We start from the raw sequence: 57,671 nt of genomic DNA on the forward strand, positions 1-57,671 counted from the left end.
CCGTCCGTCACACGGCACCTTTCCGGGCTTCCCGGCTCTCTCGGCGGCACCGCCGCCTTTCTCGCCTTTGCCTTCTGGCCCGCTCTGCCCCCCCCCCCCGCCCCCCTCTTCCCCCGTTCTCTCCCCCCCGCCGTCCCGGCCGCCGCTGTCCGAGCCGTCGCCGCTGGTGAGGGTCACGCCAAGGATGACGGCGGCGACGGCGAGGAGAGCGGCGGCGGCCAGGGCGAGGCGGCGTGCGGGTGGGGCGGGGGCTTTCATACGAGGAGCCTAGATCCGGCCGGACCTCCTGGCGTACCCGGACCTTCCGGGGGCTGCCCCTCCCTACTGGTGGCCGACCGTCCCGATGGGGCCCTCGATGAGGTCGCGCAGCTGGGCGCGGGCGGTGATGCCCAGTTTGGGGAAGCTGCGGTAGAGGTGCGAGCCGACCGTGCGCGGGGAGAGGAAGAGCTTCTCGCCGATCTCGCGGTTGGTCAGCCCGCGGGCGGCAAGCTGGACGATCTGCCGCTGCTGCGGGGAGAGTTCGGCCAGCGCGTCGGGGGCCGGGTCCGTGACGTCGAGGCCGGCGGCGCGCGACTCGGCCCGGGCGCGCTCGCTCCACGGGTGGGCGCCCAGGCGGCGGAAGGTCTCCAGGGCCTCGGTGAGCGGGCCCCGCGCCTCCGCGACGCGCCTCCGCCGTCGCAGCCACTCCGCGAGGTCGAGCAGGGTCTGGGCGTACTCGAAGGGCCAGCGTGCCGGCACCGGGTCCGCCAGGGCCGCCCTGAAGTGCGGCTCGGCGTCCTCGGGGTCCGCCAGCAGGCCACGGGCCCGGCTGATCAGCGCCCGCAGACGAGGCGAGGCGTCGTCCGCGAGGGCGCGTGCCGCACGCTCGACGATCGCTGCGGCCTCCGCGCGGCGGCCGCAGCGCACAGCGGCGGCGGCCAGATCCGCGAGGGCCGGGTAGGAGGCGTGGTGGTGGACGGGCGCGCCGACTGCCGTGAAGGCCATGCGGAGTTGGTCGTACGCGGCCTCGTAGGCGCCTGTCGCGACCGCCGCGGCACCGAGCGCACGGCGGACGTAGACGTGGACCGAGCGGCTCTCCAGCGGATCGATCAGAGCGAGTGCCTCCTCGGCCCGGGCGCGGGCCGCCGTCGTGTCTCCCTGGAGTGCCAGCACCGTGGCGTCGACGGCGGCCGCGCAGGCCACGGCGTGGTCGAGGCCCGCCGCCCGGCCGACCTCGGCGGTACGGGCGCAGGCCGCGCGGGCCTGGTCCCACCGCCCTCGTTCCACATAGGCCCAGGCGACGGCGCCGCCCAGGCCCTCCGGCAGCGCTCCTTGCGACTCCCAGCGGTCGAAGGCCTCGTCGAAGGCCCGGACGGCCTGCGGGGTCTCGTCCAGGAGCCACGCCAGGATCCCGACGGTGGTGAGCCGCTCGGGCCGGGTCCGCGCCTCGGCGGTCAACTGCGGGAGCAGGCGCAGGAGTTCGGCCCGATCGGTGAAGGGGTCCGCCACAGCTCGCACCCAGGTGCGTACGCCCGTGTGCGAGGCGTCCTCCGGAAGGCTCCTCAGGAGATCCTGTACGCGGTGACGCTGGGCGTCCTCGCCGGAGTAGAAGGAGACCACGGCGGCGCCGGACAGCAGGTCAAGCGCGGCGGCGGGCTGTGCGGGCGTCAACTGCTCGGCCGCGTCGGCCAGTCGGGAGAACACCACGGCGTGCCGGACGGTCAGGACCGCGAGGCGTCCGGCCTGCACGGCCGCGGCGGTCAGGAGCGCCGCGTCGTCCGTGCGCGCGCGGGCCCCGGCGGTCAGTTCCTCGACCCAGGCGATGTCGCCGGTGAACACGGCCGCCGCAGCGGCTTCGACCAGCAGCCGGGCACTGTCCTCGCGCCGCGGCGCGAGGTCCGCTGCGCGCTGCAGGGCCTTGGCCGCCGCCGCGTGGCCGCCGCGCCGAAGGGCCCGGGCTGCGGTCCGCTCCAGGTCCGCCGACACGGCCGCGTCCGGGCCCGGGCAGGCGGCGGCCCGATGCCAGGCACGCCGGTCCGGCTCGTCCCGCAGCATCTCGGCGAGCGCGAGGTGGGCCTCGCGCCGGGCACCCGGGGCCGCGGAGTGATACACGGCGGACCGGACCAGCGGGTGGCGGAACCGGACGTCCCGGCCCGTCCGCCGGACGAGCCCGGCCTGCTCGGCGGGCAGCCAGACCTCGTCCTCGGCGTGCGGCAGCCCGGCCAGGGTGGCGAGCGCGGAGTCGCCGCTGTCCATGGCGGCCAGGAGCAGCAGGGCCCGCGAGGTGGCGGCGGGGAGGCCGGTCCTGCGGGCGGCGAAGATCCGCTCCAGGTGGGCGGTGAGCGGGAGCGGCCCCGCGGACGGCAGCGCGGCGGCGGTGTCGGGTGCGGTGGCCGCCCTCGTCAGTTCCACCAGCGCAAGGGGGTTGCCGCCCGCCTGGTCGAGGATCCGTGTCCTGGTGGGGCCGGTGGGGCGTTGCGGCTGCAGGTCGAGGAGCCGGTCCGCGGCGGCCTTGTCGAGCGGTCCCAGGGTGAGCGTCGGCAGGCGACGGTCGAATCCCGGAAGGGGCGCGTCGGTACCGGTCCCGATCAGCCTGTCGGTACGGGCCCCGGTCAGGATGTCGGTACGCGCCCCGGTCAGGATGTCGGTACGCGCCCCGATCAGCATCGTGACCGGTTCGCCTTCCAGCCGTCTGGCGGCGAAGGACAGGGCGTCCAGGGAAGCGCGGTCGCACCACTGCGCGTCGTCCAGGACCACGAGTACGGGACGGTGCTCGCCCAGGGCGGACAGCAGGCTCAGGACGGCGACTCCGATCAGCATGAGATCGGGTGCGGCCGGGTCCCGGGCCGTGTCCTGCTGCGTGCCGAAGGCGGCGTGCTCCGGCTCCTGACCCGTGCCGACGACGGAGTGCAGCGCTTCCTGCCCCGCGCCGAACGCCGCATGCAGCGCCGCGCGCTGCCTCTCCGGGAGTTCGTCCACCTCGGCCGCCAGCGGCCGCAGCAACTGATGCAGCGCGGAGTACGCCAGGCTCGACTCCGCCTCGCTGCCCTCGGCACGCAGGACGCGGGCACCTCCGGCCGCGGCCCGCCGCACCGCACGGTCGAGCAGCGCGCTCTTTCCCGTGCCCACGTCACCGACCAGCATCAGCACCGGGTCGGCCGACGCCGGGTCCACGGCACGGAAGAGGCGCGCCAATTCCGTGTCTCGGCCGAGGATCGGCTCCCCCGGCTCCGGAGCCGGCCGCCCTCCCGTCATCGCGCCGAGGCCGCCGGTGTGCTCGTCCACGGAGTCTCCCGGAATTGTCGCTCCCCCGGCAGGAGTCCCCCTGCCTCGCCCGCCCAGGCTACAAGCGGCCGTGCGCAGTGGTCGGGCCGTCCGCGCGGGCGCGGTCACCTCGCGCAGGTGCAGTCACCTGACGCATACCGCGTACGCCGGAGCCGATCGTACGGTTCCAGGAAATCCCCCGAATTCCCAAGGACCCCGCATGGAAACAATCAAGCTCGGCGACGTCACCATCACCCGGATCTGGGAATACTTCGGCTCCGTCGACATGACGCCCGAAACTTTCTTCCCGGAAAGCCCGAAAGGAGTGTGGGACGACGGCGCTTCCTGGCTGGCCCCGCATTTCCTGGACGCCGATACCCAGATGGTGAATTCCGCGATCCAGACCTGGCTGCTGCGCAGCGAGGGCAGGACCATTCTTGTGGACACCGGGGTGGGAAATCACAAGGAGCGCCCGTACGCACCGGTCTGGAGCCGTCTCGAAACGGACTTCCTGGCCAACCTCGCCCGGGCCGGTGTGCGGCCCGAGGACGTGGACATCGTCATCAACACGCATCTCCATGTCGACCACGTCGGCTGGAACACCTACCTGGAAGGCCGGCGCTGGGTGCCCACATTTCCCAACGCCACCTATCTGATGGCGAAGGACGACTTCGACTTCTGGAATCCCGAGAACGGCCACAAGCCGCTGCTCGGCCGCGGCAACCAGAACGTCTTCGAGGACAGCGTGGCCCCGGTGCACGAGGCCGGTCAGACGCTGCTGTGGGAGAACCATCACCATATCGACGGCGACCTCCGTCTGGACGCGGCTCCCGGGCACACCCCCGGCTCCGCCGTACTGACCCTCGCCTCCGGGACGGACCGGGCGGTCTTCGTCGGCGACCTGCTGCACAGCCCGGTGCAGGTCCTTGAGCCGGACGCCAACAGCTGCTTCTGCGAGGACCCGGCGGGCGCCCGCGCCACCCGCCGCAAGGTCCTCGGCTGGGCGGCCGACAACAACGCACTCCTGATCCCCGCGCACCTGGGCGGCCATGGCGCCGCCGAAGTGACGCGCGAGGCCGACAAGTTCGCCATCAAGGGCTGGGCCTCCTTCGCCCCGTACCCCGAGCAGGCCTGAGACCCGGAGAGGCACCCTCGTGAACCACCACCCCGACCCCGTCGTGACCACGGCCCAAGGGGCCGTACGCGGCCTGCGCCAGGACGACATCACCGCCTTCCTCGACATCCCCTACGCCGCCCCGCCCCACGGCGCCGCCCGGTTCGCGCCGCCCCGGCCGCACGAGCCGTGGGACGGCGTACGGGACGCCACCGTGCCCGGGCCCAACGCCCCGCAGTCCCCGCGCGCACTCGGCACCGTGGACATGTCCCCCTACTTCGGCACCGGTTGGAGCCGCGGCGACGACTACCTCACGGTCAACGTCTGGACGCCCGCCGTCGGCGGCGGCGACCTGCCCGTCATGGTGTTCGTCCACGGCGGCGGATTCGTCGCCGGATCGACGCGGTCCGCGCTGTACGACGGGTCGGCCTTCGCCCGCGACGGCGTCGTCCTCGTCACCCTCAACTACCGGCTCGGCATCGCCGGGTTCCTCGACCTCCCCGGCGCGCCCGCCAACCGCGGCCTGCTCGATGTCGTCGCCGCGCTGCGCTGGGTCCGGGAGAACATCGCCTCCTTCGGCGGCGACCCGCGCCGCGTCACCCTCTTCGGCCAGTCGGCCGGGGCGACCCTCGTCGGCGGCGCCCTCGCCGCCCCCGAGGCCACCGGCCTCTTCCGCCGGGCGATCGTCCAAAGCGGCAGCGGTCTGGGGGCGTTCACCACCGAGCAGGCCGCCCGCGTCACCGAGGCGGCGGCCCGGCGTCTGGGCGCCGTGCCCCACGTGGACGCCTTCGCGGAGATCTCCGACGACCGCCTGGTCGAGGCCGCCTCCCAGCTCGTCGGCATCGACCTGCGGACCGACACGCACCGCGACCCGCTGATCGGGCTCAGCCCCTTCAGCCTGGTTCTCGACACGCAGCCCGCCGCGTCCGTCGCCGCCGGTCCCGGCGCCGGCGTCGACCTGCTCATCGGGACCAACGCCGAGGAGGGCAACCTCTACCTGGTCCCCGTGGGCAAGTACGCCACCTCGACCGCCGAGGACGTCGACGACGCGGCGGCGCGCTCGCACCACGATGCGCGGCGGCTCGTCGAGACCTACCGGAAGGCACGCCCCGAGGCGTCCTTCGCCGAGTTGCGGTCCGCCGTCATGGGCGACGCGCTGTTCGGCGCGGGCAGCCGGGCCCTCGCCGCAGCGCACGCGGCCCACCCCGAGTCCGCCACGTACAGCTACGAGTTCGCCTGGCGCTCGCACGCCCTGGACGGACAGCTCGGCGCCACCCACGCGGTCGAGCTGCCCTTCGTCTTCGATCTCGCGCACCTCCCCCGACTCCATGGCCCCACCGCCCTGCTCGGCCCGGTCAGGCCGCCCGCGGACCTCGCCGCCCGCATGCACGCGGCCTGGATCCGCTTCGCCACGACCGGCGACCCCGGCTGGGACCCGTACGACAACGAGCGCAGGGCAACGATGCGGATCGCCGCCGAATGGACCCAGGTCGACGACCCCCACCGCCAGGAACGGCGCGCGTGGAGCTGACCCTCGTACGCGCACTGGTCCCGCCCGGCCTACGGGACTCCGGCCGGTTCACCGGGAACCACGCGCAGCACACTGGGGGATCACCACCGCCGTAGGAGGACTCCATGCCTGCCCCAGAGCCGCGTCCCCGCAGTTGCTGCGCCCCGCGGGGTGCCGCCGCACTCCGAGACGCCGCCGCCCCGCGGGACGCGGCCGCCCGACTCCCCGCACCCGCCGTGCCGCCGCCCGCCCGCTCCTCGGCGGTCCCCAACGCTCCGGACCGCATGATCACCTTGCCGGGAGGCGAGTTCCTGATGGGGGCGGAGGACGCCGAGGGGTTCCCGGAGGACGGTGAGGGTCCGGTGCGGCCGGTCCGTGTGGACGCCTTCCGGCTCGACGCGTACGCCGTGAGCAACGACGACTTCGCGGCCTTCGCCGCGGCGACCGGGTATGTCACCGACGCCGAGCGGATCGGCTGGTCGTACGTCTTCGCGGGCTTCCTCCGCGCCGAGCTGCGGCGCGTCTCGCCGCGGCCCGAGCACACGCCGTGGTGGTGCGGGGTGGAGGGCGCGAGCTGGCGTCACCCGGAGGGGCCGGGCAGTTCGGCCGAGGGGCGCGGCGGCCATCCGGTGGTGCACGCGTCCTGGAACGACGCGCGGGCGTACGCGCGGTGGGCGGGCAAGCGGCTGCCGACCGAGGCCGAGTGGGAGTACGCGGCGCGGGGCGGCCTGGAACAGCGGCGCTACCCCTGGGGCGACGAGCTGGACCCGGGCGGGGAGCACCGCTGCAACATCTGGCGCGGCGCCTTCCCCACGAAGAACACCGCCGCCGACGGCTACCGCGGCACCGCGCCTGTCGACGCCTTCGCACCGAACGGCTTCGGGCTGTACAACATGTCCGGCAACGTCTGGGAGTGGTGCGCCGACTGGTGGTCCACCGACCACGCCGCCGCACGCCCCGCCCACAACCCCGAGGGCCCGCCCACCGGCACCGTCAAGGTCGTCCGCGGCGGCTCCCACCTGTGCCACGACTCGTACTGCAACCGCTACCGGGTCGCCGCCCGCACGGCCGACGCCGTCGACGGCGGGGGCGGCCACACCGGCTTCCGCTGCGCGCGGGACCTCGGCACGGGCCCCGGCGCCTGAGCGGGTGCCGGGCGGGCCCGTGAGGTCGGGCCCGCCCGGCACGGTGCCGCGCGCGGGGACGGATCGCGCGGCCGGGACGTCAGCAGCTCAGGTTGGAGCCCGGCGTCGTGCCGAGGATCGACGTGAAGGCCTTGTACTTGTTGATGCGGCTCTGGACCTGGGCGGGGTTGCCGCCGTTGCACTCCAGGGCGCCGTTGATGGAGCGGATGGTCTCGCCGAATCCGGCGCCGTTGACCATGGCGTTGTGCGGGGTCATGGTGCCGGGGCCGTTCTGGGTGTTCCAGTACCAAAGGCCCGTCTTCCAGGCGATGGCCGGGTTCTGCTCCACCAGGTACGGGTTGTTCAGCAGGTCGATGCCGAGTGCGTCGCCCGCGGCCTTGTAGTTGAAGTTCCAGCTGAGCTGGATGGGGCCGCGGCCGTAGTAGGCGGCCTGCCCGGCGGGACAGCCGTAGGGCTGGGTCTTGTCGCAGTAGTGCGGGTAGTTCGCCTGGTTCTGCTCGACGATGTGCACCAGTCCGCCCGTCTCATGGCTGACGTTGGCGAGGAACGCCGCCGCCTCCTGCCGCTTGACGGTGTCGCTGCCGGTGTTCGTGAAGCCCGGGTAGGCGCCGAGCGCGTCGGTCAGACCCTTGTACGTGTAGAAGGGATTCCGGCTCGGGAACATCTTGTTGAACTGCGACTCGCTGACGATGAAGCCGGACGGGTCGGGGTTGCCCGGGTCCGTCCCACCACCGCAGGCGCCCTGGTCCGCCCAGACGTCGGCGCGGCCCGGAGTCTCGTTCTGCGTCCACCACTTGGCGGTCCAGTTGCGTCCGTTGTACGAGGCCGACTTGCCGCCCGTGTACACGGACGAGGAGTTCCACGGCGCGGCGCACTCGGCAGCGGACGCCGAGGCGGCACCCGGACCCAGGACGATCAACGCGCCGATCGTGGCCACCGCGGCCATGAAGCTGGTGATGCGTCTGATCATGCCAACTCTCCTTACGGGCAGGGCGGAAGTCGTCTCCCGCCCCGCCATCGGGGGTGCCGCGACTCAAGCGAAAATGGTCTGGACCTGTCAAGGTCTAGACCAAACTGAGGTCAAAATTCGCGGAATCCGTCCACCATCCGGACCGATGGGGGTGCGAGGGCGGTGCCTCATCGCCCGGTCGGCCACATCCTCGGGTCGATCGCCGTCACGCGGGTGTGCAACGCCGTGACGAGCCGACCGGTGCGCCCGTGCCACTCCTCTCGCGGTACGGCGTGGACGGAGGCCACGGCCGCTTCGAGGTCACCCTGTTCGAGCTGCACCCGGGCCAGGAACAGGAGGGTGCGGTGGCGGTTGCGTACGAGGCCGGGGCGCAGGAGGGCGAGGGAGCGGTGCGCGTGTGCCTCGGCCTGTGCCCATTGGCCCAGGTGGGACTCGGCTATGAGAGCGAAGAAATCCAGCTGGGCCTGGTCGTGGAACAGCATCCACGACGGCCTGGGCCGCGTGGGTTCGGCGCGGTCGAGAGCGCTCTGCGCGCGGTCGATGCCGCGCTGCACGGCCGCGCGGTCACCGATGGTGGCGTACTGGGCGGCGGTGTGCGCGTGCGCGAGCGAGGCGTACACCGGGTCACGGCGGACGATCGGCAGGGAGCGGGTCACATCGATGGCGGCCAGGGCGTCGGTGCCCCGGCCGCAGCGGCGGTACAGCACCGCCGCGCTTCCCCAGACCCGGAACTGCACCGCCGGATCGGCGGACAGCCCGGCCAGGGTCACCGATTCGTGCAGGTATCGGTGCGCGGCATCGAGCCGGTGGCCCTCGGTGGCCGCCCACAGCGCCGAGCACATGGATGCGGCGGCGAGTGAGTAGAGCATGTTCCGCACGCGCCCGCTCGCGCTGCCGTGCTGCTGGAGGGCGAGCACCTCCCGGGCCAGGTGTGCGGCGCGCTCCTCCACGGCAGTGGTGCCGCCGAAACGGTCGTCCGCGGCCACGATGCCGGTCAGGGACGCGGCGAGCCGCCGGACGTCACTCACGCCGACCCGCCTGTGCTGCCCCTGGGAGAGGGCCGATCGCGGCGGCGGCACGGTGCTTCTCGGGGTGAAGCCGAGGTCTTCGGGGCCTCGTCCGGTCAGCCGGGTCAGGGCCTCGCGCTGCTTGGCCTGGGGCCATCGCACCTCGCCGGACAGCCAGCGTCGCACGGTGCGGTCGGTGGTGTTGCCGGGGTGCCCGGTCAGCGCGGCCGTCTGAAGGTTGATCCGGTCGGCGAACTCCGCTTCCGTCAGGCTGTGTTCGGCCAGCCAGTCGGCGAGGTCCTGATTGGGCACACGGGCCGAGACGTCACTGCGGGCCATGACGGGACTGTAGGCCCATCACACCATCCCGGGAGGGCGCATCGCGCCGGAGCGCGAGGCGTGGACGGGGCGGTTCGTCCGATGGTGTGTACGACCCCGTGGGCGACGGCCGCGCCTCGGCCGCGCTCCGGGCACGCTCCCTCATACGTGGGACTCCCGGCGCTCCGCGCTGTTCCGGCGCCGCACCGGTGCTGTGCTGCTCCCCCTGCCCCGTACCTCCGACCTCCTTCCGCCCTCTTACCTGCTACCGCCGCGCCGGTGCATCAACCTGCCGTATCGACCTGTCCCACCGCATGCCGCATCGACCTGCCGCGCGAACGCGCCGCAGGTCCCTCCCGCACGAAGGACCGCCCGTTGACTTCGGACCCCACCCCCCTCTGCCCCGTGCCCGGCCCGCGAGGGCTGCCGTTGCTCGGCAGCCTGCCCGAGTTCGGCAAAGATCCCCAGGCCTTCTTCGTGCGGCTGCGCGAGGAGTTCGGCGACTCCGTGACGTGGTCGCTCGGCCGCAGACGCTGTCTGCTCGTCTCCCACCCCGCGCACATCGCCGAACTGCTGGGCGGCGTCGGGCACGGGTATGAGTCGACGGTCCTCACCTGGCCCATCAAGCAGGTCCTCGGAGACAGCGTCCTGATGAGTCACGGATCGCAGTGGCGGCGCAAGCGGAGGCTGGTCCAGCCCGTCCTGCGTCCCCGTCAAGTACGCGGGTACGCCCCGCACATGGTCGAGTGCGCCACGGCGCTCGCCGACCGTTGGCGCGGGGGCGAACGCGTCGACGTACAGCGGGAGATGGCCGAGCTGACCCAGCGGATCGTGCTGCGCACGCTGTTCGGCGACGACCTCGGCCCGCGCGCCCGTGTGCTCGGCGACGCCATGGCGGTGGGCCAGCGGCAGGTCTCCGCCGAGCTCAGAGGCCTCGGTCTCTTCCTGCCGTCCTGGGCCCGCACCCCGGGACGCCTCAGGCTGCTCGCCGCGGTACGGGTCCTGGACGCCGAGATCCACCGGCTGGTCGGCGCCCGCAGGGCCGAGCTGGAGCGCGGCGCACCGCCGCGCGACGACATCGTCAGCAGACTGCTCGCCGCCCGGGACGACGACGGCCGTGCCTTGACGGACGTCGAGGTGCGGGACGAGGCGGCGACGCTGTGGATCGGCGGCCACGAGACCACCTCCACGCTGCTGACCTGGACCTGGCACCTGCTGTCCGCGCACCCCCACAGCCGGGAGCGCCTCGACGAGGAACTCGACCGGGTGCTCGGCGGACGGCCCCCGGCCATCGCGGACTACGAACGGCTCGACTGGACCCGGCACATCGTCCAGGAGGCCCTGCGCCTGTATCCGCCCGCCTGGGCGGTCAAGGCCACGGCCCGGCCGGGCGCGACGCTCGGCGGCACCGCGGTCCCGGCCGGGACCCTGGTCTGGTGCAGCATGTGGGCCGCCCACCGGGACCCGCGCTGGTATCCCGAACCGGACGCCTTCCGCCCCCAGCGCTGGCTGGCCGACACCCCCGCTCCCGTACGCGACCACGTGTGGTTCCCCTTCGGCGGCGGTCAACGCGCCTGCCCGGGCGCGCGCTTCGCCCAGGTCGAGGCGGCCCTCGTCCTCGCCACGCTCGCCCAGCGCTTCACCCTGGACTGCGAGCCCGGCGGGCCCGGCAGGGCCGGTGAGCCCGCGACCAGGACCGGCGCCCTCCTCCAGCCGGCCCGTCGGCTGCACGCCACCCTGACCGCACGGAACACCCTGACCGCACGGAAATAGGCCCCGCGGGAAGGATCACAGCAGTCTCCGCGCCTGGTCGAGGTCGAAGCGGACGCGGAGCAGGCACCGGGCGGAACGGGCGAGCCGCTGGGCATGACCGACCGCGGCCAGCTGATCCATGCCCGAGGGCCACTCCAGGCGCCGCCGGGCCTCGGCGAGGGCCTGCTCGGAGGCCTGACGTGCCGCCGCCGACCTGGAAAGGCGCGACGCGCGCTCGCCGACGTCCTCCATCAGGGGCCGCAGGTGAACCATGAGCAGGTGAGCGGCCTGCTGAGCGTCGGCCACCCGGGGAAGGGTCTCCGGCCGCCTCGTGTTCCAGGTCCCCAGGACCCGGTCGATGAGCGCGCTCAGGCCGGGTGCGGGCAAGGGGCCGAGGACCGCGGGAGCGACGCGGGGCGCGCGTGCGGCGGAGTGGGGGTGTGTGGGCGCACGGTGCACGGCGAGCAGGGCCCACACGCACCTGCCGCCCTGGTGGGGCACCCAGCCCCAGTCCACGGAGAGGGCTTGCACGATGACGTGGCCGCAGCCGCCGAACATGACCCCCGCCAGGTTGCGGGGCGGCCTGGTCGGAGCGAGCGAGGCGACCTCGACGAGCAGTCGGCCGCGGCCGTGGCTGACCGTCAACTCGAGCTCCCGGGGCCCACACGCGAGCGTATGGACGACCAGTTCCCCGGCAACGAGGAGCGTGTCGTCGACCGCGTGTCCGAGCCCCCAGCCGCCGAGGACACCGGCGAGGTTGTGCCGGAGCCTGGGTACCGCCTCGGCGCGCGCCTTGATCCGCAGGACCAGCCGCTGCTTGGCATCGATCCGGGGACGACGCCGCGGCGGTCGGCCGCCGACTGCGTCCAGCCTCACCGGCGAGACCTGTGCGACCCGAACGGCCGTCGTGTGGCGGCTCCCGTGTTGCCGTCCCATGGCCATGTTTCCTCCCAGTGCGGCGGTCACGGAAACGAGACCACGCGGCGCCGGAAGGCGAACAGGGCGAAACGCACGGGACCCGTCTCCGCGGAACCGGTCAATTTTGCCTCGGCATTACGCACTTGGGCGAAGGCCGTCCGGGAGAGCACCGGGGGGCGCAGGGCCCCACTGAGCGCACCCCGCGCCACCCCACCACCGAGGCCCGGCGCCAAGCCCTCGCTCAGCCCCCGTGCCAGGCGATCACCGCGTCGACGAACGCGACCACCCGCTCACCGACGCGCTCCACGCTCCCGTTCTGCACACTGACCTGCGCCCCCTCCAGCGCGAAGGTGATCTCCGCGGCGGCGCCCTCGGGATCGCTGAGACCGGCCGCGACGCACATGGCGGTGAGGCGGCGCAGTTGCCGTGCCTTGTGCGCCTCGATCACCTGACGCGCCGGGTGGGTCGCGTCGGGCAGCTCGGCGAGGGAGTTGACGAAGGGGCAGCCGCGGTGCGAGATCGCCGACAGGCCGTCGGCGACGAACGCGGCCACGCCCCTGATCTGTGCCCGGGGGTCGTCCCCCCACCGCTCCTCGATGCGGTCGAAGGCGTCGGCGTACTCGGCGGCGACGATGAGCAGCCACTCCGCCACCAGCGCGTCCTTGGTGCCGAAGTGCCGATACAGGGCGGCCTTCGTGGTCCCGGCCCGGTCCGCGACGGCCTGCACGCCGACGCCCCTGATGCCCTCGGAGCCGAACAGCTCCTCGGCCGCGTCGAGGATGCGCTCGCGGGGCGGCAGCTTGGCCACCCGCTCCGCCCGGCCCGGCCGCACCGTGTCCGTCATGCCCCATCCTCCCGCGCCATTCCGGCCGTCCAGGCCGCACCACCCTCATGTTACGGTACCGAGCAGTCCCGGGCGATACCGATCGGTATCAGCCGGGACCCATCGGTTTCGAAGGTCGGAGGGGTTCACATGAAACTGTCGGAGTACGTGACGCATGACGCCGTCGGGCTCGCCGAGTTGGTCGCCCGCGGCGAGGTGACCGGCGCCGAGCTGGAGAGCGTCGCGCTGGAGGCGGTCGCCGCCGTCAACCCCCTGCTCAACGCGGTGGTGGAGACCTGGCCCGCAGAGGGGGGCGAGGCGCCCGGCGAGGCGACGCCGACGGCGGGAAGCACGTCGGCCGGGGCGCCGCTGGCTGGAGTGCCCTTCCTGCTCAAGGACCTGGGCGTCACCCTGGCCGGGAAGCGGACGGAGCTGGGCAGCCGCCTCGCCGAGGGCAACGTCGCCGCCGCTGACTCGTACCTGATGCGGCGCTTCCGCGCGGCCGGTCTCGCGACCTTCGGCCGCACCACGACCCCGGAGTTCGCCTACAGCATCACCACCGAGGCCGACCTGTACGGGCCGACCCGCAACCCCTGGGACCCCGACCGCTCGCCGGGCGGCTCCAGCGGAGGTTCGGCGGCCGCCGTCGCCGCGGGCGTCGTCCCGGTCGCGCACGCCACGGACGCGGCGGGCTCGATCCGCGTTCCGGCGGCGAGCACCGGCCTGTTCGGCCTGAAGCCGACCCGTGGCCGGGTGTCCATGGGCCCCGATGTCGACGAGATCTTCAACGGCCTGGCCGTCCAGGGCTGCGTCAGCCGTACGGTACGGGACAGCGCGGCGCTGCTCGACGCGATCCGGGGCCCGGAGAGCGGTGACCCGTACGTCGCCGCGGAGCCGGAGCGCCCCTACGCCGAGGAGATCACCCGCGCCCCGGGCCGCCTGCGCGTCGGCGTCCTCACCCAGGGCGACGGCCGCCGCCGCACCGCGGCCCCGGTCCTCGACGCCGTGTCCCGCACCGCGGAACTCCTCACCTCGCTCGGCCACCACGTCGAGGAGGCCACCCTCGACATCGGCGTGAGCTGGGACGAGTTCGTCCTGGCCAACGCCCGGCTCTGGACGGCGAACCTGGTCCCCTGGATCGACTCCCTGGCCGCCGCCTTCGACCGGCCCGTCGACGCGTCCACCGTCCAGCCCGAGATGCTCGCCAGCCACACCTGGGGCCGCCGGGTCTCCGGCGCGGACTTCGTCGGCGCGCTCGCCGTGCGCAACACCGTCGCCCGCGCCATCGGCCGCCGCTTCGACCGGTACGACGTGCTGCTCACCCCGACCCTGCCCGAACTCCCGCCGCTTCTGGGCGTGTTCGCCGAAGGTGTCGAGGAGCTTGACGGCCTCGACTGGGTCGACCGGCTCTTCGACCGCTCCCCCTTCACCGCGGCCTTCAACGTCGCCGGAACCCCCGCCATGTCCGTCCCCCTGGCGGCCGACCCCACCACGGGCCTGCCCATAGGCCTGCAGTTCGCCGCCGCCTACGGCCGCGAGGACACCCTGTTCCGGCTCGCCTCGCAACTCGAAGGAGCCGCACCCTGGTCCGACCGCACACCCGGCGTCTGGGCCGGTACCGCCTGACAGAGGCGCTCGAACACCACCCGCACGCGCGGCAGTTGCTCCCTGCCGCGCCGGGCCGCCAGGTAGATCGCGTTCCCGACGGGACGCTCGGGTCGGTGAAGGAGCGTCAGTTCCCCTGTCTCCAGGCCTGCTTGGGCCAGGTACCGGGGGACGACGCCGAGTCCCGCGCCCGCCCGGATCGCGGCGACGACCGCGCGCATGTCGGCGACGGTGAGGACCGGTTCCGGCGGGAGCGTGTCCCAGCAGGAGCGGAAGTAGCGGCGGGCCATGGGCATAGCGCGGGAGTAGCCGACGAAGGGGCGGGGGTCCCGCGGGCCGTGGTAGGGCGGGTCGCCGGGGCGGCCGATCAGCACGAACTCCTCGTCGCAGAGGTGTCGTAGATACAGACTCCGGGTGGGCGCTCCCTCGATCTTCGTCACCACGGCAAGGTCCAGCTCGTCCTGGAGGAGGGCTTCGGTCAGCTCGGGCGAGAGCCCGATGCGGCAGTGGAGCGTGCCTGCCCCGGCGGCCAGGAGCGGGGCCAGGCGGGGCAGCACCTGCGCCTCCAGGAGGTCGGCGGGCGCGCCCAGGAGCACCGGCGTGGCGCTGTCGGCGGTGCCCGGAGCCATGACGTCGAGCGCCCCGTCGAGCGCGTCCAGGTGCCCGGCGATCCGGTTGGCCAGCAGATGCGCGTCCTCGGTGGGCGCGATGCCCCGGCCCGACCGCTCGAAGAGGGCCCGGCCCGCGAGCCGCTCCAGGGCCTTGACGTGCCGTGACACGGCAGGCTGCGAAAGTCCGAGTACGTCGGCCGCCTTGGCGACGCCGCCCGACCGGTAGACGGCGAGGAAGCTGCGCAGGGTGCCGAGATCCGCCCGGTGGGTCATGACCGGCGTACTCCTTCGGGAACGCCCTCATGGAAAGGGGGACTTGGCGGGCTCGGTGGACTCGGCGGGTTCTGCGCACGGCCCGCACCCGGCAGCGTGATCGTGAACGCCGTCCCGGCCCCGGGTTCCGAGCGGACGGTGACCGTGCCCCCGTGGGCGGTGACCACGCCCTGCACGATCGCGAGGCCGAGTCCGGAGCCGGGGCGGTCGGCGCGCCGCTCGCCGCGCCAGAAACGGTCGAACAGGTGGTTCTGGTCCGCCGCCGGGATGGCGGGGCCTTCGTTGTGGACGGTGACGCGGACGTGCCCGTCGGCCTCCGTGCCGGTCAGGCGCACGGCGGTGCCGGGGTCCGCGTGCCGCAGGGCGTTGTCCACGAGGTTGCCGATGGCGCGCTGGAGGGCGAGCGGGTCGCCGAGGACCGGCAGCGTCGTGCCGTCGTCCGATCCGGTGAGGGTGACGTCGGTTCCCGGCGGGGCGAGGGCGCGGCTCTCCTCGCGTATCTGCCGGTTGAGCGCGGCGACGTCGACGAGCTGGTGGCCCTGGTGCCGCGACTCCCAGCGTGCCAGCGCGAGCAGGTCGTTGACCAACGCCGTCATGCGCTGGGTCGCGCGGTCGACGCGTTCCAGGGACCGGCGGGCGGGTGCGCCGGACGGCAGGTCGCGCACGGCGACGTCCAGGTTGGTGCGCACGATCGCCAGGGGCGTGCGCAGTTCGTGGCTGGCGTCGGCCACGAACCGCTGCTGCGAGGTGAACGCCGTGTCGAGCCGGTCGAGCATGTCGTCGATCGTGTCGGCGAGGCGCTTCAGCTCGTCGTCGGCGCCCTTGTGCCGGATGCGGCGGGTCAGGTCGGTGGCCTGGATCTGGCGGGTGGTGGAGATCAGCCGGTCGACCGGCGCGAGCACCCGCCCCGCGATGAGCCGCCCCACGAACACGCTCACCAGGAACAGCCCGAGGAGGCTCCAGGCGAGCAGTTCCCGCAGCGTCGCCAGGGTGGCGCGGTTGGCGGCGGCCTCGAACGGCACGAGGGAGGCCGGGTCCGCGTCGACCCGGGCGAAGTGCCCGCCGGTGACGACTCCCCCGGTGCGGGCCACCTCGTCGGACAGGGAGCGCCGGGTGAGCGCCGCCCCGCAGATGAAGTACAGCGCGGTCACGAGCACGGCGGCGAGACCGAAGACGACCGACGAGTACACGAACGCGAGCCGGTTGCGGGCCGAGTGCAGCCGCCGCGGCGGGGCCGGGGTCATGGGGTACTCCTGAGGAGGTAGCCGAGCCCGCGGACGGTGACGAGGGGCTGAGGAGCGCCGTCCGCGGCGAGCTTGCGCCGCAGCCCGAGCACGGCGACCTTCACGATCTGGCTGAACGGGTCGAGGTGCGCGTCCCACACGTGGTCGATGAGTTCCTCGGCGGGAATCGCGCGGTCCGGGTGGGTCATGAAGTACCGCAGGAGCGCGAACTCCTTGCGGCTGAGCCCGAGCGGCCTGCCGTCGCGGAACGCCTCGCCCCCTGCCGTGTCGAGGACCAGGTCCCCGCAGCTGAGGACGGCGCCGGAGCGGCCGCCGTCCCGGCGCAGCAGGGCCCGGATCCGGGCGGCCAGCTCGTCGAAGTCGAAGGGCTTGACCAGGTAGTCGTCCGCCCCGGAGTCCAGGCCGTGGATCCTGCTCCCGACCGCGTCGAGGGCGGTCAGCATCAGGACGCGCGGGGCGACCCGGGCCGACGGCGCCGTCGCCCCGCCCGCCTTCAGTCGTCGGCACACCTCGTCGCCGCGCACGTCGGGCAGCAGGACGTCCAGGCACACCAGGTCGTACGGGGTGTGGGCGAGCTGGTCGAGGGCGGTGCCGCCGTCCAGGGCGATGTCGACCGCGTAACCGTCACCGCGCAGGCCGTCGGCGATGCCTTCGGCCAGGTCGGATTCGTCTTCCACGACGAGAATGCGCATGGTGCAGTGTCACCCCCGCCCCGGGTGGTACGGCACCCGGGGCAGGTCGGCGCCGACCGGCGGGACGTCGGTCACGGCGCCGGTACGCGCAGCTCGGACACCCAGAACGGGAGCTTCGGCGGGGTAGTGCCGCTCACGGCCGCCGGGCTGCCCAGGGTGTTGAACTGCGAGTTGACGACGAGCAGCCGCCCCTGGTGGACCGCCGCCCCGGTCGGGAACGCGAACGTCGAGTGCGGCGTGTCCTTCACGGCGCGCGCCGAGCCGAAGTCGGCGGCGAGGGACAGGCTCTTCACCGAGCCGGGCAGGTTCTGTACGACGTACAGGGTCCTGCCACGCAGCACCAGTCCGTCGGGCGTGCTCAGCGTGCCGGACGGCATGGCCACCGGGGCGACCCGGCGCTGCTTGAGGTCCACGCGGTACAGGGCGTTCTCGTTGCGCTTGCCGATCACGAGGTAGCGGCCCGAGGGGTCGGCGGCGATCCCGTTGACGTTGATGCCGGGGGCGCCCGGCGCGGAGACGTACTGGACGGCGGTGCCCGTGAAGTCCATGAACTTCTCCAGGACGTAGCCGGTGCCCCGGGGCTTGGCCCGCCAGAGCACGGGCGCGACCGAGTCCGTGACGTAGGCGCTGCCGTCGGGTGCGAGGGCGACGTCGTTGAGGAACGTCTGCCCGGCGCGAAGTCCGGTGTCGAGGCGGCTCACGAGCCGGGCCGTCCCGGTGTCGTACACGAAGATCTGCCCGGTCTGCCGACCGGCGACGACCAGCCGCCCGTCGGCGAACGCGAGGCCCGTCGCGATAGTGCGGCCGTCGGCTCCCGCGGGCGAGAAGACCCGCAGGTCGCCGGGGGCGCCGACGCGGCCCGTGTAGAGGGTGCCGTCCTTGACCGAGCCGACGTAGAAGCGTCCGGTGACCGGGTCGACGGCGACGCTCTCGGGGAACACCTGGTCGCCGGGGAGGGCGTGGATGAGGGCGGCCCTGGTACGCGCGGCCGGGTCCGGGGCGGTGGTGTCCCGGACGGTGGCGCCCTCGGAGGTGGTGCGGGCTTCGGACGTCGTGGGGACGGCGGCCGTCGCGCCGGCGGTGACGGCGAGCCCGGCCACCACGGCCAGGGCGGCCGATGCGACCGGCAGTGCGCGACGACGGGACATGTGCTTCATCGGGTGGATCCTCTCTGCTGCCGGGGCGCTCACCGCCCCGGTAGGTCGATGCCAAGCAGATCCCACCGATGGTTAGCGGTCGGTTAGCGAGGGCCCTGCGACCACGCACGTTCGCGCATCGGTCAGGAACGGAAGCGTTATGGCTCGCGGCGGCGGCCCCGGGTTTGGCTGACGTCGACGCCGGGCCTTCGCCACCGCCCCGCACCCCGGAACCGGGCCTCGCGCACCGCCCGGCGTCCAGCGCCGGGATTCCGTACCGCCCGGCGTCCAGCACCGGGCTTCCCTACCGCCGAGGCCCCCAGCAACCAGGAGGTACCCAGGTGGGATCCATCCCGTCCCCCGACCCGTCGCCCGTCCCGGCACACGCCCCGTCCCGCACCACGCCCCCGCCCGCCCCGCACACCACCCGCAGGCAGACCCTCACCGCACTCGCGGCCGCAGCGGCCACCACCGCCGTCCCCCTCCTCACCCCGGCCACGGCCTCGGCCCGCGACCGGGGCACACGCCCCGTCGCCGACACGGTCCTGTACAACGGCCGTGTCACCACGCTCGATCCACGCCGCCCCGAGACCACCGCCCTCGCCGTACGCGGAGACAGAGTCCTGGCCACGGGCCCCGACGACCGGATCCGCCCTCTCGCCGGGGACCGCACCCGGCTGATCGACCTGCACGGCCGCCGCGTCGTCCCCGGGCTCACCGATTCGCACACCCACCTCATCCGGCAGGGGCTCAGCTACACCCAGGAGCTGTCGCTCGCCGGGGTCCGGTCGGTCGCCGAGGCGCTGCGCCTGATCCGCCACCAGGCCGAGCGCACACCGCCGCCCCAGTGGGTGCGGGTGGTCGGCGGCTTCACCCGGCACCAGTTCACGGACGGCCGGCTGCCGACGCTCGCCGAGCTCAACGCCGCGGTGCCCGACCGGCCCGTCCTCCTGCTCCACCTGTACGACCGCGCCCTCCTGAACCGCACGGCGCTGCGGATCCTCGGCTTCACCAAGTCGACCCCGGCGCCGCCCGGTTCGGAGATCGAGCACGACGCGGCGGGCGACCCGACCGGGCTCCTGATCGCCAAGCCGAGCGCCACCCTCCTGTACGGGACCCTCGCCCGGCTGCCCGGTCTGTCCCCCGCGGACCAGTCGGTCTCGACCCGGCACTATCTGCGCCACCTCAACGCCCGGGGCGTCACCGGCGTCATGGACGCAGGCGGCGGCCACCAGACGTTCCCCGACGACTACGAGGTGGTGCGCCGGCTGCACCGCGCCGGGCAGCTCACCGTCAGGATCGGCTACCACGTGTTCACCCAGCGGCCGGGCGACGAGCTCGCGGACTTCCGGCGCATGGCGGAGCTGGTCTCACCGGGCGACGGTGACGGCATGCTGCGCATGCTCGGCGCCGGGGAGATGCTCGCCTACTCGGCCGCCGACTTCGAGAACTTCGAGGAGCCGCGCCCCCGGCTGCCCGGCACGATGGAGGCCCAACTCCGCGATGTCCTCGCGTTCCTGGGCGAGCGGCGCTGGCCGTTCCGGCTGCACGCCACGTACGAGGAGTCGATCAGGAGGTTCCTCGACGTCATCGAGGACGTCCACGGGCGGGGCGGCCCGGACGTCCCGTTCATCCTCGACCACGCCGAGACGATCAGCGCTCGCAGCATCGACCGCGTCGCCCGCCTCGGCGGCCGGATCGCCGTGCAGCACCGCATGGCCTTCCAGGGCGAGACCTTCATGGAGCGCTACGGCGCCGCGGCCACCGCGCACACCCCGCCCGTCCGCCGCATGCTGCGGGCGGGCGTCCCGGTGGGTCTCGGCACCGACGCGACCCGGGTGGCGAGCGACAACGTCTGGATCGCGCTGCACTGGCTGGTGACGGGGCGCAGCGTCGGCGGGCAGGTGCTGCACCCGCCGGAGCACCGGCTCGACCGGATCACCGCGCTGCGCCTGCTGACCCGGGGCAGCGCCGCCCTCGCCGACGAGGACCGGGACAAGGGCACCCTCTCCCCCGGCCGGTACGCCGACCTCGCCGTGCTCCGCGAGGACTACCTCACCGTGCCCGCGGAGCGCATCCCGGAGATGGCGTCGGTCCTGACCATGGTGGGCGGCCGCGTCGTCCACGCGGCCGCCGAACACACGGCGCTCAACCCGCCGTTGCCGCCGGTGCGGCCGTCGTACTCACCGCTCCTGACGGGAGCGAACGCGCCCTGACACCGGCCGCCCGGGGCGGCAGGCCCTACTTCTTCGGGTCCCGGAAGCGCCCGAACGCCTTCGAGAGGGCCTTCAGCGGCGAGCCGTCCGTCTTGGCGGCGCCCGCGCCGGGCGGCAGGGCCGCGCCGTCGCCGCCGGTCACCTCGGCCAGCGCCGCCTGTGCGGCCTCGGCCGCCTCGCGGTACAGGTCACGGGACTTCGTCATGGCGTCAAGCGCCTCGGCGTACTTGGTGACCATGCCCTGGGCGTGCACCAGCTCCTCGTCCGGGGTGAGCAGGTGCCAGCCCTGGCGCAGTCGCGTCAGGGCCCGCTCGGCCTCGGCGGGCAGCGGCCGCGGCAGGGCGGCGAACTCCTGGATGCGGTCGAGGAGTTCGGTCGGCTCCGAGCCGTCGAGGAAGACGCTGCGCACCGTGAAGCGGTCGGCGTCGTAGTCCTCGCTCGGCGGCTCCGTGGACAGGACGACGGCGCCGCCGCGCGGCATCCGCACGCCCAGCTCCCGCTTCATCGCGAAGTCGGCGATCTGCGCCTGCTCGGGCGTGCCCCGGTGCTCGATCACCCGGTGCCGCAGTCCCGGCGGCAGGAACGTCGTGATCGGCTGCTGCCCGACCGTGTCCGGCGTCATCGCCTCGTGCACCACGACGTGGACGAACCAGCTCTGCCGGGTGCAGTCCCGCAGTCGGCGGCGCAGCTCGTCGTCGTCCTTCGGCAGGTGGTTCGCCGCCCGCAGCCGTACGTCCGGCACCGTGTCGTGGTCCCAGGGGACCTGCTCGCTGTCGGGCCAGAACATGGTGGCGGGCGAGGGCCAGCGCGCGTCCCACGCCCGGTCCGCCTCGGCGGCGAGGATCCAGGTGACGCCGTCGCCGTCCTTGCGGCGGCTCTCCGGGTCGTACGTGGTGAGCTGGGCGCGCACCGTGACGTCGTCGTCCACGCGCCAGCGGGCCTCGAAGAGACGCCGGGCGAGGGGGCCGGCGTCGGCGGACTCGTCCCGGGGGTGCAGCACGGTGGCGCGGGCGGCCTCGGCCGGTTCGAGGTCCAGGAAGTCGTCGAGCACCCCGGCCGCCTTGAGGGCGATCAGGTTGCGCCGGACGTCCTGCTCGGGCTCGGGCCCTAGGTGGCGCCCGCGCCCCAGCCACGCGGTGTCGGGGGCAGTGGTCGATGAGGTGGTGTTTTTGGCCATGAAATCGTTCTGTGGGTGATCGGGGCCCGACCAGTATGGTCCGTGAACGCTTGTGTTTCCCAGGTCAGAACCCTTCCACCCCAAGGGGGATCAGCAAACCGCCGGCTTCGGCCTCAAAGAAGTCACCTTCTCATGGAGTCGGGGGCCTTGGCCCGGAAATCGGCCCCGGACCGGGCGCGCGACCGGCCGGGGCGGCAAGTGTCGGCCCGGGGCGCGCACCCCCGCGCGTGCGCCGGGTGCCGCGGATCTTGCCGACTCTTTCCGGCCGATCGCGCCCCGGCTGCGCCCGCCCGGCCGTGACCACGCAGAGTGGTCCGTATGACGACTCCCGCAGAGCTGCTCCGTTCCTTCGCCCGCACCCGCGCCTCGCTCGACGGCGAGGAGGTCACGTACTGGTGGTCCGGGGATGTGTACTCCTGGGCGCCCGACGAGCCGTACCAGCGCGTGTTCGGCTTCGAAGGGCTCAATGTCGCCCGCCTGGTCCAGGACGCCGAGGCCGGTCCCGACGCGTATCAACTGCTCACCCGCGAGGCGGCCTTCTTCCTTGACCCCGGCACCCGCGAGATCCTGGAGACCTGGCAGGACCTTCCGGTGACGCACATCTGGAACGACCCGGCGAACCAGAGGTGGCGCCCCTTCCCGATACCGACGACCGAGCTCGGCGGCCAGGTCTGCTTCAGCCTGGAGATCCCGCTGTCCTACCCCTCGCCCCTGCCGGTGGCCCAGTATCCCGAGCACTCGGCCGGTGACACGTACAAGGCCCTTGAGCTCTTCCAGTTCTTCGCCGACCGCGCCGACCTCGCGGGCCCGGCGCCCAGCGTCCCGGCCACCATGTCGTGGAGCCGGATGTCCCCGTGGCTCCCCTGGATGGCCCGGGGGCAGCGCCCCGGCGGTCTCACCTTCCACTGCCGGGGCCGCAAGCTCGCCTCGTACACCGAGGTCCCCGAGCGCACCCGCGCCTACATCGCGGATCACCAGCCGAAGTTCGCCCATGCCCCGCGTGAGTGGAGCGAGCCGAACGAGACCAGTTGGACGTACTTCCGGAAGCTCAACCCGCCGAAGTAACCGCCGCGCCGCCCCGCCGCCACCCCCGACCGCGGGACTCCGCCGACCATGGGAACTCGACCGGCCCACGGTCAGGAATCCCTTGCGCCCGACCGCAGGACAGGAACCGAACGCAGAACGGGAAAGGAACCACCCGCCATGTCACTCACCCGCGTCCAGCACGTCTCCCTCTCCCTCGACGGTTTCGCGACCGGTGAGGGCCAGAGCCTCGACGCGCCGTTCGGCCACGCCGGGGAACGGCTGCACGACTGGATGTTCGCCACCCGGTGGGGCCGCCGGATGCTGGGCCGGACGGGCGGCACGGGCGGCGTCGACGACGCCCTCGTGCGGCAGTTCGCTCCCGGGATCGGCGCCGAGATCATGGGGGCCGGGAAGTTCGGCCACCCCGGCTGGCACGAGGACCCGCAGTGGAAGGGCTGGTGGGGCTCCAACCCGCCGTTCCACACGCCGGTCTTCGTCCTCACCCATCACACGCGGCCCTCGATCGAGATGGAGGGCGGCACGACGTTCCACTTCATCGACGCCTCGCCCGCCGAGGCCCTCGAGACGGCCCGCGAGGCCGCGGGCGGCCTGGACGTGCGCCTCGGCGGCGGCCCCACCATGATCCGCGACTTCCTCGCCGCCGGTCTCGTCGACCACATGCACCTCGTGGTGGTCCCGATCCTGCTCGGCCGGGGCGTGCGCCTCTGGGACGGCCTCGAGGGCCTGGAGAGGGACTACGAGGTCGAGGCCGTCTCCACGCCCAGCAGAGTCACGCATCTGATGTTCACCCGCGCGGGCCTGTGAACCGCCTCGGTCACCGCGCGCGGAGGTGAGGGGGCGGCGGGCGTGATGCGGCCGATCGTGGTGGGCGACCGCGGGGAAGGGGCTTCCTGTCGAGGCATGCGCGGTCCCGCCGGGTAGGGATGTGATCATGACTGCGACGAGCGCATCCGCCCCCGGCACGACCACCCGCACCCCCGCCGTCGCCATACTGCGGCTGCTCGGCGGCTTCCAGATCTCGCAGGCCCTGTACGTCGCGGCCCGCGCCGGGATCGCCGACGAGCTGGTCGGCGGGCCCCGGCCGGTCGGCGCGGTGGCCGAGGCCACGGGGCTCCGGCCCGACCTGCTGCGCCGACTCCTGCGGACCCTCGCCGCCGAGCAGGTCTTCGCCTACGACGAGGAGCGGGACTCCGTGGCCCTCGGGGCGCTCGGGCACACCCTGCGCAGCGACACCGACGAGTCCGTCCGCGACGTCGCCCTCATGTGGATGGAGACCCACTACCGGCCCTTCGGCCGGCTGTGGTCCACGCTGCACGACGGAGTGCCCGCCGCGGAAAGGGAGTTGGGCAGGCCGTTCTTCGACTGGCTCGGGGAGGACCCGGACCGGGTCGCGGGGTTCAGCTCCGCCATGGGCGACCTGATGCGGGCCGTCCGCCGGGACGCGATCGACGCCCTCGACCTGACCGGCGTCGGCCACCTGGTCGACATCGGCGGAGCCGACGGCACGGGCCTCGCCACCCTCGCGGGGCGCCACCCGCACCTGCGCGGCACCGTCTTCGACCTGCCTCATGTCGTACGGGCCGCGCACGCCACCCTGAGCCGGGCCGGGGTCGCCGACCGCGTCGACAGCCGGGGCGGCGACTTCTTCCAGGCCGTCCCGGAGGGCGCCGACGCGTATCTCGCCTGCTTCATCCTCCACGACTGGAACGACGAGCAGAGCACCCGGATCCTGGAGCGCGTCCACGAGGCGGCGGCCCCCGGCGCCCGGCTCCTGCTCGTCGAGACCGTCCTCGGCCGCGGCCCCGCACCCGAGATCGCGACCATGCTGGACCTGACCATGATGGGCATGCTCGACGGGCGCGAGCGCACCTTGGAGGACTGGCGCGGTCTGCTCGCGGGCGCGGGATTCGAACTGACCCGCACCGTCGAGACGGCGGGCCCCATGTGTGTCATCGAGGCGGTCAGGGTGGATCACTGACGCGCACGAGGTCGCTGACAGCGGTTCGCCGCCGGGAGTCCGGTGTGCCACAGCTCGGGGTCCGGCGTGGCCCTCGGTGGCTGGCGTGCGGCTCGGTGTCCGGAGTCCCTGACGTCAGCGCGTCAGGAACGCGCGGAGCGCGGTGATCAGCGCGGCGGGGTTGTCCTCCTGCACGTTGTGACCCGCGTCCGGCACCACCACGAGTTCGCCGTCGGGTACGCGCTCGACGAGGCGTTCGGCGGTGGACTGCGGGAGCACCTTGCTGTGCCCGCCGCGCACGAGGAGCACCGGCAGGCCGGTGAGCTGGGCGGCGAGCCGGTCGATGGCGGCGAGGATGGCGGGGAAGTCGGGCGGACGCGGATCGCCCTTCGGCACCCACGCACCGCCGGGCGCGCGGCGGAACAGCGCGCGCATCCGGTACGTGACGCGCCCTCGGTCGGCCCGCGGATTGACGCGCAGGGCGGCGTCCACCACGGCGTCGAGTGCGTCCACCGGGCCGAGACCGGCCATGAAGGTCCGAACCCGCTTCGTGCTCTCGAAGTCGACGCCGGGTGCGACGTCGATCAGCGCCAGGCGCTCGACGCGGCCGGGGTGCGCGGCGGCGACGTGGGCGGCGACCACGCCACCGAGCGACATGCCGACCAGGCGCACCCGGTCGAAGCCGAGGTGGTCGGCCGCGGCGACCACGTCCTCGGCCATCGCGCCGATCCGGTAGTCGTCGGACCAGTCGCTGTCGCCGTGGCCGCGCAGGTCCAGTGCCACGAGCCGCGCGGCGCCGCGCAGGCCGAGGCAGACGAAGTCCCAGGTGTGGGCGTTCAGTCCGCCGCCGTGCAACAGCAGCACTTCGGGGCCGGGGCCGCCCCAGTCGAATCCGTGCAGGCGGCAGCCCGCGCGGGAGTGGAAGAGGTCGCGCGGCGGTGCCGGATCGTGGATCCGTACGCCCAGCGACGCCGCGAGATCGGTCATCGACGGGACCGAGGTCTGCTCGTTCACCGCGGCACCCCCTTACCTTGAGGCTCCAAGGTAAGCCTCTTACCTTGGGCCGTCAAGGTAAGCTTGCGAGGTGGCTACCCGTAGACGACGTACCCCCGACGAGGCCAAGCGACTGATCCTGGAGGCCGCGGGCGAGCTGCTCGCCGCGGGTGGCCCGGCGGCCGTGCAGGTGCGGGCCGTGGCCGCCGCGGTCGGGGTGTCCGACGCCGCGGTCAACCACCACTTCGGCAACCGCGAGCAGTTGCTGTCGGCGCTGCTGCGCTTCGGCGGGAAGAAGCTCAAGTCCGGGCTGCGCGCCGCCCTGGACACCTGGACCGACGGGCCCGCCGACCCGGCCGACCTGGTGCGGGCGCTGTCCGCGCCCTACACCGACGGCTACGCCGAACTGGCCCTCGCGCTGCACCAGTCGGGCTGGCGGGACACCGGAAGCGGACTGCTCGACGAGATCGTTGACCGCCTGCACGCGCAGGCGCGGGCCGTCTGCGCCGACACCGGCCGGACACCCCCGGCCCGCGAGACCGTCCAGCTCACGGTGGCCGCACTGCATCAAGCCGTCGCGATGGAGCCCCTGTTCGGCGCCGAGTTCCGCAGGAGCGTCGGACTGGACGCGGCCGCGCGCGACCGCACGCTCCACTGGTGGACCGAGACCCTGCGTTCCACCCTCGCCGGAACGGACGGCACGCCCGCCGGGCAGGGCCGGTGACGGTCGGCACCGAGGAGACGCGGGTCCTCGGACCACGCCTCGCCGTTCGTGCCGGCCGGGCGGGACCCGGGCGAAGGTCGGGTGGTCCTCGGGCGTGGGGTTCCGCGGGACGGACGGCGCCGGTTCGCTGGAGGTGTGCGGCGACACGGGGGTGAGGGCGATGGACATCGCTGGTGCGGGTGCGCCGATCGTGGCGGTCGTCGGCGTGCTCGGCACCCTGCTGTCGGCCCTGCTCACCCAGCGCGCGGCCGAGCGCAGTCGACAGCGCGAACAGGAGCGGGCCGAGCGGACCCAGGCCTGGGCCAGGGAGACCGAGGAACGCCGCGCCTGCTGCATCGCGCTCAACACCGCGTCGCGGCAGTACCTGGCCGCCCTCACCGACCAGTTCCACACCCTGGCCCGCGCGGAGGATCCACGCGCGGCACGACAACGCCTCACCGAGGCCCGGGACCTGCACCGGGACGTGTACGCGGAGGCCCAGATGCGGCTGCCCGACCCGGTACTCGCCCTCGCCGGAGAGGCCACCCACGCGCTCGGCGCCCTCTACGGCAGGCTCCGGCGCCTGGACGACGGCGTTCCCCGGCCGGGCGACTCACTCGACGCCGCACAGGAGGAGATCGACGCACTGTGGGAGCGGCTGCGAGAGCTGCGCAGGGGGATGCGCGCGGACCTCGGAGCCTCCGGGCCGTCCCGGCCGGGCCCCTCCACCGCCCCCGAACCACGCCCCGCCCGAACCGGTCCGGGCGCGTTCCGGGCGAGTTCCGGGCGTTGATCGGGCGCCGGACGAAAAGCTCGGCGATCGGGCTTCGCCACGGCTGACATCTCGTCATCATGGAGGCCGAAACGGTCTGTTGGGATCATCAGGACGTGAGGAGTGCCGGTGGGGGGAAGAAGAGGAGAGCGGTGGCGTCCAGGCCGTGCGGGCCTGGGCCGGTGAGGCCGTCGAGCGGGCGAAGGCGCTGCTGCCGACGCCGCCCACGGTCGCCGTACCGACGCGCGCCCACGACGAGTCGATCGCGGAACTCGACGCGCTCTCCCACCTGTTGGACCACGATCCGGAGCTGCGCGGCTCGGTGACCGTCTGGCTCGGCGGCGCCCTCACCTTGCGCCACACCGCCGGGGGCGGTACCCCCGGGGACCGGGAGCGGGCGCACACGCTGCTGCGGGCCGCACGGGACCCGGCGACGCCGATCGGAGCCGCGGCCCGCGCCGAGGACCGGCGGTGGGCCGCGCTGTTCCTGCTGACGCACGCGATGCCGCTGCAGGAGATGCTGGGCGGGCTCGCGCCCGAGCCGGACGCGACCGCCCTGTTCGACATGATCATGCGGAACGGGCCGAGCGGGATGACCGCCTTCGCGGCAGAGGTCCATGAGCTGGTGACCGAGGCGGCCGAACTCCCGCTGCCGCCGGAGACCTTGGGGCAGTTGCGGCAGGTGCGCTGCCTCCATGCCCAGCCCTCGGCCGCCGGGCTCAGCGAGCTGTTCACGAGCCTCGTGCCCGACGACGGGCTCCCGGGCACCGACCAGCTGCGGCAGACGATGATGAACCTGCTGACGACGATGACCGGTGGCGCGGGTCCGAAGGCCGGTCCGGGCACAGCGCACCGTACCGACGCGGGCACGGCGCACCGTACCGACGCGGGCACGAGCGCCACGCACGCCACCGCGGGCCCTGCCGCCGACACTCCGCCCCCTGCTGCCGAGGACAACGCCCGTACCCGGACCTCCGCCGCCGACGCCCCGGGCCTCTCGGACACCGCCCCCGCCCCGGCCGACGGCGATCCCCCGGCCGCGCCCCGCACCCCCGACGAAGTCCGTCGGCTCCTCGCCGCCTGGCAGGCCGTCCAGACCACGTCCGTGGACTTCGTGAACCATGCCGGTGGCGGCGACCCGGCCGCCCTCAATCAGCAGCTCGGTCGGCTGCGTGCCGCCCGGGACGGGCTGCCGGACGACATGCCGGACAAGGACGCCCTCGACGGGCTGATGGCGCTGCTGCTCGGCGTCAGCGACGGTGCCGGCGGCACCCTTCAGGACCAGGCCCTCGGCCTCGCCCACACCCGGACGGTCACCGGCTTCTTGCGGCGCAAGGCGGAGAGCCAGATCCCCATGGCCGACCTCTTCCCGGTCATGGCCGACGCGATGGAGCTGATGGCCGAGGCCCGCACCGCCGGGCAGACCGAGGACGTGGACCGGCTCCGGGCCCTGCTGGCCAGGGCCGAGGCCTTCGCGGACATCGTTCCCGAGGACAACGCCCTGCGCGCGGTGGCCGTCCTCACCCGCGCCATGGCCCGCATGACGCTCGGCCGGTGCACCCGGGACAAGGAGCTGCTCCTGGGCGGCCTCGCGGACCTCGACGAGGGCAGGGCGGCCGCGGGGAACAGCAAGCTCCCGATCGGGGACGACGTGCTCGCGGCCATCGCGCCCGACGCCGCGGCCATGCGTTCGTTGCTCAGCGGCGAAAGCGGCGAAAGCAGCGAAAGCAGCGACGTCCCGGACCGGGAGGTGCCACCGCCGGACGCGCCCGCCGACCAGTTGCACTCCGCCGCGACCCGCCTCCGCATGCGCTACGACTTCACCAAGGACCCGGCTGACCTCGATGCCGCCATCACCGCCCTGGAACGGCTCCGCGAGCACATCCGGCACGGCCGTGCCCCGCGCGTCGCCGCCGACTCCCTGTGGTCGCTCGCCGATTCCTACCGCGCCCGCTGGCACCGGGAGCACAGCGAGTCCGACGCGGACGCCGTCACCGACACGGCGAACGAGGCCATGGCCACCCTCGCCGCCGACGTCCTCCTCCAGCACGGCGCCGAACACCGGCTGACGACCGCCCGCACCGGCGCCTCCCTCTGTCTGCGGGCCGCCCTGTGGGCCGCCGCACACGAGCGGGTGCCGGATGCGGTGACCGCCCTGGAGCTGGGCAGGGCGCTGGTGCTGCGGGCGGCGGCCACCACCCGGGCCGTACCGGAACTCCTCAGGGAGCGCGGGCATCCCGAACTCGCCGCCGCCTGGCGGAAGTCCGGCGCCGCCGACAGCGCCGAGCTGCCCGCCGAGCTCCCGAGCACCCTGCGCCGCCAGGCCCTGGAAGCCCTCGGCTACCGGCAGGAGGGCGGGCTGTTCGCCACCCCCACCCTGCGCGAACTCGCGGACGGCGTGGGCGAGGCCGGCGCGGACGCCCTCATCTATCTGGTGCCCGGCAGCGACGGCGAGGCCCCCGGCATGGTGCTTGCGGTGGGCCCCGAGATCGGTGTCGGCGTCGGCCCGCTGCCCGCGCTCTCCGCGGCGCGGAGCGCCCCGCTGGAGCGGTACTTGGACGCGGCCGCGGCCCGCCCCCCGGACCACGTCGACGCAGCGGCGGAACACGCCTGGGAGGAGGCCCTGGCCGACCTCTGCGACTGGGCGTACGAGGTGTTCGCCCATGTCCTGCCCGGCCTCGCGGAACACCTCCCGCGGGACGCGGCCGAACACCGCGCTCCCCGGGTCGTCCTGGTCCCCTGCGGCCGCCTCGGGCTCGTGCCCTGGCACGCGGCCCGATTCCCCGCGGACGCCCCCCACGACTACCTCTGCCAGGCCCTGGTGATCAGCTACGCGGCCTCCGGCAGCCAGTTCCTGCGGACGACGAAACGCGCGCCGCGCGACCCCATCTCGGCCCCCGCCATGGTGGCCGACCCGAGCATCTCGCTGACGTACGCCGAGCTCGAGGTCATGGAGCTGCGCAACGCCTTCTACCCGGGGGCGCGGCTGTACGGCGAATTCGCCACGCTCCCGCCCGACTCGGTACCGACCGGCACCCCCGAACAGCTGCTCGCCCTCCTCGGCCAGGACCACTCGATGGTCCATCTCGCCACGCACGGCATGGCGGGCACACGACCCACGGAGTCGGCCCTGCACCTCGCCCCCACCGAACCGGGCGAGGACGTCGGCCGGCTCACCGTGACGCGCCTCCTCGACCGCCCACAGCCCGCCGAACAGGACGCCCCGGACGGCCCGTTGATCGTCCTGAGCGCCTGCGAGACCGACCTGAGCACCCGCGACCACGACGAGGCCCTGACCCTCACCACGGCGTTCGTCTCGGGCGGCGCACGCGATGTCGTGGGGTCGCGGTGGACCGCGCGCGACGGTGCGTCGATGCTGCTCATGACGGTCTTCCACCACCATCTGCGGGCCGGGCTCAGCCCGGTCGACGCGCTGCGGGCCGCGCAGTTGTGGATGCTCGACCCGGAGCGGCGGGATCCGGGCTGCCTGAGCGCCGAGCTGCGAGGGGACGTCGGCCGCACCGACCTCCAACGGCCCGCCGTCTGGGCCGCGTTCATCCATCAGGGCCATCCCGGCCGGGGCGAGGAGAGCGTATGAACCGGGGAGAGGACAGCGGGGAGAAGGTGCTCGGTCTCGTCGACGCGTACCTGGACAGCCTCCGCGACCGGCTGACCGACGAGCAGTACGAGCTGCTGCTCACCCGCCTGCGCGCGCTCGCCGACACCCCGACGAGCGACACCAGGGCCGCGCGCCGGGCCTTCCAGGCCGTACGCCTGTCCCTGGTGCCGCTGCCGTTCGACCATCCCGTCCGCGAGGCCCTGGACTCCGTACGGCTCGTCGGCCCGGCACCGGTCGGCCACCTCGCCGTCCTGCGGTCGCGGACGCTCCTTGCCCGGATCACGCCCGACCCGGATCCGCCCCCCGACACCGCGGCCATCATCGCCGCCGCCGAGGACCGGCTGCTGCGCGCGCCCGCCCTGTCGGCCACCGAGGTTCGCACCCGGTACGGCGGCGCGCCCCCGCCCCCCGAGCTGATCCGGCTCGACGACCCCGAACGGGGCGACCGCTACCCGGAGTTCCAGTTCGAGCCCGGCGGCGGCGCGCCGTACGCGGTCGTCCTCGAGGTCAACCGGGTGCTGCTCGCCGACGCGGACCCGTGGGGCGCCGCCGACTGGTGGCTGAGCGGCAATCCCTGGCTGGGCGGAGGTCCGCCCGCCGCCCTCCTCGGCATCCGGCCGGACCGCGAACTGGTGGGCGCGGCCGTGGCGTTGGCGGAGGGAAGCTGATGCACGACACCACCGTGGCGCCCTCCGCGTACCGCTTCCAGCCGCACTGGGAGATGCTGCCCGCCGGTGCGCATCTGTGGCGGATGCACTCGTCCCGGTTCGCGGCCGAGCAGTTCAAGCCGTTCGACGCCGAGGACCCCGCGCCCGGCCGCTTCCACGGCACGCCGGAGGACCCCTATCCCTGTCTGTACGCCGCGACGGACCCCGAGACCGCGCTCGCCGAGACCCTGCTGCGCTCGGTCACCTTCGACCAGGAGACCAGCATGCGGCTGATCCCCTGGCGGTGGGTACGGGGCAAGTCGCTGAACGCGGTGCGGACCCGGTGCGAGCTGCGGCTGGTCTCGCTGCGCTCCGGAGCGGCCCTCGCCGCCGTCTGCCAGGACAACCTCCTGCTGGAGAGCGAGGGTCCGGAGCACTACGCGCGCACGCGGCTCTGGGCGCGGGAGATCCGGGCCCAGGCGCCCGAGGCCATGGGGATGATCTGGGAGTCGCGGCGCAATCCGTCGCAGCGGGCCCTGGTGCTCTTCGGGGACCGGCTCGCGGACCGCGCGGACGGTCCCCTCGAAGCGCTGCCGCACCGCGGCATCCCGGACCTCGGCTCGCCGGAGGGCATCAAGGAGACCAACCAGCTCCTCGAACCGCTGCGTTCGGCGATCAAGGAGCCGCTGCGGCGCTGAGGCTGGCACCCGGCACCCGGAACCCGGCCCACCATCCGGCCCGCCGCCCGGCCAGGACCCGACCGGGTCACGACCAGTCCGCGCCCGGCCGGTCCGCTTCACTGAGGAGGCGGGCCGCCGGGGGAAAACACATCGGGGGAGCCTACCCCGGCGGCCCGCACCTCCGCGGCCACCGATATCGACGCGGTGTCAATTCACGTAAGGACCACGCATGTTGGGGACGACGCCACCTACCGTGACCCTATGACCGGGGGGATGGCTGCATGGGCGCACGGCCGCGCGGGCCGCACCGTGACCTGGCCCGCCCCGGACACGTACGTACTCGTCGACGGTGTCCTGCTGCGCATGGTGCCCGAGCCGCCGGGGCTGCCGCCGGGCACGGACGTCACCGTGCGCCACGATCCCGAACGGCGGCGGCTCGTGGCCCACGCCGACCACACGGAGGGGACGGCCGTATGAGCGTCGACGGCATCGGGTTCGGGAGCGGGTACGAGGAGCGGCAGCCCGTGCTCCTTCTCCTCGACACCTCCGCCTCCATGGGGCGCCCCGAGGAGCATCCGCGGATCGACGAGCTGAATCACGCGCTGAACCGCTGGTTCGACGGGGTCCGCGCGCAGGAGCGCCTGCGCACCCGCGTCGAGGTCTGCCTCCTCACCTTCGACTCGGCCGTTCGCGTCTACGACCCGGGGCCGGGCCGCCTGGTCCCGGTCGAGGAGGCCGCCGCCGACCGGCTCTTCGTCCCGGTCGACAGCATGCACCCGCCCACGCTGCGCGCCGAGGGCCTCACCCGGCTCACGGAAGCCGTGGAGACGGCCCTGGAACTGGCCCGCGCCCGCTACCGCGCCCTGCAACGGCAGCGGGTTCCGGTCCGGCGCCCCTTCGTGTGGGTCCTGACGGACGGCGCGCCGAGCGACGCCCGGGGCCGCCCCCTTGACGCGACGGCCCTGGAGGGCACGGCGGGGCGGGTGCGCCAGGGCGAGGTGCGGGGCGAGTGGGTCTTCCAGGTGATCGGGGTGCACGGCGCGGATCTGCCGATGCTCCGGGTCCTCGCGCCGAAGGCCACGTCCCCCTTGGCGGACCTGGACTTCGGCCGGATCCTCGACCTGCTGTTCCAGAGCACGGACGACAGCAGCCCGGACCAGGACGCGGACCTCATCCACCAGCAGGTCAACGACCGCGCCGCCCGGCTCGCCCGGATGGACCGCCTGGAGAGGGACCTCCGGTGATCATCGCGGGCGCCTCCGTCCAGGGCACCGCCCATCTCGCGAACGCCCAGGGCTGCCAGGACGCGTTCAAGGCCGTCGACCTGGGCGACACGGCGGTCCTCGCGGTGTCCGACGGCGCGGGCAGCCGCGACCGCAGCGCCCTGGGCGCCCACCTCGCGGTCGACGCGGCCTGCCGCCTGCTGGCGGAGGACATACCGGGCGCGGAGGCGACGCCGGAGGCGTGGACCCGGTGGATCGCGGAGCGCGGGGCGCGGGTGGTCGAGGAGTATCTGCGCGGGGTGGCGGGGGTGCTGGGCGGGGGTGCGGGTGCGGTGGGGTCCGGTGCGGGGGCGGGGGTGCCTGGTGCGGGGGCGGGATCGGTGGGATTCGGTGCGGTGGCGGGTACGGGTGCGGGTGCGGGTGCAGCGGGCCTCGGCGGTGCGGCGGGAGTCCTGGGTGCGGGGACCGGTTCAGCGGGCCCGGGCGCGGCCTCGGGGGCCCTTGGCGCGGACACGGGCGCGGCGGACCCCGGCCCGCTGCCCGGAGCGCTGGGCGCGGAGACCAATTCACCGAGCCCGGGCGCGGCCTCGGGGACCCTTGGCGCCAACACGGGCACGGCGGACCCCAGTGCGCTGGCGGCCACCCTCACCGCCGCGGTCGTGGCACCGCCCTGGGCCGCCTTCGTCTCGCTGGGCGACGGCTTCGGCACCCTGCTGACCCGCGACGACCGCTGCCACTTGGTACTGCCCCCGCCCACCGCGCCCGCCCCCTTCCTCTCCTCCCCCGGCGCGGCCCTGCGCGTGCGCACCTTCGTCGTCTGGGAGCCGGACCTCGCCGGTGTGGTCCTGGCCACCGACGGCTGCGCCGCCCTCACCCTCGACCACCCCGCCGTCCACCAACTCCCTCCGGACGCCGGGCCGTTACCGGCCGGGGGCTTCTTCCTCGGCCTCGCCGCCACGCTCCGCGAGAACCACGGGGACGCCGAGCCCCTGCGCCGTCGCCTCTCCGGGCCGGAGGCCGGGCGGACCGGTGACGATCTGACCATCCTGTGTGCTCTCGTCGAAGGGGGGTGAGCGTGGGACTGACAGTGGTGTCCGGCCACGGACACACATGGCGCCTCACCGAGCAGATCGGCAGCGGCTCGGAGGGGTTCGTGTACGGCGTCGACGACGCCCGCCCCCTCGTGGCGAAGCTCGTCCCCGACCCGCCCGACCCCGAGGCCTACCGGCGCCGCGTCGCCCGCCTGGTGCGCCAGCGCCGCGAACCCCGCACCGTCGGCCTGCTCTCCGGCACCCCCGTGCGCCTCGCCTGGCCGCTGGTCCCGGTGCGCACGGCCGACAGCGCCGCCGCGGATCGCGTCGACGGCTACGTGATGCCCGACATGCGGCACGCCTACCAGCCGTTCAGCCATCTCCTCAGCGCCTCCGCCCGGCGCGCCTTCCTGCCCCTGGCGACCTGGGCGACCGCCCTGCGCGCCGCCCTCGCCCTCGCCCGGCTCCTCGGCGAACTGCACGCCGAGGGCTATGTGGTGGGCGACCTCAAGACCGACAACCTGTGGGTCGGCGAGAGCGGCCGGGTCGGCATGGCGGACGTCGACTCCTGGCAGTTCACGGACGGCCGCGAGCTGTTCCCCGGCCGGATGCGCACCCCCGGCTACACGGCCCCCGAACGCCTCGGCGCGGCCACCGGCACGCCGCCGGACACCGCGTCCGACGACTTCGCCCTGGCCGTCCTGGTGCACCAACTGCTCCTGGCCGGGCTGCACCCCTTCGCCGGTCACCCGGCGGACGGCGGCGACTACCGGTCGTACGACGACAACGTCCTCCACGGCCGCTGCCGGATCGTGGACCGCGGGTCGGTGCTGCTGCCCCGCTCCGTGCCGCCCGCCGACCTGCTGCCGAGGCGGCTCGTGGAGCTGTTCCGGACGGCGTTCACGGACGCGGCCCGCCGCCCGACGGCGGTCGTGTGGGCCGAGGCGCTCGCGGCCGAACTGGCCCCCGGCCGACTGCGCGTGTGCGCGGTGAACGCCCGCCACGTCCACACCGTGGAACGGCCGTGGTGCCCGTGGTGCGACCAGGCCGAGCAGGGCTCCGACAGCTACCCCGACCCCGACAAGCCGCAGGAGGAAGCGTGACACCCCTCCCCCACCCACGGCTCGGCCCACGCGAGGGGACACAGATATCCGTCGCCCGGACGCTGGACCGCTGCACGGTCCTCGGCCCCGGCAGCCGGGCGGTCGTCTGGGTGCAGGGCTGCCCGCTGCGCTGTCAGGGCTGCGTGGCGGCGGAGACCCTGCCCTTCGAGGGCGGCACCAGCCACACGGTGGCCGAACTCGCCCACTGGCTCTGCCACTTGGACGACATCGAGGGTGTCACCTTCTCCGGCGGCGAGCCGTTCAGTCAGGCCGGGGCCCTGGCCGAGCTGCTCGACGCGGTACGGGAGCGGCGGCCCGACTTCGGCGCGATGGCGTACTCCGGCTTCCGGCACGAGGCGCTGCGGCGCGGCGGGCCGGACGGGCTCGCCCTGCTGGAGCGGCTCGACCTGCTGGTCGACGGGCCCTACGTGGCGGCGCGGCACGGCAGTCTGCGCTGGCGCGGTTCGGACAACCAGCGGCTGATCCCGCTCACCGACCGCTACGCCCGGAGCCTGGCCGAGCCGGACACGACCGCCGGGGTCGAACTGTCCGTGGCATCGGACGGATCGCTCTCCTGGGCCGGGGTGCCGCCGACTCCCGGATTCCGGAGAAGACTTGAGGACCGGCTCGCGGCGCGGGGGTTCGTGCTGCACACCGAGGCACGGAGGGAACGATGAGCGGATCACCGAAGTACAGCAGCGTCCGTATCGGCGTGCTGTACGCCCAACGCGAGGCGGCCGAGCGCCAGCGCCGGGCCGAGGAGCGCCGGGCCAGGGAACGCAAGCGTGCCGCCCAGCGGGCCCAGCTGGCGGCCCGGCGAGCCGAACTGGCCCGCAGGGACGCCGAGTTGGCCGACCGACGGGAGGCCGAGCGCGGCGCCCGGCTTGCCCGCGCCCGGGCGGAGCAGAACCGGGCCGACGAACGCGGCCTCGACGAGGTGCGGCAGCTCATCGAGGAGGCGCAGCGGTCCGGGGCTCGGGCCGATGTCGCCTCACTGGAGAGGGAGTTGGCCGAGCTGCGGGGGCGGGTCGCCCGTGGGGAGCAGGTCGGGGACGCGGTGGAGCGCCTGCGCGGCCGGGTCGTGAGCCTGCGCCCGACAGCGGCCGACGGCCCTGCGGACGACCCCGCGGCCGTCCTCGCCGACCTGGAGCGCGGGTTCGCCGCGACCGGCCCGGACGGCGCCGCCCTCGACGCGGACGGGCACAGGCGCTGCACGGAGCTGCTCGACCAGCTGCGCGCGGCCGCCGGTCCGGACCGGCAGGTCCGTTTCGACGCCCTGCTCGGCACGGTCGAGCACGCCATCGCCCGGCATGCGGCGACGGTCGCGGAGGCACGGGCGGCCGCCGAACGGGACGCCCGGGCGGAGCGGGAGCGGGAGGCGGTGGAGCAGGAACGCGAGGTGGCGGAGCGGCAGCGCGCCGAGGCCGCCGCATCCGCCGCGGCGGCCCTGGAGCTGGCCCTCGCCGAGGCCGCCGAGCGGCTCGACGTCGTGCGCCCGGCGGCCCAGGGCGTCCTCGACACCGCCGACGAACTCGGCGATCCCGGCCTCGCCGACGAGATCGGGGACGCCCTGCGCGCCGCCACCGAGGCGCTGACCGCGCGTTCGGCGACCGGGGCCCTGACGGCCGTGGCCGAGCTGGAGGGCCGACTCCCCGAAGCCGAGCGCCGCCTGGACGAGCTGGAGCTGGCGTATCAGCGGAGCCGGGACCTGGTGGCGGCGCTCCGGGACGCGATGACCGGCGAAGGGTTCGCCTTCGAGGGCGGTGCGGACGAGGGCGGCAGCTTCCGGCTGCACTTCACGCGGCCGACCGGGGCGACGTACGAGACCACGGTCGGCGTCGGCGACGACGGCACGCCCGTCCTCGTCTACCGCGTGGAGGGCGAGCCGGACGTGACGCTGCACGCCCCGCGCGACGAGGCGGTGTGCGACACCACCGAGGCGCTCCTGGAGCGGGTGCACGAGGCGCTGGGCGGCGACGACGGCTTCGTACCGGGCGAGCTGACCTGGGACGGCAAGCCGCCGGGCCGACGCGCCAAACCGCTGCCCCGGGACACCTCCTGGAGGTGGACGGCCCCGTGAGCGCGCTCGACTTCAGCAAGGACGACGGCGGTGCGGGGCCCGTCACCGCCGACGGCATGATGCCCCTGTGGGCGGTATCGCTCGGCTGGGAGCTGCGGCGCGGCCGTCAGGTGGTCATCAGCGGGCAGATCCGGGATCGCTGGTGGTTCGAGGACCGGCCCGCCTCCTTCCGTGAGCTGGTCGCCGGAGTGCTCGAAGTGCGCGGCGCCGACGTGGTGGGCTGGTGGGACCCGGTGGCCGGGCTCACCTTCCCGCTGCCGGGCCACGCGGAACGCTTCGCCGAACTGGCGGCGAACCGGCCGGGCGGCGCCGCGAGGAACGAGGAACCGGGCACGCCCGGGGGCGACCGGCGGGCCGACGCGCGCGCAGGCGAGGACGACCGGCGGCCCAACTCTCGTACAGCCGGGGCCGGCCGACAGCCATCCGGGGGCGACCGGCAGCGGACCGACTCGGACACACCTGTCGGCCACCGGCAGCCAGCCGACTCGGCCGCCCCCGAGGACGACCGGCCACGGGCCGACCCGCGCACCCAGCGCGGCGTCGAACGCCGCCGGGACCGGTCCAGCCTGCTCGCCCCGCGCCAGGCCGCCCCGCCGCGCTCCTTCGACGACGCCGTCGCCGTCGCGCACCGGCTCGCCGCCTCCCCCGACGCGGCCACGGCCTTCGTCTTCCAGGACGTCGACCACCATCTCCCGCCCGGCCAGCCCGAGTCGAACGCCGGTTACCTCCGACTGCGCGCCGCGATGACGGACGCCGTGCCCGCGCGCTCGGCCCTGGCGGGACGCCGCCCGCACGCCCGCAACGCCGTCCTGTGCGCGGTGGGCGACGTCGGCCGGCTGCCCGGCTGGTTCCACCTGGAGGACCCCCGGATCGCCACCCTGCACGTCGGCCCGCCGGACCCGAGCGAGCGCCGCCTGTGGCTGAGCTGGCTGCGCGGTGACTTCAACGGCGCACCGGACGCCACCCGGCACGACCTGGAGGCCCTCGTCGGCGCGACCGACGGCATGCGCGGCTGGGACATCGACGCGCTCGCCCGGACCTCGTGGCTGCGCGACGCGCCCGTACAGAAACCGGACAAGCTCCTGGAGCTGCACCGGCTCAACGTGAGCGTCGACCCCTGGACCCAGCTGGACCGGGAGACCGTCGCCCGGGCCGCCGACGCCCTCGGGGATCGGGTGGTCGGCCAGTCCACGGCCGTCGACGCGGTGGCCGCCGCGCTCCAAGCCGCCTTCGTGGGCGTCGACTTCGGCGGCTCCGGCACCGCGCGGCCCCGGGGCGCCTTCTTCTTCGTCGGCCCGACCGGCGTCGGCAAGACCGAACTCGCCAAGGCGGTCGCCGAGTTGATGTTCGGCGACCAGAGCGCGTACGCACGCTTCGACATGAGCGAGTACCAGCAGGAACACGCGGCCGAGCGGCTCGCGGGCGCGCCGCCCGGCTACATCGGCCACGAGCAGGGCGGCGAGCTGACCCGCCGCGTCCAGGAACGGCCGTTCAGCGTGCTTCTCTTCGACGAGATCGAGAAGGCGCACCCGCGGGTCCTGGACAAGTTCCTTCAGATCCTGGAGGACGGCCGCCTCACCGACGGCCGCGGCCAGACCGCGTACTTCTCCCAGTGCCTGATCATCTTCACCTCCAACACCGGCGCGGACGCGGTCCAGGGCCTGTTGTCCGACGGCGACGAGGACGTGCCGTACGCGACCCTGGAGGCGCACTTCACCCGGGCCGTCGAGGAGAAGTTCCGGGCGATCGGGCGACCGGAGATCTACGGTCGGCTCAAGCCGGGCGTGGTCGTCTTCGACATGCTGCGCCGCGAGCACATCGTGCGGATCGCCGACCGGCTGCTCGGCCAGCTCACCGAGTCCGTCCGCGAACGCCACCAGGTCGAGCTCGTCCCCGACCCGGACAGCCTGCACCCCTGGATCACCGAGCGGATGAGCGACCCGGAGCACCAGGCGTACGGCGGCCGCCAGATCCGCAACGAGCTGGAGCGGCTGCGGGCCGCCGTGGTCACCCACTTCCTGGCCCGCCGCCCGACCCCGGGCAGCCGGATCCGACTCGGCGTCGACGCCGGCGGCACGCCGTGGGTCAGGGCCGAGGAACCGCCGCCCAAGGCCGAGGAACCGCCGGTCAGGGCCGAGGAAGGGAACGGCTGATCACATGCTCGGCATCGCCATCGGTCCCCGCCTCGCCCGCGTCGGCCGACTCGGCCCGGAGGGCCGCCCCACCGTGACGGTGACGGACCTGTCCGGAGTGGACGCAGTCGCCGACCCCGCCGCCGCACTGACCGCGCTCGGCGCCGGAGCCACGGACGAGGAGGCGGTCGTCGCCCTGCCCGCGTCCGCCGACCGCCAGGCCGAGGCCCGGCTGCGACGCGCCGCCGAGGACGTCGGCCTGCGCGTCAGCAGGATCGTCCCGGAGCCGGTCGCGGCGGCCCTGCACTACGGCGCGATAGCCGAGGGCGTGCACCGCACGGTCCTGGTGGCCGACCAGACCGGGACAGCGGTGGACCTCACGGTCCTCGCCATCACCCCGGACCTGACGGTGCGCGTCGTCACCACGCGCACGGAACAACTGGCCGACGACCACGCCCTGGCGGCGCTGGCCCGGGAACTGGCGACCGCCGCCCCGGACGCCGTACTCCTCTCCGGTGACCTGTACACCACGCCCGCCCGCCGCACGGACATCGAGAGCCTCCCCGAGGCCCAGGGCCTCACGGTCCGCTGCCGTACACCTGAACTGGCCGTCGTGCACGGTCTGTTGCTCCTGGAGGACTTCGGCCTCCTGCGCGTCGCCACCGGCCCGGCACCGGCGAGCACCGGCTTCCCCCCTCCCCTGGAGGACCCGGAACCGGGAGTCTGGCCCACGCCGGCGGAAGACCCCGAACCACACAGCATCCCACCCGTGAACGCGCTGAAGGGCCGCGAGGACCTCCCACCGGCCGACAGCGAACCGACGGTCTCCCAGGGGCGCGGGGAACTGCGCGACCAGCCCCCACCACCCCGCAGCCAACCACAAACCGAAACCACCCCCGACCCAACCCCGGCCCCACCCTCAGAAGCCGCAGCCGAACCCCCACCCCAACCGCCCCCGTCCCCGGAGGCGCCCCGCCGGCGTTCCGTCCCCGTGACCCAACTCCAGGCCATCCGCCGCGACGACCACCTCCTGGTCCTCTGGGCCTGGCCCGACGCCGCCCTGACCGCCCGGGTCCGCTGGCGCCGTGAGGACGTGACCGCCGTCGGCGACGGCCCCCGCGACGGCGACATCCGCTGTCAGCGCCGGGTCTACGAACACGACGGCGGCCTGGACCTCCGCCTGGGCCGTGGCGCCGTCACCCTCACCGTCGAGGCCCAGGTCCCCGCCCCCGGCGTCGACACCGAGGGCGCCGCCTCGCTGCGGATCCCGGCCGAACCGCCCATCGTCGAGTACGAACCCACCCTGCGCCGCCGCCTCAACGGCACCCGCGTCGCGACCGTCACCTTCACCACCCGCACCGGCTGCGACCTCCCCACGGTCCGGGTCGTGCACGGCCTCGGCCGCTACCGCCCCACCAGCACGGCCGAGGGCGCCGTCCTGCACGAGGTCCCCGCCCAACGCCTGCCCGCCGGTGCCCCGCTCGTCGTGAAGTTCCCCTTCCCGAGCACCCGGGGCCCCTCCTGGCTCGTCTGCTTCCCGGCGGACGCCCCCGGCCCCGACTCCGACATCGACCTGCGCCCCACGGCGCTGCACCGGCTGCGAGTGACTTGAATGGCCAGACGACTCACCTGCCCCTACTGCTACGAGGCTTTCGCCCCGCGCGAGATCCGGTTCCGCTGCACCGGTCGGCTCAGCCGCACCGGCAAGCAGTGCCAGCAGCGCCGCGACCCGGTGCTCGACGAACGCTTCGGCAGGCGCCCGAGCCACGACGTGGGCCCGGACTTCGCCGCCGACGGCCGCAAGTCGACGGCGGTGTGCCCGGACTGCGACGGCGAGACGAACTACCGCGTGTGCCCGGTCTGCCACGTCAACCTGCCCGTGCAGTTCGGGATGGTGGAGAACCGGCTGATCGCGATGGTGGGCGCGCGCTCCTCCGGCAAGACGATCTTTATGACCGTGCTCCTGCACGAGATGCGCAACCAGGTCGGCGAGGCCTACGAGGCCTCGCTGATGGGCCTGGACGACACCACCATGCGCCGCTACAGCTCGGACTACGAGGACCGGCTCTACCGCGACCGGCAGATGTTCCCGCCGACCCAGACCGCGACGACCAACGCCAACCGCGTGGACCCACTGGTGTTCAGGTTCGGCCTGCGCCGCAAGGTGCTCTTCAGGAAGCGGCCGCGGCACAGCGTGCTCTCGTTCTTCGACACGGCGGGCGAGGACTTCAACAGCCGCGAGAGCGTGGAGCTGAACACCCGCTATCTGACGAACGCGGACGGCATCGTCCTGCTGCTCGACCCGCTGCAGATGCCGGGCGCCCGGGACAACGCGGCACCCGGGACGGCCCTGCCGGGCACCGACGGCATCGACCCGCCGATCAACGTACTGAGCCGGGTGAGCGGCATGCTGCTCGCCGCACAGGGCGGCAAGGCGGCGAAGATCAACACCCCGATCGCGGTGGTCTTCTCGAAGATGGACGCCTTCTGGCACCTGCTGGAGAGCGGCAGCCCGCTGCGCTCGCACGCGCCCGCGCGCGGCCGCTTCGACGTCGGCGACAGCCTCAGCGTCCACGAGGAGGTGCGCCAGCTGCTCAAGCAGTGGGACGGCGTGCCCATCGACCAGTCGCTGGAGAACACCTTCGCCCGCTACCGCTACTTCGGCGTCTCCGCGCTGGGCCGCAGCGCCACCCCCGAGGCCCGGGTCGCCGCCACCGGCATCCAGCCCTACCGCGTCGCGGACCCGCTGCTGTGGCTGCTGAGCGAGTTCGGTTCGGTGCCGAAGGCGGGCCGCGGATGAGCGGCTTCCAGCAGCTCTACTACACCTCCTGCGAGCACGGGCTCAGCGGTTCGTCCGGCTTCCAGTTCAACGCGGTCAGCGAGCAGGTCTCGGCCGAGACCCGGCACCGCGTGGAGAGCCTCGCCGGGTACGAACCGCCGCGCTCCCTGCTGGAGTCGGACGCCCCGGAGCTGCTGGCCCGCTGCCCCGTGAACCTGTGCCACACCCGGGACCGCCGGGGCGGCGCCACCACCCTGTGCGTGCGGTACGTCGGCCGGGACTCGGCGCGGCGCTTCGGCAACTACTTCGCCCACGCCCTGCACACCGAGGGCGACGGCGCGCGAGGCGGCGGGCCGCTCCCCATCGAGCTGTGGGACTCCCCGGTGTGGACCACCCGGGTCGCCGACAGCACCGAGATCCCGGAGCTGCCCGCGCCCCTGCCGCGCGGCCCGCTGTCCCCGCGCTCGGCGCACGCGTTCCTTCGCGCGCACCCGGGTGCCGGGCAACTCCCCGCCCTGCTCGCGGCGGTGTTCACGGCGCTCGCGGAGGACGGCTCGGTCGTCGTGGTCGACGAGACGACGGACCGGATCGCCCACTGGTTCGCGGCCGTCTCCTACCTCCTGCCGCCCCCGCTGGCCCGCACCCTCACCTTCGCCACCTATCTCCTGCGGCCCACCCGCAGCCGACTGCACCTGATCGGCACGGTGCCCGAGGCGCAGCCCGGCTTCGGGCCCGACGACGAGGAGTCGTACACCGTCTTCGACTTCCCTTCGGGCCGCTTCCCCGACGTGGTGCCGACCCACCATCTGATCCACCTGCTGACCCGGATCGGCGTCGGCTCGATCCGCTCGGTGTGGTCCTGGTCGGCCGAGTACACGCACGGCCAGGAGCGGGCGCTCGGCGACTGGCACGCCCCGGTGGCGGCGGCCGCGGCCGCGGGCGGCATCGAGTTGACCGACGCCGACGTCCGCGCGGTGATCGACTGGCTGCCCGACGCCGGTCATCTCGGGCCGCGCCGGGCGGCGGTGGCGGCGGACATCCACCACCGGCACCGGGACCTGGACGACGACCAGCTCGCGCGGCTGAGCGCGGCCGCCGACGCGGGCGGCGACACGGCGCTGCACCAGGAGTTGGAGGGCAAGCTCCACCAGTCCCGGATCCGCGCCTACATGACCTGCGTGGAGAACGCGCGGGGCCCGGTGCCGATCACCCGTCCCGCCGAGGCGCGGCGGGCCACGGACCTGTGGCAGCGGCTGCTCGACGAGGCCACCACCAGCCGTCAGCGGGTACGGCTGCTGCTGTGGGCGGTGGGCGCGCGGCTCGCCCCGGCACCGGAGCTGCTCGCGGCCCAGAGCCTGGACCTGGCCCGCGCCCTGCTCGGCTCCAGCGACGCGGGCCGCGGACTGCGCGAGGAGTGTGCCCGCCTCGTGAACGCCCTCCCGGAGTTCAGGGCGGCGCTGACGACGGCGGTGCAGGAGGTCCTGGACGAGCGGGGCGGTCAGGAGCAGTTGTTCACCCAGTTCCCCGCCGATCTGCTGGTCGAGCGGGACCTCGGCGGGCGCAAGCGGCTCCTTGAGCACTACTGGGTGGCGCAGGCCGAGCGGCAGCCCGCCCGCACGATCGAGCTGCTGTTCCAGATCCTGGCGGCGCGCGAGGAGGCCTCGCCGGACGCGGAGCTGCTGCGGGGGCTGTGGCGACAGCCGTCGCCGACCTGGACGCACGAGGAGGCCATCGAGATCGCCCACCGGCTGCCGTCGGACGAGCCGGTGACCGAGGCGGTCGGAGAGTGGTTCGACCGCGCGGTGAAGCAGAAGATCCGCGACGAGCGGGCCCTGCGGGCCTGCCTGGACCTGTGCGACACGCTCTCCGCGCCCGGCCGCTACGCCTGGCTGCGGCCCGTCACCCAGGAGTGCGTGCAGGTCACCCTCCGGTTGGACGCGACCCTGCGCGAGGCCACCGAGGCCACCGCGCTGGCCCGCGCGTTCCGGATCCCGCAGATCGACCTCTGGGCGGCGCCCCTGGCCCTGAAGCGCCACCGCCTCGTCCCCGCCATGCTGCCGCTGCCCGCCGACCCGGCACGGCTGCGCACGGAGATCGGGGAGTTCGGTTACACCCTGGCCGACGGCTATCTGCGCGCCGTGCAGAAGGCCGCGGTCGCCTCGGGCCGCCCCGACGAGGTGCTGTTCAGCCATGTCACCGGAGTGGTCGCGATCAACGACGCACGCGCCCGACTGCCGCACGCGCAGCTGGAACTCGTCCGGGCGCTGCGCCACCACATCGCCCTGCACTGGCCGACCGCGGAGCTGGACCGCCTGGCCCGCGCGATCCGCCCCTACGACACAGGGCTCGCCGACACCTATCAGGAGTACGCCGAGAACCGCCTGGGCCGTGTGAAGAAGTGGAGCCGCAGGTTCACCCAGCGGCGCTCGTCGGACGCCCCCGGGCCGGAAGAGGGGTGATTCCTGGATGGACGAGATCCTGACCTTCATCGTCATCCCCGCGCTCTACCTGGTCCTGCTGCTGCTCTACCTGTTCGTCGTTCCGCTGATCGCGGTGCTGCGCGGGGCCGCGCTGGTCAGTGAGATGCTGTGGCGCTACGTCCAGTTGCTGCATGGCGTGCTGCGTCTGCGCACCCCCGAGTTCGTGACGATCCCGCCGTACCGCCCCGCCGACGAACTGGCCCACCGCAACTACTTCTTCGGCCCCGCCGTCCGCGATCTGCGTCAACTCCTCACCCAGGGCAGGCGGTTGTTCGTCCGCTCGGTCAACGACTCCTACCGCCGGGTGACCGACCACCAGTTCACCGCGCCGACCGTGCACCGGGCCGTCTCGATCCCGTACGGCCTGACCCTCTATCTGGGCCTCGGCCTCGGCGCCGCCTTCACGCTGCCGCTGTGGGGCGTGCTCTTCGGCGTCCAGGCGCTCGTCGTGGGCCTGCTGACCGTGGGTGCCCGGCTGACCGCGCTCACCCTGCGGGCCGCCGACCGTGCGGTGATGGGCCTGCGCGGGCTGCCGCGGGGCATGCTGTGCCCGAGCTGCTTCGAGCGCGTCCCCCACCCGGCGTACGACTGCCCCGGCACGACCTGTCGGCGGCGGCACGCGGACATCCGCCCGGGCACCTTCGGCCTCTTCCGGCGCCGGTGCGCCTGCGGCGATCGGATGCCGACCCTGCTGCTGTTCATGAGCCGGGGCGCCCGCCTCGGCGGTTTCTGCGTGCACGAGCACTGCGGCAAGCCGATGAACCCGGACGCCGGGCACATGCCCGAGCTGATCCTGCCGCTGGTCGGCGGCCGGGCGGCGGGCAAGACGCAGCTGATGGCGGCGATGGTGAAGTCGCTGGAGGACGCGGCGGCGAACGGCGGCCGGGCGGTCCGGCTCGCCGACCCCGAGTCGACCGCGAACCAGCGGGTCCTGAACGAGGTCCTGGAGATCCAGGGCCACACCCGCCCCACACAGAAGGCACTGCCCCGGGCTCATTCGTTCGTGCTCGGCGACGGCCGCGCCGAGCGCCTTGTGCACCTCTTCGACACGGCCGGTGAGCGGTTCGTGAACCGCGAGGAGACCGACGCGCTGCGCTACGTCCGCGACGCCCGCACCTTCGTCTTCGTCCTCGACCCGATGGCTGTCGACGCGTTCTGGACGCGCCTCGCCCCGGAGGGCCCGAAGGTGGACCGCACGCTGGCCTCGACGGTCGACCCGGAGGATGTGTTCTCGCCGTCGGTGCAGACGATCGGCACCATGGGCACCCGTCTGGGCAAGGCTCGGCTCGCCGTCGCCGTCAGCAAGCGGGATCTGCTGGCCGGTCAGCCCGCGCTGCTGCCCGACCGCCCGGACGACAGCGACGCCGTCCGGGAGTGGCTGTGCGAGCGGCTGGGGTTGTGGAATCTGGTGAAGGCGATGGGCCTGGAGTTCGGCGAGGTCCGGTTCTTCTGCACGGCGGCGGTGGCGGACGAGCAGGGGCGCGTGGACCCCAGCATCGCGGTGTTCGTCGAGTGGTGTCTGGGCGGCTGAGCGGGCGCCCCGCGGGCGTGGGGGGCGTCGCCCGGGTGGCCCGGACGTCTGGGCGACGTCCGGGCCGGTGGTGGCACTGTCAAAGTCAGTACCAGTACCAGCGGCGGGCCGGCTGGTTGGTGAAGATGCGACGCATCGCGGCCATTGCTGTTCACCTCCCTCCTGTGTCGTGTCCGGTGTCGTCCTCGGCAGGTGGCTTCGGGGTGCGGCGGAGCGTGAACGGCCGTGGGACGTTGCCCTCGGCCATGGTCGGGCGGGTGTCGCCGCCCGTGACGGTCAGGTGCGTGTCGCGGGACAGGGCGGTCAGCGACTCGGTGATCAGCGTGTGCGCGACCGCCGCACCGGCGCAGGTGAAGGGGCCCGCGCCGAAGGGGATGTAGGGGCCGTGCCGCGCGGTCGTTCCGGCCCAGCGTTCGGGCAGGAACGCGTCGGGGTCGGTCCAGTGGTGGGCGTCGTGGTGCAGCAGGTACGGGCTGACGGACACGAGGTCGCCCGCTTCGAAGGCGGTGCCGCCGAGCTTGACGGCGTCGGGGAGGACACGGCCGAGCATCCAGGCCATCGGGCGGTGCCTCAGCGCTTCGCGCACGATGTCGTCGGCGGGCCACGGCCAGGGCGAGGCCGCCTGGTGGTGCAGACAGGCGAGGAGCACCGACCAGGCCAGCGAGGCGCTGAGGGGGGCCAGGACCGCCCGGAACATCATCAGTTGCAGCTCGGCCACGGTCCGGTCGTCCGTCTTCTCGGACGGGCACGCGCCGAGTACGGCGTCCAGCACGTCCCGCGGCTCGCTCACCGGGTCCGCCCTGCGCTGTCCCACTTCCTCGGTGAGGGCGGCGACCAGCTGGGGGCGCAGCACCTCCGCCCGGGCCCGCTGCCACACGTGCGGCGCGCGGACCGCTACGCCGCCGAGCGCGGCCCGGCGCATCAACTTGCGTGTACGGGCCGGGGTTTCGGGGTGCAGCAGGAGGTCCTCAAGGCCCCGGTGGACCAGCCGCGTCCCGGCGTCGGGCCAGCGGCCGACAGACGGGAGGTCGGCCACCGCCCCGGTCAGGGCGGCGCGGTAGTGCGGGACGCCTGCCCGGATCAGGTCGCGTACCGCGTGGCCGACCTCGATCTGCGCGCCGCGGGTGGGCAGCAGTTCGCCGAAGAAGCCGGACCTGCCCGTGTTGTACTCCGGGCCGCGCAGCAACGTTTGTGCCAGCTCCGCGTCGCTGACGCACCAGCCACCCTGGGGAAGCGGGATCAGACCCGTCGTACTGCGCCGACGGAGGTCTTCGAGGTATTCGAGTGGGTCCTGCCGAAACCGGCGCCTGTCCCCCCTGCGCATCCAGTCACCCCCTGGCGAGCCTCTTGGCGCCGGATGCCGAGCCGCGTGGGCCGAGTCGCGCGTCGACAGCGTGCCGCCCACGGGATGCCCGCCCCAGGAACCAGAAAACCGAACCCTCGGCACTGTCACTCCAACGAGTCATACAGGTATGCCTATCGGCCATTCGACCCGCGAGTCCGCGCCAGCAGCGCATGCGGCGAGGAGGAGCGGAGGGCAGGGTTCCGACCGGGCAGCGCCTCCGCTCACGCCCCGCCACCTCGGTCGATCTCCCCGACCTCCTCCAGATGCCGCCAGAAGTCCTGGATCATCCGCGCGTCAACCTCGGGGAAGGTCACGCCGATCCGCTCCAGGGCAGCCAGCGTCCGCTCGTTGCGCCATGTGTCGCACGGCAGGTCCGCCGTGTCCCCGGGGCCGTCCTCGAACTGCCGGAACACCTCCAGGTACGGCAGGAACGGCAGGTCGCGCCCGGCCTCGCCCGCCTTCCTGAGGCGGCGCAGCCACACGCCGAGGCCCACCGGCTCCGACCGGCCGCCGCGCCGCTCGTCGAGCACCCGCAGGAACGCGCCCACGCCGGTCCGCCGGGGGTGGTGCAGATGGTGCACGACGGCAGGGTCCGGGCCGTCGGCGGTGCGGGCGAGGGCCACCAGGGCGCGGGCCGCGACGTCGACGGGCAGCAGCTCGGCCCGCAGCGCCGCGTCCCGCGGATAGCAGCCCAGGGCGGCGCAGCTGGCCAGGAGGCGGCAGAACATGTCGTCCGGGTTGATGGCGCCCCGCTCCGACTCGGCCCAGATCCGCCCGAGCCGGTACACGCGGGCCGACGCGCCGCGGGCGACGGCGTCCTGCACCATCACGTCGGCCACCCACTTGCTCGCCCCGTAGCCGTCGGCGGACAGGTGCCGGGCCCGCGCGACCGGCGAGTCCTCGGTGAGCAGCCGAGCGGCGTCCGCAGCGCCGAAGACGCCCAGCGTGGAGACGTGGTGGAAGCGCTTGGGCCTGCCCTCGGCCGCGAACCGCAGCAGGGTCCGGGTGCCTCCCACGTTCGCCGCCTTCAGACGCTCGTACGACGACAAGTGGTGGACGTGCGCGCCCGCGTGGACGATCGTGTCGACCTCGGTCCGCAGCCGCCCCCAGTGGGCCGCGTCGACGCCGAGGCCCTCGCGCGCGAGGTCGCCGAGCACGATGTGCACGCGCGCGGAGCCGATGTCCGGGTCGATGCCGTAGGAGTCGAGGACGGCGTGCAGACGGGCCCGCCCGGCCCGCTCCGTCTCCGCGCGCACCAGGCAGTGCACCTCGGCGTCGGTCCGGGTGCGGAGCTCGCGCAGCAGGAAGGCGCCGACGAACCCGGTGGCGCCGGTGAGCAGCACCTGGCGCGGGGGTGCGCCGAAGCCTCCGGCGTCCGGGAAGCGCAGGCCCGGGGTGAGCCGTGCCTCGGAGCACGGCACCACGGCGGGGGCGTCCGTCGCGCGGCCCGCCGCCGAGTCCGCGACGATCCCGGCGAGGTCGCCCGGCCGTGAGCCGGTGAGGAAGTCCCGCAGCGCGACGCACACGCCGAACTCGGCGTCCACGCGGGCCAGCAGCCGCACGCTCAGCAGCGAGTGGCCGCCCAGTGCGAAGAAGTCGTCGTCGACGCCGACCCGTGCCACGCCGAGGACCTCCGCGAACAGGGCGCACAGCGTCCCCTCGGCCGCGGTGCGCGGGGCCCGGTAAGCGGCGCCGCCGGTGGGGTCGGGCGCGGGCAGGGCGGCGCGGTCCAGCTTGCCGTTGGGGGCGAGCGGGATCCGCTCCAGGACCGCGCAGGCCGACGGGACCATGAAGTCGGGCAGCTTGCCGGACGCGTACGCGCGCAGCGCCCCGGCATCGACGCCCGCACCCGTCACGTACGCCACGAGTTGCTTCCCCGTGGGCGTGTCCCGGGCGACGACGGCCGCCTGCTGGACATCGGGGTGGGCAGTGAGGGCCGCCTCGACCTCGCCGGGTTCGACGCGGAAGCCGCGGATCTTGATCTGGGTGTCGGCGCGGCCCGCGTACTCCAGGTGCCCGTCGTCGTTCCAGCGGGCGAGGTCGCCGGTGCGGTACAGGCGGGAGCCGGGCGGGCCGAACGGGTCGGCGACGAACCGCTGGGCGGTCAGGCCCGCTTGGCCGAGGTAGCCGCGGGCCAGCTGCCCCGCGATGTACAACTCACCGACGACACCCGTCGGAAGCGGCGTCAGCCAGGGGCTGAGGATGTAGGCGCGCATGTGGGGCAGCGGGCTGCCGATGGGTGTGCTCATGGCTCCGGTCCGGTCGGGGATGCGGAAGAGGGCGTACGGGGACTCCGTCCGGTCGTGGGCGTGGACGAGTGCGGCGGCGCGGGGAGGCGTGGCTGTGCCGGGCCCGCACCCGCCCGTCCCCGACGAGCGGTGAGCGTCCCGTCGCTGAGAGAAGTCAACGGACCCGCGGCGCCCCGTGTCCAGGCGTACGCGCCCAGTGGCGTCGCGCACGCACCCAACTCTCCGACGGCGGAGCCGCATTGAGGCGTCCTGGTGGCGGGACACCAGGATGTCCACGGCACTGCCCTCTCAGAGGCACTGCCGGGACCACACGGTTGCGCGGCATGGCATGCGGCAGCGGCAGGGCCCGCTCCCGCAGACTCGCGAGCCATGGACTCCACACGACGGGCCGTCCTCGCAGGCCTATTGGCGACCGCAGGCCTCGTGCCCCTTGCGGCAGGACGGGCCACGGCGGCACGCCCGCGCCCGCCCGCCGCACTCCTTGGCAGGGAGATCCGCCGACTGCCCACGGCACGCGAGGCGGTGGCGCTGACCTTCAACGCGGCGTGGGACGACAGCGGCGTCGACGTCGTCCTGGCCGAGCTGCGGCGCCGACACCTGGCGGCGACGTTCTTCCCCACCGGGAGGTACGCCGAGGCCCACCCCTCGGCGGTGCGGGCCATGGGCGCCGAGCACGGCCTCGGCAACCACTCCTACAGCCACCCGTACTTCGACGGCCTGAGCGCCGCCGAACGCGAGCGGGAGGTGCTCCGCGCCGACGCGGCGATCCGGGCCGCGGCATGACCGTGGAGCGGGTGGTCGAGCGGGTCGTCGCCGCCCTCGCACCCGGCGCGATCATCCAGATGCACGTGGGCAGCAGCACTGGCGGGGTCGTGCTCGACGCCCAGGCGCTGCCCCGGATCCTCGACGCGATCGGGGCGGCGGGCTACGGGGTCGTGGACCTGCGGGAGTTCCTGGTGCCGCAGTAGCGCCGCTCCGTCCGCCGCCTACGCCCAGGGCGCCGCGACGTCGGCGTTCTTCGCCCGCATGTCTTTGCTGTCGAGCAGCTTTCTGCACACCGCCTTGCCGAGGCCGGGCGCGCGCATCAGGCGGCTCAGCCCGGCACGCACGATCAGCTCCTTGCGGTCCAGCGGGGTGAACATCCGCCGCCCGGAGACCAGTGCGCTGTCCTGCTGGGTGCGGATGAACGGCCGCATCCGCGCCTCCCAGGCCCCGAGCGCGGCGGGCACGTCGCCCCGGTGGCGCTGAAGCATGGTGCCGAGCAGTTCCCCACCGGCGATGCCGCTGGAGACCCCCATGCCCGAGTACAGGGTCATGCACCAGGCGGCGTCACCGACCAGGACGACCCGGCCGCGGTGCCAGCTGGGCATGCGCACCTGCTGCACCGAGTCGAACAGGGCGTCATGCGCCTGCTCGTAGCGGGCCAGCAGGCCTTCCAGGAGCGGACCGGTCGGCTCGGGTCCGAACGCGGCGCGGATGGACTGGATCGGGGGACGGCTGAACTCGGCGTCGACGTCTCGGGTGCGGCACGAGAACAGCAGGCTCGGTGCCCGGTCGGCGAAGGGGAAAGCCCAGGCCGAGCGTCCCGGCTCGGCGAGGATGAGGCCCTCGGACAGGCCGAATCCGTCGACCGGCCCGTCCAGGAGGGTGACGCCGATCATGTAGTTCAGCGGGTGCAGATACCGCCGGGGGCCGAAGGCCAGCCCTCGCACCGTGGAGCGCATGCCGTCCGCGCCCACCACCAGGTCGAAGCGCTCGTCGACGGTGGTGTCGGCCGCGGTGTCGTGCAGCGTGACCCGTACGCCGGACTCGTCCTGGTCGACGCGGGTGGGCACGGTGGCGTAGCGGATCTCCACGTCGTCCGGCAGCGCCGCGAACAACCCTTGTTCCACATCGCCGCGCAGCAGGGGGCGAGGGCCTCCCTCCAGGGATCCCAGGTTCACTCGGGGGCGGCGGTTGCCGCTCCGGTCGACGTCGTACAGAGCGATCCGCGGGCCGCCCCGGTCGCCGATCCGCTCCAGCACGCCGAGCCGTCGCGCCGAGGCGACTCCCGAGCCGAACAGCGCGATGTAGTACCCGCCCGACCGCCGGGCGGACGCCCGCTCGACCACGACGGGATCCCAACCGACCTGCCGCAGCCGTACGGCGGTGGCGATGCCCGCGATCCCGAGACCGACCACGAGCGCCCGGCCTCCTTCGCGTGGATGCGGCACACGCGAACACGACATGGCAGACCCCTTTCATGTGTCACATTTCATGCGTCACGGTTCATGCGTCATGAACTCGGTTTCATGGACTTGGTGTCACGGACTTGGTGTCACGGACTCGCTCGGGAATCCGTGGCGTCCCGTGCTACGGGGCGATCAGTTCGCCCCGCGCAACCAGGCGATGGTGGCGGTACGAGCCCCGTACTTCGCCCCCAAGGTCGCGCCTTCCTTGACCACGACCGCGGAACGGCCCGCGAGATACTGCCGCCGTGCGCTGTCGTCGCGCCGGGACAGCTGGATCACGGCGTCCCGGCGGCCGAGGGCGAGCCCCGTGCCGAAGTACCCCATGGAGTACGGCGTGAGCCTGCGGCCCTTGATCACGCGGGCCAGCGTGTCGGCGGCGTGGGCGCCCTGCGGTCCCGCGGTCTGGCAGGCGGCCCGGGAGCCGGGCACGGCGGCGCAGTCGCCCACCACGAAGATCCGCGGATCGCTCACACTGCGCAGATGCTCGTCGACGACGGCGCGGCCCCGCTCGTCGACCTCCAGGCCGCTGCGCCCGGCCAGGTCGGGGATGCTGCCGAGAACGGCCCACAGCGTCAGATCGGAACTGACGGCTCCGCCCGAGCCCGCCGCCCCCAGTCGCAGCCGCTGCCCGTCAGCCCCGTCCTCCCCCTGCCCCCGCAGCACTTCCGTCACGGTGTCCTCGATCACCGAGACCCCCAGCCGTTCGAGACCGGCGCGTACACGACGCCGGGCGCCGTCGGAGAAGGTGGCCGCGAGCCGGTTTCCCACCAGGCGCACGCCCAGGTCGGGCCGCCCCTCGGCGATCTCGGCGGCCGTCTCGATGCCGGTCGCTCCCGTACCGACGACCGTCACCGTGGCGCCCCGGGGAAGCTGCGCGAGCGCCGCGCGGGCGTACTCCGCGCCCTCCCACGTCCCCACCGGAACCGTGCCCGGCAGCGGCGACACCGTGGATCCCACGGCCAGCACCAGATAGTCGAAGTCGACGAACTCCCCGGTGTCCAGGGTCACACCGCCGTCCCCGACCTTCTCCACGGCCGCCAGCCGCGCCGCGACGCCGACCCGCAGCATCCGTGCGAGCGGCGTCGCGACCTTCCCGGTTCCGGCGACGTGCTGGTGCAGCCGCACCCGCTCGACGAAGTCCGCCCGCGGATTGATCACGGTGATCTCCACCCCCGGCACCTTCTTGGCCAGCCGGTTCGCCGCCAGTGTCCCGGCGTATCCGGCGCCTGCCACGACAATCTTCATGAGTACCTCCTGCGTCGAACGGGGCCACAGCGGGCTGATGACCGCGGTCTCATGCAGTACGACGAGGTACCCCCTCGAATCGTGAGGCGGCGCCCCCTGGAGGGTCAGCCCGGCGGGCGGGCCCTCTCCCGCTCGCGCTCCCGGGACGTCTCCCCCGTCTCCGTCACCGGCCGGTCGTGCCGCAGGTCGGCGAAGAGGCGGGCCGACCGCTCGGGGTCCCACTTCAGTACGTTGCCCTTGGGCGTGGGGACGCCGATGCCCGACACGGGGACGTTGATCTGCTTGCCCCGGCCGCCCGCGACGCCCTGCACGGCGCGGAACATCGTGGCGAGGTCGGGCAGGCTCATGTCCTTGTCGACGATGAGGGTGTCGAGCCCGGCCTGGAGGGCGGGTCCGATCTCCGTGGGGTCGAAGAGCGTGTCGGGGCGGGCGGCCTGGTGGGCGAGGGTCGACAGGAACTTCTGCTGGTTCTTGGAGCGGCCCAGATCGCCCTCCCTCTCCTGGTGCCGCTGGCGTACGAAGGCGAGTGCCTGCCTGCCGTTCAGGGTCTGGCAGCCCTTGCGCAGGTCGGCGCCCGACTTCTTGTCCTTGATGTCCCGGTCCAGGCACATCCGTACGCCTCCGATGGCGTCGACGATGTTCACGAACCCGGCGAAGCCGATCTCCGCGTAGTGGTCGATGCGCAGGCCGGTGTTCTTCTCGACGGTGTGGGCCAGGAGTTCGGGGCCGCCGTAGGCGAAGGCGGCGTTCAGCTTGTCGCCCTCGGGGCGCTTCGTCTTGCCGGTGAGGGTGTCGAGGCGGCCGGGCACGGTGACCCAGGAGTCGCGCGGCAGGCTGACCATGCTGGTGCCGTGTGCCCCGGTGTGGAGCAGCATCATCGAGTCGGTGCGGCGCCCGCCGCCCCCGCCCGCGTGCAGGTCCCGCACATCGCCCTCGGAGAGCCCGTCGCGGCTGTCGGAGCCCACGATGAGGTAGTTGGTGCCCTTGCCGGGCGGCGGCCGGTCCCCGTAGGCGCCGAGGTCGACGTCGCGCCGGAGCCGGGTCTCGGCCCAGCCGTACGCGCCTCCCGCCACGACGGCCACGACCGCCAGCAGGACGAGCAGCGCCCTCCGCAGCCTCCTGCGCTTCACCTTCGACTGCCGGGCGTGGGCGCGCCGGGGACCGTAGTGGGAGCTGGGGCGCTCGGCGAACCGCTCACGCGCGGCAAGCGGATCTGTCATGGTCGACTCCCTTGCAGGCTCTGCCGCGCCTCTTCGGGCGGCGCGGGCGCGTCGAGCAGATACGGGTCGGCGGTCCCGGCGCGCTTCATGTTGTGCCACTTCAGGCGGGTGCCGAGCAGGGCCGTGGTGACGGAGTGGATGACCACCAGGTACATCAACTGCCGGTAGACGAACTGCTGGAGCGGAAGCACCCACAGCACGCGCAGCCGTTCCCGGTCGAGCCGCAGCGCGTACGCGGCGGTGACCAGCTGGACGGACAGGAACCCGAACCAGACGAGGGCGGCCTCCACGGGGTCGCGGAACAGCGCCCCGAACAGCGCGAACATGTCGACGACCGGCGCGCACAGCGGAAGCACGATCTGGAACAGCGTGACGTAGAGCAGCACCCGACGGCCGAAGCGTCCGGCGGGGCCGACCTCCACGACCGCGCGCCGGTGCTTCCACATCGACTGAAGGGTGCCGTAGCACCAGCGGTAGCGCTGGCGCCACAACTGCCGCAGGGTGCCGGGCACTTCGGTCCAGGCGACCGCCGACTGCTCGTAGACGACCCGCCAACCGGCCCGCCAGAGCGCCATCGTGAGGTCGGTGTCCTCGGCGAGGGTCTCGTCGCTGACCCCGCCGACGCCCATCAGCGCGTCCCTGCGGAAGGCGCCGATCGCCCCCGGCACCGTCGGCATGCACTCCAGGACCTCGAACATGCGCCGGTCGAGGTTGAAGCCGAGTACGTACTCCAGGTGCTGCCACTTGCCCATCAGGCTGCGCCGGTTGCCGACCTTCGTGTTGCCGCTGACCGCGCCGACCGCCGGGTGGGCGAGCGGCTGGACGAGCCGGGCCAGGGCCTCGGGTTCGAAGATGGTGTCCGCGTCGACCATGACGACGATGTCGTACCGGGCGTGCGCCAGGCCGGTGTTGAGGGCGCTGGGCTTGCCGCCGTTGGGCTGCCGGATCACCGTCACGCGCGGGTCGGCGTCGGCGATGGACTCGGCGATGTCGGCGGTGGCGTCGGTGGAGCCGTCGTCGATCACGATGATCTGGAAGTGCGGGTGGGTGGAGGCGAGCAGCGAGTACACGGTGGAGGCGATACCGGCCTCCTCGTTGTACGCGGGCACGAGCACCGTCACCGGGTCCCGCACCTCGCGAAGGCGTGGCGCGCCGGGCCGGTACCGGTGCAGCCTGCGCACGTGGAGCCGGGCGAACACCGCGAACAGGACCATCCGCAGGACGCCGAGGGTGCCCGCGAGGGTCAGCGTCCACACCATCACGGTGAGGAAGGCCTGCCCGAGCTTCTTCGACCAGATCAGGCCCGCGCCCTTGACCTCGTCGGCGACCGGGACCCCGTTGACGAAGGAGGGCCGTCCGAGCCCGCCGCTGATGGTGGTGAACCGCCGCACTCGGCGGTCCTTCAGCAGGTCCTCCGCCTCGCGGTAGCCCAGGTCCGTCTGGCTGTGCTGCGACACAAGGCCCCGCCACGGCTTGCGGTCCTTGTAGTCCGACGCGACCACGAGGTACCCCTGCTCCGCCGCGCGCTTCGCCGCGGGCCACTGGGGGCCGCAGAGCGTGTCCGCGGCCGTGGTGTGCGGCAGCCGCAGCAGGGTGGTGTTGACTCCTGCCGCGCCCGCGAGCGCGGTCTGGGTGAGAGACAGTTCGAGGCGGGCGCGCAGCGGCGAGGCGACGCCGAGGTCGCCGCCGCTGTAGGTGTACGAGCCGATCTCGTGCCCCTCGTACAGGATCCGCCGCATCAGCTTCGGGTGCCGGGCCGCGTCCTTGCCGTAGACGAAGAAGGTCGCCCGCGCCTGGTGTCTGCGCAGCAGGTCGAGCAGGCGCGGCGTCCACACCGGGTCGGGCCCGCCGTCGAAGGTGAGCGCGACGGTCCCCGGTGGCATGGAAGCGGTGGTGACGCCCTTGGGGCCGAAGCGCAGCAGCGGCTTCCCGTCGTCCGCCTCGCGCGGGATCGGCCGGGTGCACGGCGGCTTGGTGCGGGCGGCGTCGACCTGGTGGGTCGTCCAGCCTTCGAAGAGGAGGGTGACGGCGACCACGAGGAGGACCAGGAGGAGCACGAGCCAGTGTCCGCGCGGCGGGCGGCGGACAGCGGCGCCGCGCCTCACTGCCCCGGGCCTCCGGCCGGGGGTGCGACGGATCTGCCGGTGGACGGGCGGCGGTGCTTGTCGCGGTCCGCGTGGGGGTCGGTTCGCCCGGGTGCGCCGGGGCCCTGGGCCCGCTTGCCGGTGTCCGGACCGGCGGGCACCGACCCGTCGGTGCTCGGCGGATGCGTGGCGGCGGGCCGCAGCAGCCCGCTCATCAGTGTGCCGACGAACAACAGGTATCCGACGCAGGCGCAGCTCACGGCCACCGCGACGCCTTGCAGTGCCCGTCGGCGCCAGCCCGACTCGTCGATGAACACGGGGATGTGCGGCTCGTCGGCGGCACGGGGATGCCGCGCCACCGGCGCCTCATGGGGCACAACGGCCTCGTACGGCACGCGCGGTGTCATGTCGCGGCCCGTGGGCCGCGCCCCCCGCGCAGGGGGTACGGGCGACGATCGCCCGTCGTGCGGTGTGCTGGCTATGTGGGGGATGCCCTGCACTGGTGCTCCTGATCTGCGGCCGCGCACGCGCGACTCTTTGTGTGGGGGGTACGGGCCCGGGGGCCCGCAGTACTGCCCGTGAGACGTCGGGAGCCGCATCCCGGTGCCCGGCGCGCACGGGGCCCTCCCGTACGCGCGTGCCTGGGCTCTTCCCGGGTGGGGCCGGGAAGGGCCCATGGGCATCTGCCCTCGCAAGGACCGGGAGGCCAGGACGCAGCAGCCGTCAGCCGTCACGCGGCCTCCGACCCTACTCGGGCACCCCGGTG

Annotated in this window: 45 protein-coding genes; 27 read left to right on the forward strand and 18 right to left on the reverse strand. The window is 73.9% G+C overall.

Annotation, left to right across the window (positions count from 1 at the left end; translation table 11 throughout):
- Positions 1-321: 321 nt before the first annotated feature.
- Positions 322-3,264 (reverse strand): helix-turn-helix transcriptional regulator, encoded by a 2,943-nt coding sequence (locus tag ACZ6AA_RS38465; protein WP_471463100.1) that lies wholly within the window; start codon positions 3,262-3,264, stop codon positions 322-324.
- A gap of 199 nt (positions 3,265-3,463) precedes the next feature.
- Here ACZ6AA_RS38465 and ACZ6AA_RS38470 point away from each other — a divergent pair, with 199 nt between their 5' ends.
- The 3 genes from ACZ6AA_RS38470 (at position 3,464) to ACZ6AA_RS38480 (ending at position 7,012) form a co-directional block, all read left to right on the forward strand.
- Complete coding sequence (locus ACZ6AA_RS38470) at positions 3,464-4,378, forward strand: MBL fold metallo-hydrolase (protein ID WP_471463102.1); 915 nt, start codon at positions 3,464-3,466, stop codon at positions 4,376-4,378.
- 19 nt (positions 4,379-4,397) lie between these two features.
- Positions 4,398-5,888, forward strand: coding sequence for a carboxylesterase/lipase family protein (locus tag ACZ6AA_RS38475; protein ID WP_471463104.1), 1,491 nt, complete (start codon positions 4,398-4,400; stop codon positions 5,886-5,888).
- A gap of 104 nt (positions 5,889-5,992) precedes the next feature.
- Positions 5,993-7,012, forward strand: a complete 1,020-nt coding sequence (locus ACZ6AA_RS38480) for a formylglycine-generating enzyme family protein (RefSeq protein ID WP_471463106.1) — start codon at positions 5,993-5,995, stop codon at positions 7,010-7,012.
- 79 nt (positions 7,013-7,091) lie between these two features.
- Here the strand turns inward: ACZ6AA_RS38480 and ACZ6AA_RS38485 are convergent, their stop codons facing one another.
- The gene (locus ACZ6AA_RS38485) at positions 7,092-7,982 is read right to left on the reverse strand and encodes a glycoside hydrolase family 19 protein (protein WP_468483367.1); all 891 of its coding nucleotides are present in this window, start codon (positions 7,980-7,982) and stop codon (positions 7,092-7,094) included.
- Positions 7,983-8,149: 167 nt separating this feature from the next.
- Positions 8,150-9,328 carry a Tat pathway signal protein gene (locus tag ACZ6AA_RS38490; RefSeq protein WP_468483368.1) on the reverse strand — a complete coding sequence of 393 codons (1,179 nt, stop codon included), beginning with the start codon at positions 9,326-9,328 and terminating at the stop codon, positions 8,150-8,152.
- 354 nt (positions 9,329-9,682) lie between these two features.
- On the opposite strand from ACZ6AA_RS38490, the gene ACZ6AA_RS38495 reads away from it, so the two are divergent.
- Positions 9,683-11,080 (forward strand): cytochrome P450, encoded by a 1,398-nt coding sequence (locus tag ACZ6AA_RS38495; RefSeq protein WP_468483369.1) that lies wholly within the window; start codon positions 9,683-9,685, stop codon positions 11,078-11,080.
- 15 nt (positions 11,081-11,095) lie between these two features.
- Here ACZ6AA_RS38495 and ACZ6AA_RS38500 read toward each other — a convergent pair whose 3' ends face one another.
- Both ACZ6AA_RS38500 and ACZ6AA_RS38505 read right to left on the reverse strand, forming a co-directional pair.
- Positions 11,096-11,935 carry a DUF6415 family natural product biosynthesis protein gene (locus ACZ6AA_RS38500; protein ID WP_468483370.1) on the reverse strand — a complete coding sequence of 280 codons (840 nt, stop codon included), beginning with the start codon at positions 11,933-11,935 and terminating at the stop codon, positions 11,096-11,098.
- Between the two features lie 283 nt (positions 11,936-12,218).
- A complete protein-coding gene (locus ACZ6AA_RS38505; RefSeq protein ID WP_468483371.1) occupies positions 12,219-12,821 on the reverse strand; it encodes a TetR/AcrR family transcriptional regulator in 603 nt (200 codons plus the stop codon).
- 129 nt (positions 12,822-12,950) lie between these two features.
- On the opposite strand from ACZ6AA_RS38505, the gene ACZ6AA_RS38510 reads away from it, so the two are divergent.
- On the forward strand, positions 12,951-14,426 hold the full coding sequence (locus tag ACZ6AA_RS38510; RefSeq protein WP_471463110.1) for an amidase: 1,476 nt from the start codon (positions 12,951-12,953) through the stop codon (positions 14,424-14,426).
- Here ACZ6AA_RS38510 and ACZ6AA_RS38515 read toward each other — a convergent pair.
- From ACZ6AA_RS38515 to ACZ6AA_RS38530, 4 genes are all read right to left on the reverse strand, one after another.
- Positions 14,327-15,289 (reverse strand): LysR family transcriptional regulator, encoded by a 963-nt coding sequence (locus tag ACZ6AA_RS38515; protein WP_468455310.1) that lies wholly within the window; start codon positions 15,287-15,289, stop codon positions 14,327-14,329. The two genes, ACZ6AA_RS38510 and ACZ6AA_RS38515, sit on opposite strands and share 100 nt — an antisense overlap.
- Positions 15,286-16,533 carry a sensor histidine kinase gene (locus tag ACZ6AA_RS38520; protein ID WP_468455308.1) on the reverse strand — a complete coding sequence of 416 codons (1,248 nt, stop codon included), beginning with the start codon at positions 16,531-16,533 and terminating at the stop codon, positions 15,286-15,288. The genes ACZ6AA_RS38515 and ACZ6AA_RS38520 overlap by 4 nt, the downstream gene beginning before the upstream one ends.
- Positions 16,530-17,210: a response regulator transcription factor gene (locus ACZ6AA_RS38525; protein WP_471463112.1), complete on the reverse strand. Its 681-nt coding sequence runs from the start codon at positions 17,208-17,210 to the stop codon at positions 16,530-16,532. The genes ACZ6AA_RS38520 and ACZ6AA_RS38525 overlap by 4 nt, the downstream gene beginning before the upstream one ends.
- Positions 17,211-17,296: 86 nt before the next feature.
- On the reverse strand, positions 17,297-18,382 hold the full coding sequence (locus tag ACZ6AA_RS38530; RefSeq protein ID WP_471463114.1) for an SMP-30/gluconolactonase/LRE family protein: 1,086 nt from the start codon (positions 18,380-18,382) through the stop codon (positions 17,297-17,299).
- A gap of 320 nt (positions 18,383-18,702) precedes the next feature.
- On the opposite strand from ACZ6AA_RS38530, the gene ACZ6AA_RS38535 reads away from it, so the two are divergent.
- On the forward strand, positions 18,703-20,577 hold the full coding sequence (locus ACZ6AA_RS38535) for an amidohydrolase (RefSeq protein WP_471463116.1): 1,875 nt from the start codon (positions 18,703-18,705) through the stop codon (positions 20,575-20,577).
- 25 nt (positions 20,578-20,602) lie between these two features.
- On the opposite strand, the gene ACZ6AA_RS38540 is transcribed toward ACZ6AA_RS38535, so the two are convergent.
- The gene (locus tag ACZ6AA_RS38540) at positions 20,603-21,754 is read right to left on the reverse strand and encodes a hypothetical protein (protein ID WP_471463118.1); all 1,152 of its coding nucleotides are present in this window, start codon (positions 21,752-21,754) and stop codon (positions 20,603-20,605) included.
- Positions 21,755-22,072: 318 nt separating this feature from the next.
- On the opposite strand from ACZ6AA_RS38540, the gene ACZ6AA_RS38545 reads away from it, so the two are divergent.
- The 3 genes from ACZ6AA_RS38545 (at position 22,073) to ACZ6AA_RS38555 (ending at position 24,779) form a co-directional block, all read left to right on the forward strand.
- Positions 22,073-22,819, forward strand: coding sequence for a DUF1838 family protein (locus ACZ6AA_RS38545; RefSeq protein WP_471463120.1), 747 nt, complete (start codon positions 22,073-22,075; stop codon positions 22,817-22,819).
- A gap of 138 nt (positions 22,820-22,957) precedes the next feature.
- Positions 22,958-23,605, forward strand: a complete 648-nt coding sequence (locus ACZ6AA_RS38550) for a dihydrofolate reductase family protein (RefSeq protein ID WP_471463121.1) — start codon at positions 22,958-22,960, stop codon at positions 23,603-23,605.
- 127 nt (positions 23,606-23,732) lie between these two features.
- Entirely contained in the window at positions 23,733-24,779 is a 1,047-nt protein-coding gene (locus ACZ6AA_RS38555) for a methyltransferase (protein WP_471463123.1), read from the forward strand.
- A 114-nt stretch (positions 24,780-24,893) separates the two neighbouring features.
- Here ACZ6AA_RS38555 and ACZ6AA_RS38560 read toward each other — a convergent pair whose 3' ends face one another.
- Positions 24,894-25,772 (reverse strand): alpha/beta fold hydrolase, encoded by an 879-nt coding sequence (locus ACZ6AA_RS38560; RefSeq protein WP_468455293.1) that lies wholly within the window; start codon positions 25,770-25,772, stop codon positions 24,894-24,896.
- 70 nt (positions 25,773-25,842) lie between these two features.
- Between ACZ6AA_RS38560 and ACZ6AA_RS38565 the strand changes: the two genes are divergently transcribed.
- From ACZ6AA_RS38565 to ACZ6AA_RS38640, 16 genes are all read left to right on the forward strand, one after another.
- Positions 25,843-26,475 carry a TetR family transcriptional regulator gene (locus ACZ6AA_RS38565; protein ID WP_468483380.1) on the forward strand — a complete coding sequence of 211 codons (633 nt, stop codon included), beginning with the start codon at positions 25,843-25,845 and terminating at the stop codon, positions 26,473-26,475.
- Positions 26,476-26,635: 160 nt separating this feature from the next.
- Positions 26,636-27,247 (forward strand): hypothetical protein, encoded by a 612-nt coding sequence (locus ACZ6AA_RS38570; protein ID WP_471463126.1) that lies wholly within the window; start codon positions 26,636-26,638, stop codon positions 27,245-27,247.
- A gap of 79 nt (positions 27,248-27,326) precedes the next feature.
- Positions 27,327-30,824, forward strand: coding sequence for a CHAT domain-containing protein (locus tag ACZ6AA_RS38575; protein WP_471463128.1), 3,498 nt, complete (start codon positions 27,327-27,329; stop codon positions 30,822-30,824).
- Entirely contained in the window at positions 30,821-31,513 is a 693-nt protein-coding gene (locus tag ACZ6AA_RS38580) for a hypothetical protein (RefSeq protein ID WP_468455285.1), read from the forward strand. Before ACZ6AA_RS38575 ends, ACZ6AA_RS38580 begins: the two co-directional genes overlap by 4 nt.
- A complete protein-coding gene (locus ACZ6AA_RS38585) occupies positions 31,513-32,190 on the forward strand; it encodes an RES family NAD+ phosphorylase (RefSeq protein ID WP_468455283.1) in 678 nt (225 codons plus the stop codon). Before ACZ6AA_RS38580 ends, ACZ6AA_RS38585 begins: the two co-directional genes overlap by 1 nt.
- 255 nt (positions 32,191-32,445) lie before the next feature.
- On the forward strand, positions 32,446-32,649 hold the full coding sequence (locus ACZ6AA_RS38590) for a hypothetical protein (protein ID WP_471463130.1): 204 nt from the start codon (positions 32,446-32,448) through the stop codon (positions 32,647-32,649).
- Positions 32,646-33,416: a vWA domain-containing protein gene (locus ACZ6AA_RS38595; RefSeq protein WP_468455279.1), complete on the forward strand. Its 771-nt coding sequence runs from the start codon at positions 32,646-32,648 to the stop codon at positions 33,414-33,416. The genes ACZ6AA_RS38590 and ACZ6AA_RS38595 overlap by 4 nt, the downstream gene beginning before the upstream one ends.
- Positions 33,413-34,468: a protein phosphatase 2C domain-containing protein gene (locus ACZ6AA_RS38600; protein ID WP_471463132.1), complete on the forward strand. Its 1,056-nt coding sequence runs from the start codon at positions 33,413-33,415 to the stop codon at positions 34,466-34,468. Before ACZ6AA_RS38595 ends, ACZ6AA_RS38600 begins: the two co-directional genes overlap by 4 nt.
- Positions 34,469-34,470: 2 nt before the next feature.
- Positions 34,471-35,529, forward strand: coding sequence for a hypothetical protein (locus ACZ6AA_RS38605; RefSeq protein ID WP_468455276.1), 1,059 nt, complete (start codon positions 34,471-34,473; stop codon positions 35,527-35,529).
- Positions 35,526-36,206, forward strand: coding sequence for a 4Fe-4S single cluster domain-containing protein (locus tag ACZ6AA_RS38610; RefSeq protein WP_471463134.1), 681 nt, complete (start codon positions 35,526-35,528; stop codon positions 36,204-36,206). The genes ACZ6AA_RS38605 and ACZ6AA_RS38610 overlap by 4 nt, the downstream gene beginning before the upstream one ends.
- Positions 36,203-37,609 carry a hypothetical protein gene (locus ACZ6AA_RS38615; protein WP_471463136.1) on the forward strand — a complete coding sequence of 469 codons (1,407 nt, stop codon included), beginning with the start codon at positions 36,203-36,205 and terminating at the stop codon, positions 37,607-37,609. Before ACZ6AA_RS38610 ends, ACZ6AA_RS38615 begins: the two co-directional genes overlap by 4 nt.
- Entirely contained in the window at positions 37,606-39,762 is a 2,157-nt protein-coding gene (locus tag ACZ6AA_RS38620) for an AAA family ATPase (RefSeq protein WP_471463137.1), read from the forward strand. Before ACZ6AA_RS38615 ends, ACZ6AA_RS38620 begins: the two co-directional genes overlap by 4 nt.
- Positions 39,763-39,766: 4 nt before the next feature.
- A complete protein-coding gene (locus tag ACZ6AA_RS38625) occupies positions 39,767-41,353 on the forward strand; it encodes an Hsp70 family protein (protein WP_471463138.1) in 1,587 nt (528 codons plus the stop codon).
- Complete coding sequence (locus ACZ6AA_RS38630) at positions 41,354-42,541, forward strand: TRAFAC clade GTPase domain-containing protein (protein ID WP_468455267.1); 1,188 nt, start codon at positions 41,354-41,356, stop codon at positions 42,539-42,541. It abuts the gene before it with no gap.
- Positions 42,538-44,979, forward strand: coding sequence for a GTPase-associated protein 1-related protein (locus tag ACZ6AA_RS38635; RefSeq protein ID WP_468455265.1), 2,442 nt, complete (start codon positions 42,538-42,540; stop codon positions 44,977-44,979). The genes ACZ6AA_RS38630 and ACZ6AA_RS38635 overlap by 4 nt, the downstream gene beginning before the upstream one ends.
- 7 nt (positions 44,980-44,986) lie before the next feature.
- Positions 44,987-46,531 (forward strand): TRAFAC clade GTPase domain-containing protein, encoded by a 1,545-nt coding sequence (locus tag ACZ6AA_RS38640; protein ID WP_471463140.1) that lies wholly within the window; start codon positions 44,987-44,989, stop codon positions 46,529-46,531.
- 151 nt (positions 46,532-46,682) lie between these two features.
- Here the strand turns inward: ACZ6AA_RS38640 and ACZ6AA_RS38645 are convergent, their stop codons facing one another.
- Both ACZ6AA_RS38645 and ACZ6AA_RS38650 read right to left on the reverse strand, forming a co-directional pair.
- Entirely contained in the window at positions 46,683-47,855 is a 1,173-nt protein-coding gene (locus ACZ6AA_RS38645) for a cytochrome P450 (RefSeq protein ID WP_471463142.1), read from the reverse strand.
- Between the two features lie 242 nt (positions 47,856-48,097).
- The gene (locus tag ACZ6AA_RS38650) at positions 48,098-50,125 is read right to left on the reverse strand and encodes a thioester reductase domain-containing protein (RefSeq protein WP_471463144.1); all 2,028 of its coding nucleotides are present in this window, start codon (positions 50,123-50,125) and stop codon (positions 48,098-48,100) included.
- A 369-nt stretch (positions 50,126-50,494) separates the two neighbouring features.
- Here ACZ6AA_RS38650 and ACZ6AA_RS38655 point away from each other — a divergent pair, with 369 nt between their 5' ends.
- On the forward strand, positions 50,495-50,908 hold the full coding sequence (locus ACZ6AA_RS38655; RefSeq protein WP_471463146.1) for a polysaccharide deacetylase family protein: 414 nt from the start codon (positions 50,495-50,497) through the stop codon (positions 50,906-50,908).
- A complete protein-coding gene (locus ACZ6AA_RS38660; RefSeq protein ID WP_468455256.1) occupies positions 50,905-51,093 on the forward strand; it encodes a hypothetical protein in 189 nt (62 codons plus the stop codon). The genes ACZ6AA_RS38655 and ACZ6AA_RS38660 overlap by 4 nt, the downstream gene beginning before the upstream one ends.
- An 18-nt stretch (positions 51,094-51,111) precedes the next feature.
- On the opposite strand, the gene ACZ6AA_RS38665 is transcribed toward ACZ6AA_RS38660, so the two are convergent.
- From ACZ6AA_RS38665 to ACZ6AA_RS38685, 5 genes are all read right to left on the reverse strand, one after another.
- Positions 51,112-52,305: an FAD-dependent monooxygenase gene (locus tag ACZ6AA_RS38665; protein WP_471463148.1), complete on the reverse strand. Its 1,194-nt coding sequence runs from the start codon at positions 52,303-52,305 to the stop codon at positions 51,112-51,114.
- 183 nt (positions 52,306-52,488) lie between these two features.
- Positions 52,489-53,601: an NAD(P)/FAD-dependent oxidoreductase gene (locus ACZ6AA_RS38670; protein WP_471463150.1), complete on the reverse strand. Its 1,113-nt coding sequence runs from the start codon at positions 53,599-53,601 to the stop codon at positions 52,489-52,491.
- A gap of 104 nt (positions 53,602-53,705) precedes the next feature.
- Positions 53,706-54,821 (reverse strand): LCP family protein, encoded by a 1,116-nt coding sequence (locus ACZ6AA_RS38675; protein WP_468455250.1) that lies wholly within the window; start codon positions 54,819-54,821, stop codon positions 53,706-53,708.
- Positions 54,818-56,878, reverse strand: a complete 2,061-nt coding sequence (locus ACZ6AA_RS38680) for a bifunctional polysaccharide deacetylase/glycosyltransferase family 2 protein (RefSeq protein WP_468455248.1) — start codon at positions 56,876-56,878, stop codon at positions 54,818-54,820. The genes ACZ6AA_RS38675 and ACZ6AA_RS38680 overlap by 4 nt, the downstream gene beginning before the upstream one ends.
- Before the next feature lie 44 nt (positions 56,879-56,922).
- On the reverse strand, positions 56,923-57,264 hold the full coding sequence (locus ACZ6AA_RS38685) for a hypothetical protein (protein ID WP_471463152.1): 342 nt from the start codon (positions 57,262-57,264) through the stop codon (positions 56,923-56,925).
- Between the last annotated feature and the right edge of the window lie 407 nt (positions 57,265-57,671).

The sequence above is a fragment of the Streptomyces sp. NPDC040610 genome (genome assembly GCF_055594065.1).

Coding starts and splice junctions, on each gene's coding strand:
- ACZ6AA_RS38545 (WP_471463120.1), top strand. CDS start 22,073: ATGACGACTCCCGCAGAGCTGCTCCGTTCCTTCGCCCGCACCCGCGCC.
- ACZ6AA_RS38520 (WP_468455308.1), bottom strand. CDS start 16,533: ATGACCCCGGCCCCGCCGCGGCGGCTGCACTCGGCCCGCAACCGGCTC.
- ACZ6AA_RS38470 (WP_471463102.1), top strand. CDS start 3,464: ATGGAAACAATCAAGCTCGGCGACGTCACCATCACCCGGATCTGGGAA.
- ACZ6AA_RS38645 (WP_471463142.1), bottom strand. CDS start 47,855: ATGCGCAGGGGGGACAGGCGCCGGTTTCGGCAGGACCCACTCGAATAC.
- ACZ6AA_RS38640 (WP_471463140.1), top strand. CDS start 44,987: ATGGACGAGATCCTGACCTTCATCGTCATCCCCGCGCTCTACCTGGTC.
- ACZ6AA_RS38570 (WP_471463126.1), top strand. CDS start 26,636: ATGGACATCGCTGGTGCGGGTGCGCCGATCGTGGCGGTCGTCGGCGTG.
- ACZ6AA_RS38580 (WP_468455285.1), top strand. CDS start 30,821: ATGAACCGGGGAGAGGACAGCGGGGAGAAGGTGCTCGGTCTCGTCGAC.
- ACZ6AA_RS38480 (WP_471463106.1), top strand. CDS start 5,993: ATGCCTGCCCCAGAGCCGCGTCCCCGCAGTTGCTGCGCCCCGCGGGGT.
- ACZ6AA_RS38590 (WP_471463130.1), top strand. CDS start 32,446: ATGGCTGCATGGGCGCACGGCCGCGCGGGCCGCACCGTGACCTGGCCC.
- ACZ6AA_RS38530 (WP_471463114.1), bottom strand. CDS start 18,382: ATGAAGCACATGTCCCGTCGTCGCGCACTGCCGGTCGCATCGGCCGCC.
- ACZ6AA_RS38615 (WP_471463136.1), top strand. CDS start 36,203: ATGAGCGGATCACCGAAGTACAGCAGCGTCCGTATCGGCGTGCTGTAC.
- ACZ6AA_RS38670 (WP_471463150.1), bottom strand. CDS start 53,601: ATGAAGATTGTCGTGGCAGGCGCCGGATACGCCGGGACACTGGCGGCG.
- ACZ6AA_RS38595 (WP_468455279.1), top strand. CDS start 32,646: ATGAGCGTCGACGGCATCGGGTTCGGGAGCGGGTACGAGGAGCGGCAG.
- ACZ6AA_RS38550 (WP_471463121.1), top strand. CDS start 22,958: ATGTCACTCACCCGCGTCCAGCACGTCTCCCTCTCCCTCGACGGTTTC.
- ACZ6AA_RS38505 (WP_468483371.1), bottom strand. CDS start 12,821: ATGACGGACACGGTGCGGCCGGGCCGGGCGGAGCGGGTGGCCAAGCTG.
- ACZ6AA_RS38485 (WP_468483367.1), bottom strand. CDS start 7,982: ATGATCAGACGCATCACCAGCTTCATGGCCGCGGTGGCCACGATCGGC.
- ACZ6AA_RS38585 (WP_468455283.1), top strand. CDS start 31,513: ATGCACGACACCACCGTGGCGCCCTCCGCGTACCGCTTCCAGCCGCAC.
- ACZ6AA_RS38515 (WP_468455310.1), bottom strand. CDS start 15,289: ATGACCCACCGGGCGGATCTCGGCACCCTGCGCAGCTTCCTCGCCGTC.
- ACZ6AA_RS38630 (WP_468455267.1), top strand. CDS start 41,354: ATGGCCAGACGACTCACCTGCCCCTACTGCTACGAGGCTTTCGCCCCG.
- ACZ6AA_RS38635 (WP_468455265.1), top strand. CDS start 42,538: ATGAGCGGCTTCCAGCAGCTCTACTACACCTCCTGCGAGCACGGGCTC.
- ACZ6AA_RS38540 (WP_471463118.1), bottom strand. CDS start 21,754: ATGGCCAAAAACACCACCTCATCGACCACTGCCCCCGACACCGCGTGG.
- ACZ6AA_RS38555 (WP_471463123.1), top strand. CDS start 23,733: ATGACTGCGACGAGCGCATCCGCCCCCGGCACGACCACCCGCACCCCC.
- ACZ6AA_RS38660 (WP_468455256.1), top strand. CDS start 50,905: ATGACCGTGGAGCGGGTGGTCGAGCGGGTCGTCGCCGCCCTCGCACCC.
- ACZ6AA_RS38490 (WP_468483368.1), bottom strand. CDS start 9,328: ATGGCCCGCAGTGACGTCTCGGCCCGTGTGCCCAATCAGGACCTCGCC.
- ACZ6AA_RS38510 (WP_471463110.1), top strand. CDS start 12,951: ATGAAACTGTCGGAGTACGTGACGCATGACGCCGTCGGGCTCGCCGAG.
- ACZ6AA_RS38625 (WP_471463138.1), top strand. CDS start 39,767: ATGCTCGGCATCGCCATCGGTCCCCGCCTCGCCCGCGTCGGCCGACTC.
- ACZ6AA_RS38675 (WP_468455250.1), bottom strand. CDS start 54,821: ATGACAGATCCGCTTGCCGCGCGTGAGCGGTTCGCCGAGCGCCCCAGC.
- ACZ6AA_RS38655 (WP_471463146.1), top strand. CDS start 50,495: ATGGACTCCACACGACGGGCCGTCCTCGCAGGCCTATTGGCGACCGCA.
- ACZ6AA_RS38650 (WP_471463144.1), bottom strand. CDS start 50,125: ATGAGCACACCCATCGGCAGCCCGCTGCCCCACATGCGCGCCTACATC.